Raw genomic sequence first — 55,091 nt, 5'->3', positions numbered from 1 at the left:
GGGGGCGGTTGGATGTCGCGCACAACTTGGATTCTCGTCGCGCTGTTGGGCGGAGTGCTGGCCGGCCTGGCTCTGCGGATCAGCGGTCACACGTCCGTCGCCGACACCTTAGCGCCTGTCGGAACCCTGTGGCTGAACGGGCTACGCATGACTCTCGTGCCGCTGGTGTTCTGCCTGATGACGACCGGTGTAGCCTCGATCGCCGACGCCTCGGGCGGCGGGCGGATCATCGGGACCACGATCGGCGTGTTCCTGGCCCTGCTGATCCTGGCGGCGTTCGCGGGCGCCGTGGTGGGCGTAGGGCTGGCGTCCATCTGGCCGCTTCATCCTGTGGGCGCGGCCCTGGCTATCGGCGCCAAGACGCCCGCGCCGCAGAACATTGACATAGCCAGCCAGATCATTGCCCTGATACCGCTCAACCCGATTGCGGCGGCGGCCGAGGCGGCCATGACCCCGCTGATCATCTTCGCCGCCATCCTGGGCGCGGCGATCGCCCGCCTGCCGAAGGTCCAGCGCGCGCTACTGGTCGACGTGCTGAAGGCCACCGGCGACGCCATGCTGGTGATCGTCGACTGGGTGCTGCGCGCTGCACCGGTCGGGATCTTCGTCCTGGCCCTGGACGCGGCGGCCAAGACCGGCTTGGACATGGCCGCCGGCCTCCTGCAATACGTTCTAATGCTTGTGGCGGTGCTGGCCGTGGGCCTGTTGATCACCCTGACGCTGGGTATGGTCAGCGGCGTCGGCCCCATGCGCTTCTTGCGCGCCGCCGCGGGACCGCTGGCCCTGGCAGCTAGCACCCAATCGTCGATGGCCTGCCTCCCCGCCCTCGTGAAGGCCGCCGAGCAGGACCTAGACCTGCCGCCCGCCGCCGCCTCGACCATCCTGCCGCTGGCCACGACGGTCTTCCGGTTCGGCAACGTGTTCGGCGTGGTCTCGGCGGGACTGTTCGGCGCCCTGCTGTTCGGCATCCATCCCAGCGCCGCCCAGATCGCCCTGGCTTGCGCCGTCGCCGTGTTGACCAATATCGGCGTCATGGGCCTGCCCGGCGCGGCGGTGCTTCTGGCCTCCTACGGGCCAGTGTACATGACCCTTGGCGCGCCGATGGAGGCCATGACCCTGCTGATCGCCGTGGTCGCCCTGCCCGACATCGTCGACACCAGCGCCAACGTCACCGGGCAACTGGCGGCCACGACGCTGATCGCCCGCTGGACGGCCGCGCCGGCGCCCATCCTAGGAGGGACAACCGCCGAGCAGCCTTCCCTTACCTGACAAAGCCGCCTATGAGGCGGGCTCATGACGGCTCCAGCCCATGATCCCGCCCGCGCTGCGATCGACGCGATCCGCGCCCGCGTCTTTGCGTTTCCCAAGCGCCATTTCCTCTCCGCCGGGGACCTGAACGCGCCCCAGGCGGCGGATCTGCTGGATCTGGCCGAGGCCTTCGTCGCCTTCAATCGCCAGACGTCCAAGACGCTCGACATCCTGAAGGGCCGGACGCTGATGAACCTGTTCTTCGAGAACAGCACGCGCACCCAGAGCTCGTTCGAGCTGGCCGGGAAACGCCTCGGCGCCGACGTGGTCAACATGAACCCCAAGACCTCGTCGGTGGCCAAGGGCGAGACCCTGATCGACACGGCGGTCACGCTGAACGCGATGCGCCCGGACCTGCTGGTCATCCGTCACGCCTCCTCGGGCGCGGCTAGCCTGCTGAGCCAGAAGGTCAGCGGCAGCGTGATCAACGCCGGCGACGGCCAGCACGAACACCCGACCCAAGCCCTGCTGGACGCGCTGTCGATCCGTCGCGCGTTTGGCCGGGTCTCGGGCCTGAGCGTGGCGATCTGCGGCGACGTTCTGCACAGCCGCGTGGCCCGTTCGAACGTCGCCCTGCTGCACACCCTAGGGGCCAGTGTGCGCCTTGTCGGTCCCCCGACCCTGATGCCGGCCCAGGCCGAACGCTGGGGCGTGACCGTCCATCACGACATGAAGTCGGGCCTGGCCGGCGCCGATGTCGTCATGATGCTACGTTTGCAGCTGGAACGGATGCAGGGCGCGTTCGTGCCCTCGACCCGCGAGTACTTCCGCTTCTACGGGCTTGATCGGGAAAAGCTTTCCCGCGCCGCGCCCGGAGCCAAGGTCATGCACCCAGGTCCAATGAACCGAGGCGTCGAGATCGACAGCGACGTTGCCGACGATCCGGCCGTCAGCCTGATCCAGGACCAGGTCGAGATGGGCGTCGCCGCCCGGATGGCGGTGCTGACCAGCCTTGCCGCGCGGCTGGAGGCCGGCCAATGAGCAAGTCCCCCGTCTCCCAGCCCCTGGCCTTCGTCAACGCCCGCCTCGTCGATCCGGAAAGCGGCTATGACGGTCCAGGCGGGGTCATCGTCTCCGAAGGCGTCATCGCCGACGTCGCCAAGGGCCGCGAATTCGGCAAGCTGAGCAAGGCCGTTCGGGTCATCGACTGCGGCGGCGCCCTGCTCGCCCCCGGCCTGATCGACCTGCGCGTCCGGACGGGCGAACCCGGGGCCGAGACCAAGGAAACCCTGGCCAGCGCGGCCAAGGCCGCGGCCGCCGGCGGCGTCACCTCGTTCGTGGTCCAGCCCGACACCGCCCCCGCCATCGACGACCCCAGCATGGTCGACTTCATCCTGCGACGGGCGCGCGACATCGACAGCGCCCGGATCCTGGTGGCGGGCGCGGCGACCAAGGGCCTTTCCGGCGAGCAGATGGCCGAGATCGGCCTCATGCGCGAAGCCGGCTGCGTCTATTTCACCGACGCGGGCAAGCCGATCGTCGACAGCAAGGTGATGCTGCGGGTCCTGACCTACGCCAAGGGCTTCGACGCGCTGCTGGCCCACCGTCCGGTCGACCCATGGCTCGCGCGGGGCGGCGCGGCCACTGGGGGCGAATTCGCCGGCCGCATGGGCCTGCCGTCGGTCTCGCCGATGGCCGAGCGGATCATGCTCGAACGCGACGTCGCCCTGCTGGAAGCCACCGGCGGACGCCTGCTGGTCGATCAGATCACCTCGGCGCAAGCGCTGGAGACCCTGGATCGCGCCAAGAAGAAGAAGCTTCGGATCAGCGCCTCGGTGTCGATCAACCACCTGTCCTTCAACGAGCTGGACATCGGCGACTATCGCACCTTCGCCAAGCTGAACCCGCCCCTGCGCGGCGAAGACGACCGCCAGGCGCTGATCGAGGCCCTGGCCAGCGGCCTGATTGATATCGTCGTCTCGGCCCACAACCCGGCCCCCGCCGAGGACAAGCGCCTGCCCTTTGACGAGGCCGTTCCCGGCGCCGTGGGTCTGGAGACCCTGCTGCCGGCCCTCTTGTCGCTGTACCACGACGATCGCATCGCCATGGTCGACCTGATCCGCGCCGTGACCCTCGCCCCGGCGGAGCTGCTGAGCCTGCGCGGCGGCCGCATCGCCCCCGGCGCGCCCGCCGACCTGGTGCTGTGCGACATCGACGCCCCGATCATCGTCGACGCGGCGCGGCTGCTGTCGAAGTCCAAGAACTCGCCGTTCGATGGGCGTCGGTTGCAGGGCCAGGTGCTGATGACCGTGGTCGACGGCCGGGTCGCGCACCGGGCCGAGGGCTGATCCGCCAGGGTCGCGCCACTCAAAGATCATCGTTCGCCCATTGTAAATGACCCGATCCTCCCGCACAGTCCGCCGGCGAGAGTTCGGGATCCCCAGATGACCGCGATCGAAGCTGGCCGCCGGCCCGCCGCCAACGTCGGCCGGCGTTTCTACCTGATCATGTCGCTGCTGATGGCCGCGGTGTTCATCGGCGGCTTTGGCCAGACCGTTCCCGACGACTTCGCGCCGCCGGGCCTGCCGCTGCTGTTCCACATCCACGGCGCGGTCTTCACCTGCTGGGTCTTGGTGTTCGTGGCTCAGCCGGCTTTCGTGGCGCGCGGCTCGATAAAGCTGCACAGGCAGGTCGGCTTGGCCGGCACCGCGCTCGCCGGTCTGATGGTCGTCATGGGCCTGGCCGCGACGATCTCCGCCTTTCCGGCGCGCAGGGTCCCGGCGTTCTTCCCGTCGACCATCTTCCTGGTCATGAACGTCCTCGGCATCCTGACGTTTGGCGGGCTGGTCGCTGGCGGGATCGCGCTTCGCCGCAAAGCCGAATGGCATAAGCGTCTCATGCTCTGCGCCACCGTCTCGATCCTGGGACCGGGCCTTGGCCGCCTCTTGCCGATGGGATCGTTTGGCGCGGCGGCGCCGGCGGTGATGTTCGCGGTCATCCTGGCGTTCGCCCTGGCCGGACCCGTGGCCGACCTGATCGTCCGCAAGCGCGTTCATCCCGCCTATGCCTGGGGCGTCGGCGCGATCGTGCTCAGTACGGTCCTGATTCCGCCGCTCGCGTTCACGCCGCAAGCCGCGGCTCTGGTGAGTCTGCTGCGGGGGTTGTAGCGGCGCCAACGGCTATTTTGCCCTCTTCGTGAGTCTGCCCTAAACCTAAGGCGCAACTCACGCTTGCGTCGCGGTTGAACTCGCGCGCAACTCGCCCTAAGGTCGACTCCGTGCAAGATCTCGCCTCCGCCACCTACCTGACGCTCGCGATCGCCGTGATCGGAGGCTACCTGCTCGGGTCGATCCCGTTCGGGCTGATCGCCACGCGTCTCGGCGGCGCGGGCGACATTCGCAAGATTGGCTCGGGCAATATCGGCGCGACCAATGTGCTGCGCTCCGGACGCAAGGATCTGGCGGCCATCACCCTGCTGGGCGACGCCGGCAAGGGGATCGTCGCGGTGCTGCTGGCCCGCTTCCTGACCCATGGCGATCCGGCTGTGATCGCCCTGGCCGGCGGCGCGGCGTTCCTCGGCCACCTGTTTCCCGTCTGGCTTAAATTCAAGGGGGGCAAGGGCGTGGCGACCTTCTACGGCGTGCTGCTCAGCGCCTGCTGGCCCGTGGGCGTGGCGGCCGCCGTTACGTGGCTGGCCATGGCGTTCCTGTTCCGCATCAGCTCGCTGGCGGCTCTGACCGCGGCCGTGCTGGCCGCGCCGTTCGCCCTGGCCTTCGACCAGCCCTACCCGATGCTGGGCCTTTGCCTGTTCATGGCGGTCCTGATCTTCATCCGTCACCGGGAAAATATCGCCCGGCTGCTGAAGGGCCAGGAGCCGAGAATCGGCCAGAAGAAGAGCGCGGAGGAACCGCCTCCCGTCACCGGCGCGCCGTGATTCCAGGCCGGCTCTCGGACATCCAGCGCTTCGCCTGGCTGCGGCTGGCGCGTACCGAGACCGTCGGCCCCGTCGCCTTCGAGCACCTGATCACGCGGTACGGCACGCCCGAGCGGGCGCTGTCGGCTCTGCCCGATCTCTCCCGACGCGGCGGCCGCGCCGTACCGTTGTCCCTCCCGCCCCGCGACGCGATCGAGCGCGAACTCGAGGCCGGCGCGAAGCTGGGCGCGCGTCTGCTCTGTGGCGGCGAACCCGATTTTCCGCCCCGGCTGGCCGCCCTGGACCCGCCGCCGCCGGTCCTATGGGCCCTGGGCCGCGCCGAACTGCTGTCGGAACCTAGCATCGCCATCGTCGGCGCCCGCATCGCCTCGGCGGCCGGGCAGCGCTTCGCGAGGCAACTGGCCACCGATCTTGGAACCGCCGGCCATGTCGTCGTGTCGGGCATGGCGCGCGGCATCGATGGCGCCGCCCACGAGGGCTCGCTCAAGACCGGCGCCGTGGCCGTGCTGGGCGGGGGCGTCGGCGACGTCTATCCGCCCGAACACGACAAGCTGCACGCCCGTCTCGCCGCCGAGGGCTGCATCGTCTCCGAAAGCGCGCCCGATCGCCGCGCGCAGGCCAAGGACTTCCCGCGCCGCAATCGCATCATCTCCGGCCTGTCACTGGGTGTCGTGGTGGTCGAGGCCGAGCTGAAGTCGGGTTCGCTGATCACCGCCCGCCTGGCCGCCGAGCAGGGACGCGACGTCTTCGCCGTGCCCGGCTCGCCGCTGGATCCGCGCTCGAAGGGCACGAACGACCTGATCCGCCAAGGCGCGATTCTGTGCGAGGGCGCCGAGGACGTCCTGCGGTCGCTGTCCGGCCACACTCACATGCGCGAGCGCGATCACGGATACGACCCCCAGCCGGACGCGGATATCGACCACGACGCCCTGCGTGAAAGGGTCGCCGCCCTGCTCTCGCCGACGCCTATCTCTCGCGACGATCTGGTCCGCGCCGCCGCCGCCCCGGCCTCGGCGGTGATGGCGGCCCTGGTCGAGCTTAGCCTAGCGGGTCGGGCCGAGTTGCTGGACGGCGGATTGGTGGCGGGCGTTTAACCTCCAGCCCGCCGCGCGCCCTTGGCGAACAGCAGGTCGGACCATCGCCAGCGGCCGCCGCCCAGGGCGAACCTCGCGCCGCCGGGGCCGTCGTTGAGCGAGATCAGCACCAGGCCGCGCATCGGTTCGGCCTTGCAGGCCGCCGGGGCGAAGGCGACCTCCATCATGATCATCTCGCGCAGACCCGAAAGGCCGTCGCCTTCCTCGCCGTCGGTGCGCACCCAGTCGCCGCTCCACAGCAATGGCGTGCGGCCCAAGCCGACGGTCTCGGCATGGGCCCGCATCAGAGCGGCGCGGGCGCGGGGATTCTTGCGCAGGCCGTCCTGCAGCAGCCGAACCATGTCGCAACCCGCCCCGCCGCCTCCGCCGCCCGCGCCCGAGCCGGCGGTGGCGGCGCCCTGCAGCTCGGAGTCTCCGAGGCCCATAACCCGCGCCGGGGCCGGCTTGGCGCTGGCCGGCAGCGGTGTGACGTCCTTGGGGATGGGAGCCTTGGTCTTGCGGAGCGGGGACCGAGGGGCGGCCCTGGCTGTGTCCTTCGGCTTTTCCGGCGAAGGCTTCTTCTTGGGCGCCTTCGCCGGCGACTTGGGCGCTTCGTGCGGCGCGGGAGGCGGCGGCGGGGGTGGAGGCGGCGGCGGGGGATCGACCAGCGACACCTGAACCGACCGGGGTTCGGGCGGGGTCGGCGTCACATGGGCGGCGAAAAGCACCGCGACGGCCGCGACATGCGCGGCGAGGCTCACGATCAAGGCCGCGCCTCTTCCGCCCCGTCGTCTCCACCGCGCCATCTGCTCGCCACGCCACGGACCGATGCGCCGGCCCGAACGTCTGTGGACCACGGCTCCGCGTCAGGAAATGGGCGAATGGTTCAGCTAGGGAAGAAGGACCGGTCCTGGTCCTAGAATGCGCGCTAGACGGTGATGTCTAGCTTCAACCCCGTCCCCGCCGCCGGCGCGGCGCGCACGGCCTGCTTCAGCCGATCGGCGATCTCCGCGCGTTCGGCGTTGGACGTCACGGGCTTGATCGGTTGGATCGGCGAGACATAGGCCTCGGTGGCGATCCGGTTGACGGTCAGGTCCATTGGCTCGATGCGGTCGCAAAACTAGCCACACCACTGTCGCGCAACGGTCTTAACAACCGCCTACCAGACGTCCAGGCTCGGCTGTTTATTGGGGCGTCACGTTGACAGACCCCCGGTGAAGCCCCCACTTTCCGGCGCTCGCCTCCAGGGCGATCCGCTTTTCCTGAACAAGAGTCAGAATGAACGTCGTCGTCGTCGAGAGCCCGGCCAAGGCCAAGACCATCAACAAGTACCTCGGGTCCGACTACACGGTTCTCGCTTCCTACGGCCATATCCGCGATCTACCGTCGAAGGACGGTTCGGTGGAGCCCGACAACGACTTCGCCATGAGCTGGGAAGTCGACGCCAAGGCCTCCAAGCGCGTCAGCGACATCGTCGACGCCATGAAAAAGGCCGACCGCCTGATTCTGGCCACCGACCCGGATCGCGAAGGCGAAGCGATCAGCTGGCACGTGCTTGAAGTCCTGAACAAGAAGAAGGCGCTGAAGGACAAGACCGTCCAGCGCGTCACCTTCAACGCCATCACCAAGACCGCCGTGACCGAGGCCATGAAGGCCCCGCGCGACCTCGACATGGAGCTGGTCGAGGCCTACCTGGCCCGCCGCGCCCTCGACTATCTGGTCGGCTTCACGCTCTCGCCGGTGCTGTGGCGCAAGCTGCCGGGCAGCCGCTCGGCCGGCCGCGTGCAATCCGTCGCCCTGCGCCTCGTCGTCGACCGCGAACTGGAAATCGAGCGCTTCAAGACCCAGGAATACTGGACCGTCGAGGCCGATGTCTCGGCCGGCTCGGACCCGTTCCTGGCGCGCCTGGTCAAGCATGAAGGCAAGAAACTCACCAAGTTCGACCTCGGCAACGAGGCCTCGGCCCTGGCCGCCAAGGCCGCCGTGCAGGCCGCCACGTTCAAGGTCGAAGCGGTCGAGAAGAAGCCCGGCAAGCGCTCGCCCGCCCCGCCCTTCACCACCTCGACCTTGCAGCAGGAAGCCGCCCGCAAGCTGGGCTTCAGCGCCCAGCGCACCATGCAAGCGGCGCAGAAGCTGTACGAAGGCGTCGACATCGGCGGCGAGACCGTCGGCCTGATCACATACATGCGGACCGACGGCGTCTCGATGGCGCCGGAAGCCATCGCCGAGGCGCGCGCCGTGATCGGCAATGTCTATGGCAAGGAGTATGTCCCGGACGCCCCGCGGCTGTACAAGTCCAAGGCCAAGAACGCCCAGGAGGCCCACGAAGCCATCCGTCCGACCGCCATGGGCCGCAACCCCGGCTCGCTGCGCCTGGAGCCGGAGCTGGGTCGCCTCTACGAACTGATCTGGAAGCGCACCATCGCCTCGCAGATGGAAAGCGCCCGCATCGAGCGCACCACGGTCGACCTGGAAAGCGCCGACGGCAAGACGGGCCTGCGCGCCACCGGTCAGGTGGTGCAGTTCCCCGGCTATCTGGCGGTCTACGAGGAAGGCCGCGACGACGAGGGCGACGAGGATAGCGCCCGCCTGCCCGCCATCACCGAGGGCGCGGCGGCCAAGGTTATCGACACCCGCGCCGACCAGCACTTCACCGAACCGCCGCCGCGCTATTCGGAAGCCAGCCTCGTCAAGAAGATGGAAGAACTGGGCATCGGCCGTCCGTCGACCTATGCCTCGGTTCTGGGCGTGCTGCGCGACCGCGAATATGTCCGCATGGAGAAGCAGCGCTTCGTCCCCGAGGACAAGGGCCGCCTGGTCACGGCGTTCCTGGAGCAGTTCTTCAAGCGCTATGTCGAGTACGACTTCACGGCCGCCCTGGAAGAGCAGCTCGACCTCGTCTCCGACGGCAAGCTGGACTGGAAGCAATTCCTTCGCGACTTCTGGAAGGACTTCCACGCCGCCGTCGGCGAGATCGCCGAGCTGCGCACCACCAATGTCCTCGACGCCCTGAACGAGGCCCTGGGTCCGCACATCTTCCCCGACAAGGGCGACGGCTCCAACCCGCGCCTGTGCCCGACCTGCGGCACGGGGCAGCTCTCTTTGAAGACCGGCAAGTTCGGGGCCTTCATCGGCTGCTCGAACTATCCGGAGTGCCGCTACACGCGCCAGCTGGGCGTCTCCGAAGGCGACGGCGAGGCCGAGAGCGCCGACAAGGAACTGGGCGTCAATCCCGAGACCGGCCGGGCCGTCTGGCTGAAGAATGGCCGCTTTGGGCCCTATGTCGAGGAATTGGCCGGCGCTGACAGCGGCGACAAGCCCAAGCGCTCGTCCCTGCCCAAGGGCTGGATCGCCTCGGCCATGGACCTGGAAAAGGGCCTGCGCCTGCTGTCCCTGCCGCGTGAGGTGGGCAAGCACCCCGACGACGGCAAGCCGATCACGGCGGGCCTGGGTCGCTTCGGGCCGTTCGTGCTGCATGACGGCACCTACGCCAATCTGGAGAACGCCGACGAGGTGTTCGACGTGGGCCTGAACCGCGCCGTCGCCATCCTGGCCGACAAGCGCGCCGGCGGCGGGCGTCCGCAACGCGGCGCGGCGGCGGCCTTGGCCGAGCTGGGCAATCACCCCGAGGACGGCAAGCCCGTCCGCGTGCTGTCTGGCCGCTTTGGTCCCTACATCAAGCACGGCGACACCAACGCCAACGTGCCGAAGGGCAAGGATCCGGCGGCGCTGACGCTGGAGGAAGCCGTGGCCCTGATCGCCGAACGGGCGGCCAAGGGCGGCGGCAAGAAGCCGGCGAAGAAGGCCGCGGTCTCCAAGACGAAGGCCAAGGCCGAAGGCGACGCGCCGGCCAAGAAGACGGCCGCGAAGAAGCCGGCCGCCAAGAAGCCCGCGACCAAGAAGGTCCCGGCGAAATCGAAGGTCGCGGAGACCTCGGACGATGGCGCGGCGCCCTGGGACGACGAGGCCTGAGCCTATCCAGCCGGCGCGCGGAGGAGTAGACTTCGACCATGACCACGCTGGAACGGCCCCTGCCCCTGAACGTCGTCGTCGCGGCGCTGCTGGCCTGCTGCGTCGGCGGCTTCGCCATGGGCTTGGTCAATGCCATGAAGGTCGATCGAGGCGGCGCCGAGACCTCCAAGACTCCGGCGGCCGAGGTGTCGGGCGCGCCCGTCAAGGACGCCACCCCGGCCCTCGCCTACGAACCGCCCCCGGTCGAGAAGCCCAAGCCCAAGGCTGTCGAGGTCGAGACCCCCGAGCAGGAGGTTCCCGCTCCAGCCGTGGAGACGGCGCCCGCGACCACGGCCACGCCGGCGGCCCCGGCCGCCGCCGCGTCCAAACCCGCTGATCCGCCGCCGCCGAAGTCGATCGAGGATCTGTACTAGGCTCCTTTTATCCGATTTCCCCGGCGAATGCCGGGGAGGTCGGCTATGGCGGACTTCCCCAACCCCGCGTTTCCCTAAGTCCGCCGAACGCGTTAAGGCAGGACATGGCCAAACTTCGCCCGACCAAGACCGTCAAGCCGCGCCCTCCCGCCGGCCTGCCCGATCGTGAGACGCTGCTAGCGTTCCTGCGCGACGCCGGCGAAACCGGTAAGGCCGACATCGCTCGGCACTTCGGGCTGAAGGGGGCCGATCGCCGGGCTTTGCGCGAGATGATCCGCGAGCTCGAAGCCCAAGGGGCGCTGGCCAAGCGCGGCCGCAAGGGCTTCGCCGAGGCCGGTTCCCTGCCGCCCGTGGGGGTGGCCGACGTGGTCGAGCGCGACGGCGACGGCGAGCTCTATGTGAAGCTGACCAAGTCGGACGACGACGTGCCGAACGTCCGCCTCGCGCCCGGCAAGGGCGAGGCCGCCGCGGGCGCGCCGGGCCTGGGCGATCGTCTGCTGGTCCGCTTCGAGCGGCTGGAAACCGGCGAGTTCGAGGCCAAGCTGATCAAGAAGCTGGGCCAGAGCGCCCACAAGATCCTGGGCGTCATCCGCAAGCACCGCCGCGAAATTCGGGTCGAGCCGGTGGACCGCAAGTCGAAGGACAATCTGGTCCTCGATCCCAGCGTCGCCCACGACCTCAAGGACGGCGACCTCGTCCTCGCCCAGGTCGGCGCCCACGGCGGGCGCTACGGCCCCAAGCCCGGCAAGGTGCTGGAGGTGATCGGGACCGAGAACGATCCCCGCGCCGCCTCGCTGATCGCCATCCACAGCCACGGCATCCCGACCGGCTTCTCCGACGCCGCCGAACAGGAGGCGAAAGCCGCCGTCGAGCCGACGCTCTCGGGCCGCGAGGACCTGCGCGCCCTGCCCTTCGTGACCATCGACCCGGTGGACGCCCGCGACCACGACGACGCGGTCTACGCCCATCCCGACGACGACGAGACCAATAAGGGCGGCTTCGTGGTCTGGGTGGCCATCGCCGATGTCGCCGCCTATGTGCGCCCGGGCTCGGCCCTCGACCGCGACGCCCGCGAGAAGGGCAACAGCGTCTACTTCCCCGACCGCGTCGAGCCGATGCTGCCCGAGACGCTGTCGAACGGTCTCTGCTCTCTGCGCGAGGGCGAGAACCGCGCGACGCTGGCCGTGCGGATGGTCTTCGACAAGTCGGGCCGCAAGAAGGGTCACAAGTTCACGCGCGGCCTGATGCGCTCGGCCGCCAAGCTGTCCTACGAGCAGGCCCAGGCCGCCATCGACGGTCAACCAGACGACAAGACCGGTCCGCTGCTGGAGCCGATCCTAAAACCTCTGTGGGACGCCTATCAGACGATGAAGATCGGCCGCGACGCGCGCTCGCCCCTGGCCATCGAGAGCGACGAGCGTCGGATCATCATCCGCGACGGCGAGATCGCCTCGATCACAAAACGCGCGTCCCTCGAAGCCCACAAGCTGATCGAGGAGATGATGGTGCAGGCCAATGTCTGCGCCGCCGAGAGCCTGGAGGCCAAGCGCTCGCCCTTGATCTACCGGGTGCACGACACGCCGAGTCTGGAGAAGGTGCAGAACCTCGCCGACTTCCTGCAGACCCTGGAGATCCGCTGGAACAAGGGCGAGGCGCCGCGCACCGACCGCTTCAACAAGCTGCTGGACGAGACGCGCGAGAGCCCGAACGCGGCGATCATCAACGAGGTGGTCCTGCGCACCCAGATGCAGGCCCACTACAGCAGCGAGAACATCGGCCACTTCGGCCTGAACCTGGCCAAGTACGCCCACTTCACCAGTCCGATCCGCCGCTACGCCGACCTGATCGTGCACCGGGGCCTGATCCGGGCGCTGGGCCTGGGCGACGACGGCCTCACCGATCAGGACATCGCCCAGATCAAGGATACGGCCGAGGTCATCACCCACGCCGAGCGCCGGGCCATGGCCGCCGAGCGCGACGCCACCGACCGCTACATCGCCGCCTTCCTGGCCGATCGCGTCGGCGCGACCTTCGAAGGCCGGATCACCGGCGTCACCCGTTTTGGCCTGTTCATCAAGCTGACCGACACCGGCGCCGACGGCCTCGTGCCGGTCTCGTCGCTGGGCGCGGAGTTCTTCGTCCACGACGACAAGATGCACGCCCTGGTCGGCGAGCGGACCGGCAAGCGCTGGCCGCTGGGCCTGGGCGTCGAGGTCAAGCTGGTCGAGGCGACGCCCGTCACCGGCGGCCTGCTGTTCGAGATGCTCAGCGACCCGCTGCCGCCCGACCCGAAGATGCCGCGCCCCCGGCTCGGCGCGCGCCGCCAGGCGGCGGTCAAGCCGCGCGGGGGTTTGCCCAAGGGCGTGCGGCGCGGTAAGCGGCGCTAATGCGCGCCGAGATCGAACCCTTCCACGCCATCGCCATCAGCCGCCTGGCCCATCAGCTGAAGATGGAAGGCCGCTCGATCATCCATATGGAGTTCGGCCAGCCTTCGACCGGCGCGCCCAGCAAGGCGCTGGCCAAGGCTCACGAGATCCTCGACGCCGAGGCGATGGGCTATTGGGAAAGCCCGGCCCTGCGCGCGCGGATCGCCGAGCGCTACCAGGCCCTGTATGGCGTTCAGGTCGAGCCCGAGCGGATCGTCCTGACCTGCGGCGCCTCGCCGGCGCTCGTTCTGGCGCTGTCCAGCGTCTTCAAACCCGGCGACAGGATCGCGATCGCACGGCCCGGCTATGTCGCCTATCGCAACACGATCAAGGCGCTGCACCTGGATCCGATCGAGATCGCCTGCGGCCCCGAGGATCGTTTCCAGCTGACCGCCCGGCATCTGGCCGCGCTGGAGCCCGCTCCCGCTGGCGTGATCATCGCCAGCCCCGCCAATCCGACCGGCACGATCATCGCGCCCGATGAATTGGAGGCGATCGCCAGGGTCTGCCGCGAGCGCGGGGTTCGCATCATCAGCGACGAGATCTATCACGGCCTCAGCTATGCGGGCCGCACGCCCTCGATGCTGGAGTTCGCGCCCGACGCCCTGATCGTCAACAGCTTCAGCAAGTACTTCAGCATGGCCGGCTGGCGGTTGGGATGGCTGCTGACGCCCAAGGGCGAGGACCTGGATCGCGCCCGGGCCTATGTCGGCAATCTCTTCCTGACCGCGCCCTCGCTGAGCCAGCACGCGGGTCTGGCGGCCATGGACTGCATCGACGAGCTGGAAGGCCATATCGACGTCTACCGCGCCAATCGCGCGCTGATGCTCGACGCCCTGCCGGCGCTGGGCCTGCGCAGGATCGCCCCGCCGGACGGCGCCTTCTACATCTGGGCCGACATCGGCCACCTGACCGACGACTCGCTGGGGTTCTGCACGGACCTGCTGCGCGACACCGGCGTCTGCGCCGCCCCGGGCGTCGACTTCGACCCGGTGGAGGGCCACCGCTTCATCCGATTCAGCTTCGCGGTGTCGACGGCGGAGGTCGAGGAGGCGCTGCGGCGCATCACCCCGTGGTTCGCGGCGCGGGCGGCCCGCTCGGAAAACGCCTGACGTTACGTCGGCCTTTTCACGACGCGCGATCGGTCTAACCTCGGCGCATGAGCCTGCCGCCGATCGACGCCAAATTCGACACGATCAACGACGGCGCCGTGCGCGAGACGGGCGCGGCGCTGAGGCCCAAGCACGCGGCGACGGTGATCATCGTCCGCACCGACGGGCCCTCGCCTCGGCTGCTGATGGGCCGCCGCAACCACGGCCACGCCTTCATGCCCGACAAGTGGGTGTTTCCCGGCGGCAGGGTCGATCGCACCGACTATGACGCCCCCAGCGCCACGGAGCTCGCGCCCGAGGTCGCCGCGCGGCTGGCCCTGGAATCCCGCCATCCAAAGCCCGCCCGCCTGGCCCGCGCCCTGGCCTTGGCGGCGGTGCGCGAGACCTTCGAGGAGACCGGCCTGCTGCTGGCCAAGGCCGCCCCTGAGCGCCCCGGCGCGGGACCCTGGCGGCCGTTCCTGGCCCAGGGCGCCCTGCCTGACCTCTTGCCGCTCAGCTTCGTGGCGCGCGCCATCACCCCGCCCTATCGGCCGCGCCGCTTCGACGCCCGCTTCTTCATGGCCCCGGCCGAGGCGCTGCTGTCGCTGGATCGCCGTCCGGACTGCGGCGAGCTGGACGAGATCGCCTGGGTCGACTTCCAGGAGGCCATGGCCCTGGACCTGCCCAATATCACCCGCTTCGTGCTGCATGAGGTCGGCCAGCGCCTGGCGGAGACCGGACGCCCCGCGCCCTTCATGCGCTTCCTGAACGGCCAGAGACGCCTGACGCATCTCTGAGCCCGTCCTTTCGGGAATTGACTTTGAGTCTCCGATGAGTATGTTCCGCGCCTCTTATTTCCAGCGCGCGGGAACCTGCGCGACCACCGCAGGGATTCGACCATGGCCAAACCGGCTTCCATCAAGATCCGCCTGAACTCGACGGCGGACACCGGCTTCTTCTACGTGACCAAGAAGAACGCCCGCACCAAGACCGAAAAGATGGTGCTGAAGAAGTACGATCCGGTCGTGCGCAAGCACGTCGAATTCCGCGAAGGCAAGATCAAGTAAGATCGCCCTTCAGCGCTGAGACATGAAAACGCCCGGCTAGAGATAGCCGGGCGTTTTTGCGTTCCGGGAACGGGGAGCGCCGCGTTTAGACGCGACGCTACATGGCGTCCCTCAGCAACCCTGGCCGTAAACCAGCGGCCGGCAGACGCCATCGATATCCGCCGCCGGCTTGACGCCGGTGATGGCGGCGATCGTCGGGGCGATGTCGACCGTATCGAGCGGCAGGACGCGCTCGTGCGGGGTCGCGCCCTTCCACCAGAACAGGATCGGGACGCGGCGGTCGTAGTCCCAGGGGCTGCCGTGGGTCGAGACATAGGCCGGCCCGGGCGTCGACGGCACGCGGTCCGGGCGGAAGGCGATCAGGATGTCACCCGTGCGGCCGGGATAGACGCTGCGCCGCATACGCTCGGCCACGGACAGTTCCTCGGGGGAGGCGTCGGCCGGCGCCGGCTCCATCGTCAGCAGGGCCTGGGCGTCGAAGGCCTGGGCCACGACGGGCTCGCGGTTGATGATCGCCAGGGCGTCGGCGGTGATCCGGGCGCGGTCGGTGATCGACGGCGTCTTGCGATCGGGCCCCACGACGTAGATCTGATCGATGCCGCCATCGGCGACCAGCGGATCCCACGACAGGTTCAGGTCGGCGCGAACCTGGGCGTTCAGCTTGGCCAGCCACGGCTTGCCGATGACGCGCTCCATGTCATAGCCCTCGCCGTGCAGGCGCTCGGCGAAGTCGGCGCCGCCGTGGTCGGCGGCCAGGACGACCAGCACCCCGCCCTTGACCTTGTCCAGGCTCTTGAGGAACGCCCCCAGACGATCATCCAGCCGCGCGATTTGGTCGCACATCTCGGGGCCGCGCGTGCCAAAGCGATGGCCAATGAAGTCGGTGGCCGAAAGGCTGATGGTCAGCAGGTCCACTTGCGGTCCGTCGCCGAGGCCGTAGGTTTCGCGCAGCCGCGTGGCCAGATCCAGCGTCGCCTGGTCGGTGAACGGGCTGGCGTAGAGGTCGCGGAGTTTGTCGGCCTGACTGGTCGCCGGAGCGAGCGGCAGCGCCGCGCGCCAGGAGCGCCCGCCGGTCTCGTAGTCGGCCTCCAGCGCCTTGCAGCGGCCGGCCGAAGCCTTGGCGTAGTCCCAGACGTAAGGATGCGCTTTCAGATCCGCCGCCAGCTTGGCGTTGAAGGCGGCGACGGGCTTGAGGCGGTCCTCGGCGGTCTGGCCCGAAGGAACCCAGGTCGTGAAGCCAAAGCCCGGCTGGAACCAGAACTGACCATCGGCTTGATGCCCGGACATGGTGATCGCGCCGCGGTCCTTGCCCGAAACGCCGAATACGCGGCTGCGGGGCGAGACCGCCTTGAGCCAGTCGCCATAGGTCGTGACCACCAGGTTGGCCGGGCTGACGGGCTTGCCCTTTGGGTCATCGGCCAGGGTCACGGAAGGGTCGCCCAGGCAATAGACCTGCTTGCCCGCGGCGCGGTCGTACCAGTCGTTGGCGCTGATGCCGGTCTTGTTGGGGTGCTTGCCGGTCAACAAGGTCGAATGGCCCGGGCAGGTCTCGGTCATCGCGTGCGACTGGTAGCCGTTGGGATAGACAATCCCCTGGCTCAGGGTCTTCAGTCCGCCCACGAACTCGGGCCGATGCTGGGCGTAGAGGTTGGCGCTGAACTGGTCGATCGAGATCACGACGACCAGCTTGGGATCCGGTTTGACCGAGATCGTCGAGGCCTGGACGGAGAAAGCCGTCGAAATGGCGGCGACGGCGAGACCGAGGGTAAGCGTCTTTTTCATTCGGGAGATTTCACCCGAGCGCATAATCCGTGCAAGGACGGAAAGCCACTTCCAACGAAAAGTGGGGCAAGCGCCTTGGCCTTGGACGGCCAACGATCAGGGTGAAGCCGTCAGGCCGCCTTGCCGACCACCGCGTTACGCCCCGAGGCCTTGGCTTGGTAGACGCCCTCGTCGGCCCTTTTCAGCAGGGCCTCGGGGGTGTCGCCCGCGCCGCTGGTGGCCGAGACGCCGACCGAGATCGTCACCGTCAGCAGCTCCTCGCCATGGGCGACCTTGAAGGGCGAGCCCGAGACGTGCATCCGGATTCGTTCGGCGATGCGCAGCGCGTCGGCCAAGCTGGTCTCCGGCATGATCACCACGAACTCCTCGCCGCCAAAACGGCAGGGCAGGTCGATGGCGCGCACGTTCGACGCCAGGCGCAGGGCGAATTCGCGCAGCACCTCGTCGCCGATATCGTGGCCAAAGGTGTCGTTGATCTTCTTGAAGAAGTCGATGTCGATCAGCAGGGCCGAGACCGGCTCGCCGCCCATCGTGGCGCGCTTGACCAGCGAGTCGAGCTGGCCGGTCATGTAGCGACGGTTGTGCAGGCCGGTCAGCTGGTCAGTGACCGCCAGTTCCAGCGACTGATCCAGATTGTTGCGCAGGTAGTCGGTGTAGCGCTTGCGGCGGATCTGCGTCCTGGCGCGAGCGGCCAGTTCCTGCGGGTCGATCGGACGCGGCAGGATGTCGTTCACCCCGATTTCCAGCGCCTTGACCATGCGGGCGCGATCGTCGGGATCCACCATGGCCAGGATCGGCAGATGGCGGGTTCGCTCTTCCGAGCGCAGGGCCGCGGTCAGGCGCAGGCCGTCGAAGCCGCGGGCGGCGGCGTTGATGATGACCAGGTCGACCGGACCGCCGGCGCTGATCTTGGCCTTTTCGGGATCGCTCTCGACAACGGGCCGGTGCTCGACGCCCAACTCCGCCGCGACCCTTTGGGCCTGGCGTTCGTTGTCGTCGATGATCAGCACCCGGCCGCCCTGGCCGTCCAGACGGGCGGCGGCGCCGGCGATCACGCCCATGCGACGTCCGGAGGCCTCGCGCTGGCGCAGTTCGTCGATCACCAGCTTGAAACGGGTCAGGCTGCGCACCCGAGCGAACAGCATCACGTCGTCGATAGGCTTGGTCAGGAAGTCGGCGGCCCCGGCCTCGAGCCCCTGGATGCGATCGGCGCGGCCGTCCAGAGCCGTGATCAGCACGACCGGGATGTGGCGGGTGGCGGGATCTTCCTTCAGCTTCTGGCAGACCGTGAAGCCGTCCATGCCGGGCATCATGACGTCCAGCAGAATGATGTCGGGCAGGTCGCGCGCCGCCATGGATAGGGCCGTCGGCCCGTCCATCGCGGTCGACACCTCATAGTACTCGGCCACCAGCTTGGCTTCGAGCAAGCGAACATTGGCCTCGATGTCATCGACGACGAGGATCCGCGCGCTCATGCGGGTTGCCTTTCCAGCAGACGCTTGATGGTGTCGAGGAAGTGGACCACCGAGATGGGCTTGGAGATATAGGCCTCGCAGCCGCCCTCGCGGATGCGCTCCTCATCGCCTTTCATGGCGAAGGCGGTGACGGCCACCACCGGGATATGGGCCAGGTCGTCGTCTTCCTTGAGCCACTTGGTGACTTCCAGGCCCGAGATCTCGGGCAGCTGGATGTCCATCAGAATCAGGTCGGGCTTGTTGTCGCGGGCGATGGACAGCGCCGACAGACCCTCGCGGGTCTGCAGGGTCTCGTACCCCTGGGCCTCGAGCAGATCATGAAAGAGCTTCATGTTCAGCTCGTTATCCTCCACGATGAGGACCTTCTTCGTCATCCTTACCCCGACCAAACGGTCACGTGACAACGCCTAGGGATTCGCGCCGTCTTCCAGAACCTGATGGCACGGATATCCTTAAGCCCCCGCTAATCGCGTTAACACCGGCCAATCGAAGCTCATGGAACCGCGCTACTCAGACCTCCAGGCCTGCGCCGTCTCGCCGACCTCGCCGCTGGTCATCGTCGATGTCGACGAGGTCCTGGCTCAGTTCATGCGCGGTTTCGGCACGTTCGTCGAACGCCACGGCTTCGAGCTGCGGGTCGATCGTTTCGCGCTGTTCCAGAACATCTATCGCCCTGGCGAGACCGAACACATCGATCTCATCGCCGGCAAGGCGCTGTTCGACGACTTCTTCCGCGACGGCGCCGATGTCCTGGCCCCGGCGGAGGGCGCGGCCGACGCCCTGGCCGACCTGTCGACCCGCGCCGAGGTCGTGATTCTCACCAACGCGCCCGAGCACGGCCGGCAGGCGCGCATCCAGTGGCTGAAAACCCACGGCTTCGACTATCCGCTGATCATCAACAGCGGGCTCAAGGGACCGCCCGCCGCCGACCTGGCCGGCCGCACCACGGGCCGCGCGGTGTTCATAGACGACCTGTTGCCGCAGCTGGATTCGGTGGCGGAAAAGGCGCCGGACGTCGGCCGGTTCCAGATGGTCAGCGACGAGCGCCTGCGCCCCCTCGCCCCCTCGGCGCCGGACCGCCACGTCCGCATCGACGAGTGGTCGCGGCTGAAGACGGCGATCGAGGAGCGTCTCTTTCAATGATCCGTTTCGGCGTCGACTTCGGGGGCACCAAGATCGAGGCGGCCGCGCTCGATGAGGCCGGAGCGTTCGTGGCCAGGGTGCGAAAGCCAAATCCCGGGCGCTACGACGCGGCGCTGGACGTGGTGGCCGAGCTCGTGGCCGACGCCGAATCCATGGCCGGCGCGACCTGCGCCCGGCTGGGCATGGGCATCCCCGGCTCGATCTCGCCCCGCTCGGGCCTGATCCGCAACGCCAACAGTCTCTATCTGAACGGCCAGCGCTTCAGCGACGACCTCGAACAGCGCCTGGCGCGTCCGGTTCGACTGGCCAACGACGCCAACTGCCTGGCCCTTTCCGAAGCCGCCGACGGCGCCGGCGCGGGGGCGGCCGTGGTCTTCGCGGCGATCCTCGGCACCGGTTGCGGCGGCGGAGTCGTCGTGAATGGCCAGATCGTCGAGGGCCACAACGGCGTCGGCGGCGAGTGGGGCCACGCGCCCCTGCCCTGGCCCAGGCCCGAGGAATATCCCGGTCGCGACTGCTGGTGCGGCCGCAAGGGCTGTCTGGAAACCTGGATCGCGGGGCCGGCCTTCGCCCGGGACGCGGGGTTCCCGACCGGCCAGGACGCCGTGGCCGCGATCGAGGCCGAGGACGCGGCGGCCGAGGCGGCGCTGGACCGCTATGTTGATCGCCTCTCCCGGGGCTTGGCCATGATCTGCGACCTGATCGATCCGGACGCCATCGTGCTGGGCGGCGGGATGTCGAACATCGACGCTCTCTACGACCGCCTGCCGGCGGCCATCGGTCCCCACGTGTTCTCCGACGTCTTCGAGACCCCGGTCCGCAAGGCCATCCACGGCGACAGCTCCGGCGTGCGCGGCGCGGCCTGGCTGTGGCCGCCAGAGGTCTAGGCCCCACCATGAAGGCCCTCTGTCGCGACTGCGGGTGGACCGGCGGCGCCAAGGCCGCCCGCTGTCCGTCCTGCGCCTCGCCGCGCACGGTCTTTCACGAGGAGCTGGGAACCCTCTCGATCGCCCACCTGGATTGCGACGCCTTCTACGCCTCGGTGGAAAAGCGCGACGCGCCGGAGCTGCGCGACAAGCCGGTGATCGTCGGCGGCGGCAAACGCGGGGTGGTGACCACCGCCTGCTACATCGCCCGCATGAGCGGCGCGCGCTCGGCCATGCCGATGTTCAAGGCGTTGAAACTGTGCCCCGACGCCGTCGTCATCAAGCCGAACTTCGCCAAATACAAGCACGAGAGCGCCCGCATTCACGAGAAGCTCGACAAGCTGACGCCGCTGATCCAGCCGCTGTCGCTGGACGAGGCGTGGATGGACCTGACCGGCACCGAGCGCCTGCACGGCGCCAAGCCCGCCCAGATGCTGGCGCGGCTGCAGGCGGAGATCGAGCGGGACATCGGGCTCACGGTCTCGATCGGTCTGGCGCCCAACAAGTTCCTGGCCAAGATCGCCTCGGAACTGGACAAGCCGCGCGGCTTTTCGGCGATCGGGGCGGCCGAGGCGCAAGCCTTCCTGGCCGACAAGCCGGTCAGCATCTTGCCGGGCGTTGGACCGGCGACCGTCTCGTCCTTGGCGGAGATCGGGCTGAAGACCGTCGGCGACATCGCCGCGGCCGACCTGAAGCTGCTGGCCAATCGTCTAGGCTCTGGCGGTCTGCGCCTACACCGCCTGGCGCAAGGCCAGGACAGCCGCCTCGTCGACCCCGACCAGGCGCGCAAGACGATCAGCGCCGAGACCACCTTCAACGACGACCTGCACAAGTCCGAGGACCTGGAGGACGAACTCTGGCCCCTCTGCGAAAAGGTCGCCAAACAGGCCCGCAAGGAAGGGGTCGCCGGTCGCGTGGCGACGCTGAAGCTGCGCACGCCCGACTTCAAGATCCACACCCGGCGCCGCACCCTGGCGGTGCCGACCCAGACGGCCCGCACCCTGTTCCAGGTGGCCCGCGCTCTGCTCGCGGCCGAACCGCGCGGACTCGCCTATCGGCTGATCGGCGCGGGACTCACGGACTTCGTCGACGCCGAGACCGCAGGATCGGACATGTTCGCCGACGAGGAGCGCCGCGCGCTCAAGAACGAAACCGCGATCGACGCCCTGCGCGGCAAGTTCGGCGCCGGCGCGGTCGTCAGCGGCCGCGCGCTGAAGGGCCGTTGACGAAAAGTTCCCATTATGTTCCATTTCCAGTGCTAGAGGGGGCAAGGTCATGACCGCGTTTCGCATCATCGTCCCGACGGTCGTGGCCGCCTTGCTGGCGGGCGTCGTTCCCGTCGCCGCCGAGCCCGCCTCGCGGCACGCCAAGGGGTCCTTTGACGTGAGCACCAAGCCGGTCGAGCAGGATAAGGGCGATGGTTCAACGCTGGGCCGCTTCTCGCTGGATAAGACCTATCACGGCGCGCTGGAGGCCTCCGGCAGGGGCCAAATGCTGACCGTCGGGACGGAAATCCCGGGATCGGCCGTCTATGTCGCCACCGAGCGCGTGGTCGGTAATCTGGACGGCAAGGCGGGAAGCTTCGCCCTGGTCCATCGCGGATCGATGCGCGGCAAGGACCTTAGCCTGATCATCGACATCGTCCCGGACTCCGGATCGGGGGCGCTGAAAGGCATAGCCGGTCGCCTGGCGATCACCGTGGTCGACGGCAAGCATCAATACGATCTGGAATACACCTTGCCCCAATAAGAGCTGCCTAGACCCAACGCCCCTTAGGTCGCGGTCGCGATGGCCTGGCCAAAGACCAGCAGATTGCCGTCCGGCGCGCGGATCATCAGCTCCCGCTGTCCATAAGGCTGGTCGATCGGGCCATATACGTCTCCAGCCGGCAGCCGCTTGAGTTTGGATCCGAGCTGATCAAGCACGACGTCCAGGCTCGCCACGTCGATATAGTAGGCAAAACCCCGGTGCGGGCTTCCGAGCTCCGTCCGGTCGCCGTGCTCCAGGATCCGCAATCCAGCCCCCTCGCGTTCCAGGTAGGCGTAACCGCCTCCTTTCAGACGCACGGAAAACTCCAAGGTGTCGGTCAGAAAAGCGAGCGCCGGCTCCAACTCGGCGACGTGCATGAACGGCGTGATCTGTAGGGTGTTGGCTGGCATCGGTCCGCTCCGCGCTGGTCTCGCCGAGGCGCAGCCTAAGCCCTGGAGCCTGGGTTGGAACATCTCCCGAGAGGGTTAAAAGCGCGCGCCCCGATCGCCCCGAGACCGATTCGGCCTCTGTCGCGCCGCACCCGCCCCTTGCGAGGCGCCTAACCGCGCCCCATTTGGGCCTCTCGCCCACGGAACCGTTCGCGCGCGGTCTTCGCTCTCCCAAACGTGAAGCCAATTTCCGAGGCGCCACTGTGCTAAAGCGGCGCAGCGGCGCATCGGCCTCTTCCAATGCCGCCGCGTTTCCATATCTAATTCAGGCAGGCGGGTGATTTGCTCGCCAGGAGAGAACAAGTCGATGGCCGAGCGGAAGCAAGGCGGACAAAGCAACGGCACGGGGTCTTCGGTCGTCACGGAAGTGAAGCCCAAGACACAGAAGCCTTCGCTGTATCGAGTTCTGATTCTCAATGACGACTACACTCCAATGGAGTTCGTCGTCTACGTGCTCGAACGGTTCTTCAACAAGTCGCGTGAAGACGCTACTCGCATCATGCTGCACGTTCACCAGAACGGGGTCGGTGTCTGCGGTGTCTACACATACGAAGTCGCAGAAACCAAGGTCGCCCAAGTCATCGACTCGGCGCGACGCCATCAGCACCCCCTGCAGTGCACCATGGAAAAGGACTGAGGAGCCTCCCCCATTGCCCTCTTTTTCGCGCCCCCTGGAAGAGTCCCTGCATCGCGCCGTCGCTTACGCCAATCAGCGTAAGCACGAATACGCGACGCTGGAGCATCTTCTGCTTTCCTTGACCGACGACGAGGACGCCGCCGGAGTGATGCGCGCGTGCGACGTCGATCTCGCCGCGCTGAAGAAGAGCCTTTCGAACTATCTCGACGTCGAACTGGCCTCGTTGGTCGTCGACGACGACGACGACGCCAAGCCGACCGCCGGCTTTCAGCGCGTGATCCAGCGCGCGGTGATCCACGTGCAGTCGTCCGGCCGCGAGGAAGTGACCGGCGCCAACGTGCTGGTCGCCATCTTCTCCGAGCGCGAAAGCCATGCCGCCTATTTCCTGCAGGAGCAGGACATGACACGGTACGACGCGGTCAACTTCATCGCCCACGGCATCGCCAAGAAGGCCGGCGCCTCGGAGGCCAAGAGCGTCAAGGGCGCGAGCGCCGGCTCGAACCAGACCGAGGAAGACGGCGAGAAGCCAAACACCAAGACGGGCGGCGAGGCGCTGGAAGCCTATTGCGTCGACCTCAACGAAAAGGCCCGCCAGGGCAAGGTCGACCCACTGATCGGTCGCGCCAACGAAGTCGAACGCGCGATCCAGATCCTCTGCCGTCGCACCAAGAACAATCCGCTGCTCGTCGGCGACCCCGGCGTCGGCAAGACCGCCATCGCCGAGGGCCTGGCCCGCAAGATCGTCACGCACCAGGTCCCCGAGGTCCTGGAAGGCGCCACCATCTACTCGCTCGACATGGGCGCGCTGCTGGCCGGCACCCGCTACCGCGGCGACTTCGAGGAGCGCGTCAAACAGGTGGTCAAGGAACTGGAGAACCACCCGAACGCGGTGCTCTTCATCGACGAGATCCACACCGTGATCGGCGCTGGCGCGACCAGCGGCGGGGCGATGGACGCCAGCAACCTGCTGAAGCCGGCCCTGGCCTCCGGCAGCCTGCGCTGCATGGGCTCGACCACCTACAAGGAGTTCCGCCAGCACTTCGAGAAGGATCGGGCCCTGGTCCGTCGCTTCCAGAAGATCGACGTGAACGAGCCGACGGTGGAAGACACCATCAAGATCCTCAAGGGTCTGAAGTCGTACTACGAGGACTTCCACAAGCTGAAGTACACCAACGACGCCATCAAGGTCGCCGTCGAGCTCTCGGCCAAGTACATCACCGACCGCAAGCTGCCGGACAAGGCGATCGACGTGATCGACGAGGCCGGCGCCTCGCAGATGCTGCTGCCGGAAAGCCGTCGCAAGAAGACTCTGGGCGTCAAGGAGATCGAAGCGGTCGTCGCCAAGATCGCCCGCATACCACCCAAGTCGGTCAGCAAGTCGGACACCGAGGCCCTCAAGGAGCTCGAGACCGACCTGAAGCGCGCCGTGTTTGGCCAGGATGAAGCCCTGACCCAACTGGCGGCCGCCATGAAGCTGGCCCGCGCCGGCCTGCGCGAACCGAACAAGCCGATCGGCTCGTACCTGTTCAGCGGCCCGACCGGCGTCGGCAAGACCGAAGCCGCCAAGCAGCTGGCCCAGACCCTGGGCATCGAGATGCTGCGTTTCGACATGTCGGAGTACATGGAGCGCCATACCGTGAGCCGCCTGATCGGCGCTCCTCCCGGCTATGTCGGCTTCGACCAGGGCGGTCAGCTGACCGACGCGGTCGATCAGCACCCGCACGCCGTCGTCCTGCTCGACGAAATCGAGAAGGCGCACGGGGATGTCTACAACATCCTGCTGCAGGTGATGGACAACGGCACCCTGACCGACAGCAACGGCAAGAAGGTCGACTTCCGCAACGTGGTCCTGATCATGACCACCAACGCGGGGGCCTCTGACGCCCAGCGCAATTCGATCGGCTTCGGCCGCTCGAAGGTCGAGGGCGAAGAGGAAGCGGCTCTGAAGCGCCTGTTCACGCCGGAGTTCCGCAACCGCCTGGACGCCGTCGTGGCCTTCAAGCCGCTGACGCCGGAGATCATCCGCCAGGTCGTGCAGAAGTTCGTGATGCAGCTGGAGGCGCAACTGGCCGACCGCAACATCACGATCGAACTGTCCGACGACGCGGCCGACTGGCTGGCCAAGAACGGCTTCGACGAGCTCTATGGCGCCCGTCCGCTGGCCCGGGTCATCCAGGAGCACATCAAGAAGCCGCTGGCCGACGACATCCTGTTCGGACGCCTGGTCCGCGGCGGTCACGTCAAGGTCGTGCTGAAGGACAGCAAGATCGACTTCGAGATCGACAGCGCCGCCGATCCCAAGGCCGGCAAGACCGACGAGGCCGAACCGGCCCTGGCCGAATAGGCTCCAGCGGCAGACTAAAAACGGAAAGGCCCGGAGCGATCCGGGCCTTTCTCGTTTGAGCTCAAAGCGCCTCGGCGATCTTGGCCGCCAGAGCCTTCAGTTCGTCCGTGTTGGCCATGCCGCCCTCCCCGTGCCGCCCCAGGGCCTCGCCCTCGTAGCGGGGGATCACGTGGAAGTGCAGGTGAAAGATCGTCTGGCCAGCCGGCGCGCCGTTGAACTGGGTGACGACGACGCCATCGGGCTTCAGGGCCGAGACCACCGCCTTTGACAGCTTCTGGGTCGCGGCGGCCAGTTCGGCCAGCACCTCGGGCTCGACCTCAAGCAGATTGCGCGCCTGGCTGACCTTGGAGATCACCAGGGCGTGGCCGCGCGACTGCGGAAAGACGTCCATGAAGGCCAGGACCCGTTCGTCCTCGAAGACCTTCACGCTCGGAATCTCGCCCCGGATGATCTTGGCGAAGATGTTGTCCGTGTCGTAGCGTCCGTCGAGGCTCATGATCGTCTCCCTGTCGTCGGACCGGTCGTAGCAAACCAGGGGAGCGGCGCAACCATGGACACCAAGCCTCAAGGCCTGACGGAGCAACAGCAGAAGTGGTTCGCCACCCTGCGCGCCAACCTGGAGCGAGAGACCGGCAAGACCTTGGAGCAATGGGTCGAGATCGTCCGCCGCGAGTGCAACGAGACCAAGCCCAGGGCCCGGGCCGAATGGCTGAAGGCGCACTATGGCCTGGGCCAAAATCGGGCCGCCAGCATCTTCGCCGTCGCCTATCCGGAGAGCGGCGGCTGGGACGACGCGGCGGGCCTGCGCGCGGCGCTGTGGACCGACCCAGCCTCGACCGCGATCCTGGCGGCCGTCGAGGCGGCGCTTGCCGACCTCAACGGCCTCGTGACCGGTCAGCGCAAGGGCTACACGGCCTGGTCCCACAAGGCCCAGTTCGCGGCGCTGAAGCCGGCGAAGGGCGGCGGGGCGATCCTGGGCCTGGCGGTGACGCCGGACGCCTCCCCGCGCCTGGCCGAACCGAAGAACGAAGGCTGGTCCGAACGCCTGAAGGCCAAGCTGGTCCTCGCCTCGCCCGCCGACGTCGACGCCGAGCTCAAGGCGCTGCTGACGGCGGCGTGGGAGCGGTCCTAGAGCCTTATCCGCTCGAATGGAATCATTCGAGCGGAAAAATAAGGCTCTAAATCAAACATTTAGAGCGTGATAACCGCCGAAACCGCTTACACTTTCGGCTATCACGCTCTAGCCCCCAAAAGCTTCACCCTAGGAACGCGCCTTCGCCAGCGCCGTTCGTCTCCCGAACAAAGGAGACGATGATGTCCAAGGAAGCCGATCTGGCCGAGAAGTTCTGGAAGGCCCTGAAGTCCGACCGCACGGTGATGCTGGGCCTGGTCGACCACGAGAATGGCCGAGCCCAGCCGATGACCGCCGTGTTCGAGGGCGACCATTCCGGTCCAATCTGGATCTTTAGCGCCTCGGGCGTGGATCTGGTCGAGGCCGTCGAGGGCGGCGCGCATGACGCCATCCTGCATTTCGCCTCCAAGGGTCACGACGTGTTCGCGACCGTCGAGGGCCAGATGCGGGTCGACAATGACCTCGAGACGATCGATCGGCTGTGGAACCCCTTCATCGCCGCCTGGTACGAAGGCAAGGACGATCCGAAACTACGCCTGCTGCGCTTCGAACCCGGCGACGCCCAAATCTGGCTGAACGAAAACAGCCTGTTCGCCGGCGTCAAGATGATGCTCGGGGCCGATCCCAAGAAGGACTACAAGGACAAGGCTGGCGAAGTTCGCCTGCAGTAGGCGCGCCAATCGGGGGGAGCTAACGCTCCTCCCGGAACGGCGAATATTCCTCGGTCAGCATCTCGATATCGGCGGCCACCGCCTCGCGCTCGCGTTCGAGATAACGCGCCACCGGCTCGCGTAGCGCCGGGTCGGCGATCCAATGGGCCGAATAGACCGGACTGGGCAGATAGCCGCGCGCGATCTTGTGCTGCCCCTGCGCTCCGGCCTCGACGCGCGGCAGGCCGAGCCGGATCGCGTGCTCGATGGCCTGATAGTAGCAGAGCTCGAAATGCAGGAAGGGCACGTCCTCGACGCAGCCCCAATGACGGCCGTAGAGGCAGTCCCGGCCCAGCAGGTTCAGCGCGCCGGCGATCCACGGCCCGTCCGGCCGTCGCGCCATGATCAACAACACCTTGTCGGCCATTCGCTCGCCCAGCAGCGAGAAGAAAGGACGGTTCAGATACGGCCGCCCCCACTTGCGCCCGCCAGTGTCCATGTAGAAGGCGAAGAAGGCGTCCCAGTGCGCCTCGGTCAGCTCGGCGCCGGTCAGGGCGACGATCTCCAGGCCCTCCTGGGCGTCGCGTCGCTCGCGGCGGATGGTCTTTCGGCGATTGGCCGACAGCGCGGCCAGGAAGTCGTCGAACGTGGCGTAGCCGCGGTTTTCCCAATGATACTGCTGGTCCTGGCGAAGCAGCATGCCGCGCTCGCCCATCCACGCCCACTCCGCCTCGACCGGGAAGGTGACGTGCAGCGACGAGGCGCCGATCCGCTCGCACAGGGTCAATGCCCCGCCCAGCAGGGCCGAGCGTCCCTCGTCGACATCCACGTCCGGCCGGACGATCAGTCGCGAGCCGGTCACCGGCGAGAACGGCGAGGAGCACTGGAGCTTGGGATAGTAGCGCCCGCCGGCCCGCTCATAGGCGTCGGCCCAGGCATGGTCGAAGACGTATTCGCCCTGGCTGTGGGACTTCAGATAGAGGGGCATGACCCCAGCCACGCCCCCGGCGTCGTCCTCGATCGAAAGGTGCTGCGGCGCCCACCCCGTGCGGGGGCCGACGCAACCGCTCTCCTCCAGGATCGCCAGGAAGTCGTAGGAGACGAATGGATCGCCCGTCGCGTCGGCGCAGGCGTCCCAGGCGTCCTTGCCGATCTCGGCGATCGCGCGATGGACGCGAACCGCCGGCCGGATCGAACTCACGCGTGGAAGCCCTCGAAGATCAGGTTGTCGCAATGGTCGCGCACGCCTTCCCACTGATCGGGCGAACGGATCGTCCAAGCGATGACCGGCATACCCTTCGCGCGATATAGGTCGGCGCGCGGGCTGGGCAACATGTCGAGACCCAACGCCAGAAAATCGGGCCGGGCAAGTTCTACCTGCTCCAGCGCCGCCAGCGACTTGCGCATTTCCGGAGCGAGCTTGCGGGCGCTGTCGTCGTTCCAGCCATAGCTGTCCAGGCCGCGCAGGATCTGCGGGTGATGGTCGGCGAACCAGGCGTGCGAGTACGGGTTGAAGCCGATCACGGCGGTCGGGCCGTTGTGATCGACCAGGATATCGCTGACCCGCTTCTCCAGCGGTCCAACATCGCCGAACGGGGTCTTCAGCTCGATGAAGACCATCGCGCGGTGGCCTATCAGGGTCAGGGTATCGGCCAGGGTGGGAATGGTCTCGTCCGTGCCCTTCAAGGCCAAGGCGCCAAGCTCGGCGGCGGTGTGGTCGCGCAGTCGCCCTTCCCGGCCGGTCATCCGCTCCAGGCGGTCGTCGTGGAAGACCACCGCCTCGCCGTCGGCGGTCAGCTGGACGTCAAGCTCGATGCCGTAGCCGTGCGCGCAGGCGGCCTGGAAAGCGGCCAGGGAGTTTTCCGGCGCGCCGTCCGGCGTCCAAAGGCCGCGATGCGCCACCGGCGGCTCGAACAGGCGCTCCCACGCCTCGCCGAAGACCTCGGTCGATGGGCGTTCGCGCGACCGCATCAGGCGATCTCCACCACCGCGTCGACCTCGACGGCGAAGCCGAGCGGCAACTTGTAGACGCCGACCGCCGAGCGGGCGTGACGCCCCTTGTCGCCCAGGGCTTCGACCATCAGGTCCGAACAGCCGTTGATGACCTTGGGAATGTCGATGAAGTCCGGCCCCGCCTGGACGAAGCCGCCCAGTTTCACCACGCGGACGACGCGATCCAGGTCGCCGTCGCAGGCGGCCTTCATCTGAGCCAGCAGGTTGATCCCGCAGATGCGCGCGGCTTTCTGAGCCGTCTCCAGGTCGACGTCGACGCCGACCGTGCCCTTGATCCCGCCGGAGGCGTCCAGAGAGATCTGGCCGGAGATGTGCACGAGATTTCCGGAGCGCACGAAGGTCACGTAGTTGGCCACGGGGGCCACCGGCTCGGGCAATTCGATCCCGATCGCCTTCAGATGCTCTTCGACCTTCGACATTCACGCGCTCCAGGAATGGGGTGGGGAATGCTTATCGCGCCCCGTCGAAGCGCAAAAGAAAAAAGGCCCGGACCTTTCGGTCCGAGCCTTTCAAGACTTCATTCTCTGGACGCGCCCGAGAGGCGCGTCCGAGCGACGCTTAGCGCGCGGCTTGGAACTTCTCGACGGCGGCGCTGACGCGTTCGTTCAGCGGCTTCACCGAGTCCTTAATCGAGGCCGAGACGATCTCCGAGGCCTTGCTGACCTGGGCGATGTAGGCTTCGAGGGCCGACTTGGCCCAGGCGGTTTGCAGCTCGACGGCTTCCTGGACGCTCTTGGCGGCGGCCAGCGACTTGGCGGCGGCGACATGGTCTTCCGCGGCCTTCTTGCCGTAGGCGAAGGTCTGAGCGCCCAGGGCTTCGGCGCCCTTGGTGGCGGCGGTCACCGAAGCGACCACGGCTTCCAGGTTCTTCTTCGAGTGGGTGTTGGCTTCGGCCAGAGCGGCCAGAGACTTCTCGACGCCATCCTTGAACGCTTGGTTCGAGGCGGCGGTGAACTGCTCGACGGAGGTCTTGATGGTTTCGGCGGCGGCCATGGGAATTCTCCTGGGGAGGAAGGACGGGCGGGGCGGACGGTCGAGCGGCAACTCGCCATGCGCGTTTGGAACAACGTGGTTTTCCCATGTTGCAGTGCAGCAGTCAAGGAATTTGTGCAGCGCACCATAACGCAGCGTCAAGCTGCAGCATTCCAAGCACGCCAAGGATTTTTCAGCCCGTGCGGCATGATCGCTCACCAGTTGTTTACTTTAGCGAAAGGGCGCGTCCATCATGTTACGATCACGCGTGTGGCGGTGCGGAACCGCTCAGTTCAAATGACGGACGTCACTTAATGTTCGCCAAGCTTTTGTCCGCCCGTTCGCTGCTCGCCGCCGCCGGCCTGGCCCTGTCGTGCCTCGTCGGCGCCCTGGCGCCGACCGCCGCCTCGGCCGCCATACCGTATCTGCAGCTGAACGCCTCGGAGCCGAAGTACGCGGCGATCGTCATCGACGCCAATTCGGGCGAAGTTCTTTACGACAAAAGGGCCGACAGCCCTCGCTACCCGGCCTCGGTCACCAAGCTGATGACCCTGTACCTGACCTTCGAGGCGCTGAGCGAAGGCCGCCTGAAGCTCACCGACCGGATCGTCATGTCGCCTCGCGCCGCCGCCCAGGCGCCGACCAAGATCGGCATCCCGCCCGGCGACAGCCTGTCGGTCGACGAGGCGATCAAGTCGATGACCGTGAAGTCGGCCAACGACGTCGCCGTCGCCACGGCCGAGCGGCTGGCCGGCAGCGAGTCGCGATTCGCCGCCCTGATGACCCTGCGCGGCCAGGAACTGGGGATGCGCAACAGCCGCTTCGTGAACGCCTCGGGCCTGCCTGACAGCCGCCAGATCTCGACCGCGCGCGACCTCGCCATCCTGTCACGCGCCATCATGCGCGACTTCCCGCAGTACTATTCGTATTTCAGCGTCAGGGGCTTCACCTTCCGCGGAAACTACGTAAAGGGCCACAACCGCCTGCTGGACAGCATGGAAGGGTTCGACGGCCTGAAGACCGGCTACACCAACGCCAGCGGCTTCAACCTCGCCGGCTCGGCGGTGCGCGACGGCCGTCGCCTGATCGCCGTGGTGCTGGGCGGCCCCTCCACCGCCTGGCGCGACAACAATATGGAAGACCTGCTGCTGACGGGCTTCGACGTGATGAAACGCCGGGCGCGCGGCGAGCGCACCACCATCGCCGCCAACATCTATGAGGACGAGCCTTCGGGTCCGATCGAGCGCCCCTCGGTCGAACAGGGCGACGGCGACCAGGCCGGCCTGCAGATCGTCCTGACCGAGAAGCCGCATCCGACTCCGGTGAAGATCTCCCCCACCCTGCGCGCGGCCCAAGCCGCCGCTCCGGCCAAGAAGCCGAAGGGCGAGTGGGGCGTGCAGGTCGGGGCCTTCAAGTCGAAGGCCCTGGCCAACGACCAGCTCAAGCTGGTGCGCGGGCGCTTCGCCAAGGTGGTGGCCGGCGCCGAGAGCGCCGTGGAAGGCGCGGGCGGCGCGTTCCGCGCCCAGTTCCAGGGCATGACCTCCGAAGCCGCGCGCGGCGCCTGCTCGGCCCTGAAGGCCAAACGCGTGCCCTGCATGGTGCTGGCGCCGTAAACCCAAACCATCCGACCTTCCCGGCGAAGGCCGGCTCCAGATCGAACCAAGGGCGCCGAGCGATTAACTCGGCGCCCTTTCGCATTCACGGCTGATGCTCAGGATGGTGGCCCCCGACCTTCGCCGGGGAAATCGGATGAGGGTGTCAGGCCTCGGCCGTCACCCGCCGGATCAACCGAGCCAGGCGTCCCACGCCCTCCTCGATCTGGGCGTCGGTCGGCAAGGAATAGCTGAGGCGGATGGCGTTGGCCGATGGGACCTCGGCGAAGAACGGCGCGCCGGGCACGAAGGCCACCCGCTCCTCCTCGATGGCCCGCGCCAGCAGCGTCGCGCCTTCCATGCCTTCGGGCAGGTCGATCCAAACGAACATGCCGCCTTCCGGATGCGACCAGGTCACCCCCTCGGGCATGGACCGCTCGAGCGCCGCCAGCATGACCCGCCCCTTGTGGCCATAGGCGCCGCGCAGTCGGTGCAGGTGCTGGTCATAACCTTCGGAGACGGCGCGGTGGGCGACCATCTGGTTGATCGTCGAGACGTGCAGATCCGCCCCCTGCTTGAGGAGGACCAGCTTCTCGATCACCGTCTTGGGCCCGCACACCCAGCCGATGCGGAGAGCCGGCGACAGGGTCTTGGACAGCGTGCCCAGGAAAAGGGTCCGCGCGTTGTCGACGCCGCCCGATTGGGCGATGTCCAGCGCCAACAGCGTTGGCGTCGCCTCGCCCTCGAAGCGCAACTCACGATAGGCGGCGTCCTCGATCAGGGTCATGTCCAACGCATTCGCCATCTCAAGGAGCGCCTGGCGCTGCTCCAACGTCAGGCTGACGCCGGTCGGGTTGGCGAAGTCGGGCACGAAATAGCCCAGGGCTCCGCGCGGCAAGTCGGTGGGCTCGCCGCGCAGCGCGCCCTCGGGCAGGTCACGATAGGCCGGCTGATAGCCGTTGAACGCCTGCAGCGCGCCAAGATAGGTCGGCCGGGCCACCACGACCGTGTCGCCGGGACCGATGAACAGCTTGCCGATCAAGTCCAGCGCCTGCTGCGAGCCGGCGGTCAGCATGATGTTGGTCGGCTCGCACGGCATTCCGTCGCGGGTCATGCGCTCGGCGATCCACGCGCGTAGCGGCAGATAGCCCTCGCTGACCGAATATTGCAGCGCCTGCGCCGCCAGAGCCGGATCAGCGAGGATGGCCGCGTAGTCGGCTTGAATGCGCTCGGCCGGAAACAGGCCAGGATCGGGAATACCGCCGGCGAAGGACAGGATGTCCGGCTGGTCCAGCAGCTTCAGCAGTTCGCGGATCTCGCTGGCGCGGACACGATTCATGCGCTCGCTGAAGCGCTCGGCCCAGTCGATGGGTTGGGAAGTCATGGTGTGATCAAGGTCCGAATTGAAATGACGCCTGGAGCCACGCCGCTCCGCCGAGCGGTTGGCTCGCCTTGAAAAGTGTCAGGGCGTCATACCGAGCAGGTCGGGCCCGAGGAACGGCGGCGCCAGAAGCGTTCACGACTGATCATGGCGTCAGTCCTAGCTCAGCCGCGCCGCTTGATCAAACGGTCGCGCGCGGCGTTCAGCTGCGCGGCCAGACCAGCGGTGCCGCCCTTGTCGGGGTGGGCCATCTGGATCAGCCGCGCGTAGGCAGCGCGGACCTCGTCCAAGGTCGCCTCGGGGCCGACGCCGAGGATCGCGCGGGCCTCGGACAGGCTGAGCTCGCTCTTGGGCGGCGGCGCCATGACCTTGCGGATCTGTGGCCGGCGGCGCGCCTCGGTGGCGCTCCACAAGCCGACGACGCCCAGCACGGCGGCCATTTCCCAAGAGGCGCGCACGGCCGCGTAGCCGGCCCCGGCGAAGGCGATGATCGAGGTGACGCCCGCCCCTACCCGCCAGCCATCGCCCTTGAGCAACGGACGGCGCGGCCACAGCATCAAGGCCAAGGCGGCCACACCCAGCAACAGGTAAATCATCGGCGCACCAAACGCGGAACGGGCGGCGAGATCGCCCGCTAAGCCTGAGCCGCGGAGCGCGCCGCGAGAACCTTAGAGCAGCGCCTATTGCGCCGCCAGCAGGGTCTCGCCCGAATAGTTCGACAAGCCCAGGGAATGCATCAGGGCGCGCAGTTCCTGGCGAGCCGCCAGATGCTGGAGCGACACCGGCACCGGACGAACCTGGGGCGACAGATCGGCGATGGTCAGCCCGAACGGGAACAGTTCGCGATAGATCACGCGGTCACGCAGGCCGGGGCCGATCCGGAAGCCGACCCGCTTGGCCAGGGCCGTCAGGCGATCTTCAAGGCGCTTGCGGTTCCGCGCTTCCGTCGTGGCCAGACGATTGCGCAAGACGACCCAGTCCATGGCCTGGCGTTGGCCGGACAGGGCGCGCTGCTTGCGGCCTTCCCAGACCGTCAGCGAATAGAGGCTGGGTTTGGTCAGCTCCATGGTCACCGGGTCGACCGTGCCCAGCATGTCGAAGTCGACGAAGCTGTCGTTCATCGGCGTCACGACCAGGTCCGCGCGGCCGTGGGCCAGCCGCGTGATTGCGCTGTCGCCGCCGGGCGTGTCGATCAGCACGAAGTCGCACGTCTCGAGCCCTCTAGCGAAGGCCGCTTCGAAGCCGGCGACCTGCTCTTCCTCCGACCGCTCCGCCAGGGCGACGTCGTTGTCGCTGAGGTTCAGGGCCAAGGGCTCCGGCAGATCCAGCTTCTTGCTGGCCAGCCAGGCGCGCCGGTTCTCGAAGAACCGGGCCGAGGTGCGCTGACGCAGGTCTAGGTCCAGCACCGCGACCTTGGCGCCGCCGTACAGCAAGGCCGTGACCAGATGCACGGCGATGGTGGACTTGCCAGCCCCGCCCTTCTCGTTGCCGACGACGATGACGCGCGTTTCGGCCATGGGATCGATCCTTCATGCGTCGCGACTCGCGCGACCTTGGACAGAAGGTTAACACGATGTTACCGACGCCCCAGGAGGTCAAGCGGTTCAATCCACAGGCATAATTGTCGCACCTTCGCGCGACGGCGCCCCATGGGGGTGGTGGACCTGACCGCGCGGGGCGGTCATAAGCCAAGCCTGTTCGCTTGGAGACCCAGCATGACCGGCCCGATCATCGTCCGCACCGTCGCGCGGATGAGGGAACACGTCCGAGCCTGGAAGGCGGACGGCCAGCGCGTGGCCTTGGTCCCGACCATGGGCGCCCTGCACGAAGGCCACCTGTCGCTGGTTCGCCTGGCCCAGACCCGCGCCGACCGCGTGATCGCCACCGTCTTCGTCAATCCCAAGCAGTTCGCCCCGCATGAGGATTTCGACGCCTATCCGCGTGGCGAGGCCGCAGACGTCGAGAAGCTGACCTCGGTCGGCTGCGACCTGCTGTTCGCGCCGTCCGGAGAAGAAATGTACGCCCCGGGATTCGCGACGGCCGTGACGGTGTCGGGCGTCTCGGAACCGCTGGAAGGCGCGGCGCGACCCCAGTTCTTCGGTGGTGTCGCCACCGTCGTGGCCAAGCTCTTCATCCAGAGCCAGGCCGACGTCGCCGTGTTCGGCGAGAAGGACTATCAGCAATTGCAGGTGATCCGCCGCATGGCTCGCGATCTGGACATTCCGATCGAGATCATCGGCGCGCCGACCGCCCGCGCCGAGGATGGCTTGGCGCTCTCCTCGCGCAACGCCTACCTGTCCCCCGAGGACCGCGCCGCCGCCACCGCCTTGCCCGCCGCGATGAAGACGGCCGCCGCCGCCGTCGCCGCCGGCGGGCGCGTCGACGAGGCCGAGCAGGCGGCTAAGGCCGCCTTGCTGGCCGCGGGCTTTGATCCGGTGGACTATGTCGAGGTGCGCGAGGCCGGGGATCTGACGCGCTTGGGTCCCGGTCCGATCGGTCAGGCCAAGGGCCGGATCCTGATCGCCGCCAAGCTGGGCAAGACGCGGCTGATCGACAACATGGCTGTCGGCTGAAAAGACCGGACCGACGCTTTAGGCGCTACAGGGGCTCGAGAGCGATAAGAAGGCCACCGCGACGCCTTTAAAAAGGCTCGCGAACGCTACCAGGCGCCCAGCTCTCTCAATTGCCGCGCGAGGTCCGGCGGCAGGTCGGCGGACTCGGCCTCGGTCAGATCGGGCGGCGCGTCCTCGGGCTTGAGATAGCGCCAGCCCTGGAACGCCCGACGCGGCTGCGGCGCGACGCGGATGATCGGCGGATCGACGGTCACCTCGCACCGCGAGGCGGGCCCGGAGCCGATCGTATCGATCGCCAGGATTTTCTGGCGGCACAGGACCTGTCCCTTGAACACGCGGTACAGCGAGCCGCCGTCCAGAACCTCATCGATCCGCTTGGGCGTCATGCGGGTGTGCATGACCCAGGGCTGGCTCTTGTCCTTATGCCATTCGAGAAGGTCCTCGATCGTGTCGCAGCCCACGACCAGCTTTATGATGTGCAGAGCCATGCGGGCTAGATAGCGCGCCCGCGCGGCAAGGCAACGGGGCGCGGCGACGCCGGGCTCGCGCGGCGGGCGAAAGCGTTCGACGCCTCGCATGACGGCGTTATCCATGCTTCAGGTCGCGCTTCACCAGGGCGCGGTCGGCCGCGAGGCCTTCGCCGCCGTTTCGGACGCCTTGTGGGGGGCGCTCCGCGGCGGCGGTTTCTTTTGGACGACCTTGCCAACCGGCTCGCCGCCGGGCTAGCCCAGGCCATGCCCATCTTCTCGGACATCTGGCGCGTCGGCGTCATCGAACGACCCATCCAGGCGATCGCCTCGGCCGGCGGCCTCCACGAAGCCCCCGTGCGCTGGCTGCCCGAGGAGCCGGACTTCACATTCCTGGCCGACCCCTTCGGCGTCTGGCGCGACGGCCGGCTGCATCTGTTCGCCGAGGCCTATGACTATCGCACGCGGCACGGCGTGATCGACCACCTCGAGCTGGACGCCGACTTCCGGCCAGTCAGCCGCCAGACCGTGCTCCGCGAACCCTGGCACCTCTCCTACCCCATGATCACCGAGGCCGAGGGCGAGACCTGGATGACGCCGGAGGCCTTCCGGTCGGGAACCTTCACCCTCTACCGCGCGCGGCGCTTTCCCGACGTCTGGGAGCCGGTCACGAAGATCGCCTTCGACACCCCGGCCATCGATCCGACCCTGTTCCGCTGGGAGGATCGCTGGTGGATGGCCTATTCTCCGACGGGGTCTCAACGCGACAAGCAGGGCAAGCTGCATCTGGCCTATGCCGACCGCATCGAGGGTCCCTGGCGCACCCATCCGGGCAATCCTGTGCGGATCGATCTGGCCAGCAGCCGTCCGGGCGGCACGCCGTTTGTCCACGACGGCCGGCTGCATCTGCCGGTTCAGGACTGCACCCGAACCTATGGCGGCGACCTGCGGCTGCTGGCCGTCAACGTCCTGACGCCGGACCGTTTCGAGGCCGAGACCTCGCCGATCCTCAAACCGCCGGTCAATGCCGGCCGCTATCATCGCGGCCGCCACACCCTGGCCGCCTGCGGCCCCGTGACCTTGATCGACGCCAAATGGCTGAAGGGCTCGCCCAAAGGCCTGGCGGTCGCGCTGGCCTCGCTTACGCGCGGTCGGAAAACCTGACGCCGTTGGGGCATTTCAAATCACGGGTAAGGTTGCCGGCGCACGGCGCCGTCAACCTCGTATGCGGTTGCGCTTTTCCTCCGACGACGTCCCAGTTCGCCAGCTGACAGTCTCCCGCCGTGACGGGTGATCGGCGGATTCTGCGCGGGATCTTCGGAAACGCCGCGCGCCTTCTGAGCGGTAAAGCCGGCGCCGGCTTGGTCAGCGTGGTTTACATGGCCCTGGCCGCGCACGCCTTGGGACCGACCGACTATGGGATCCTGGTCCTCGTCCACACCTACATCCTGACCGTCGCGGGGATCATCGAGTTCCCCGGCTGGCACGCCGTGGTGCGCTACGGCGCCCAGGCTCTCCTGGCCGGCGACGAAGAGCGCTTGGCGCGACTGCTGAAATTCGCGGCCATGCTGGAGTTGGCGTGCGGCGTGGTCGCGGTTATCGCGGCCGCCTTGCTGGCGCCCTGGGTGGGAGCCCGCCTGGGCTGGACGCCGCAAACGATCGCGCTCAGCGCGCCTTACAGCCTGGCGGTCCTGGCCTCCGTCCGCGCCACCGCCGCGGGCTATCTCCAGGTGACCGGCCGTTTCGACCTGCTCGGCGCCCACAGCCTGGTCCCGCCGGTCGCGCGCCTGATCGGAGCTCTGATCGTTTGGGCCGGCCACTGGGGCCTCGTAGGCTTCCTATGGGCATGGCTGGTCGCCGCGATCCTGGAATGGGCGGTGATGTGGATCATGGCCTTCGCCACCGCCCCGCGAGCCCTGCGCTGGCGGTCGCTTCGCATCGACCCGCGCGGAGTCAGGACGGAAAACCCTGGCCTTCTGCGCTTCATGCTGGGCGCGAACGCCGACGTCACCTTCGCCGAACTGACCGCGCGCGTGACGCCGCTAGCCGTCGGCTGGTTTGGCGGACCTGCCGCCGCGGGTCTCTTCGCCATAGCCCAACGCGCCACGATCGTCATTTCCCAGCCCGCCCAAAGCCTGGGCCAGGCCGCTTTCGCCGAGCTGGCCAAGCTGGCGGCGCGCGGCCAGACGGGCCTCGTGATCTCCACGATCGCGCGAGCGAGCGGCATAGCCATGGCCGTCGCGATCCCGATCTGCGGCGCCTTCGGCCTGTTCGGCGGCGCCTTAGCCGCCCTGATCGGCGGCGAGCGCTTCGCGTCGGCTGGCGGCTTGATGCCGTGGCTGGCCACCGCGCGGACGATCCTGTTGTGCGCTCCGCCCCTGAGCGCGGCGCTGACCGCCCTGGGCCGTCCCGGTCTCTCGGCGGGTATGAACTTGGCCGGAAGCTTCGGCCTTGTCCTCCTTCTGGCGACCGCCCTGCCCGTCTGGGGCCAGGAGGCGATCGGCCCGTGCGTCGTGGTTCAGGCGATCCTGACCATGGCGCTGCTGAGCGGCGCGCTCTGGGCGCAGGCCCCGTCCGCGCCGCGCGAAGCCCAGGCCGTCTGATGGAAGACCCGTTTGCGATGAGGGGAATAGAGAGATGATCGGCGCCGGTCCCGACCGTCGAAGCCCAGGACATCGACTGTCGATTCTGGTCGTACTGCACGACCTGTCGCTGGGCGGCACCGAGCGGGTGGCCCTGCGCCTGGTCAACGCCTGGGCGGAGGCGGGCCATGCGGTGACCTTGCTTTGCGGGTCCGCCACCGGCCCCCAAGCCGGCTTGGCCGGCGAGACCGTCGAGGTGGTCGAATGCGCGCCGGCCATTCCGCGCGGACGCGGATCGCGCGGGCGGCTGGGCAAGGCCGTCGCGCAGCATCTGCGCCGCCAGCCCGCCGACATCCTGTTCATCCCCGGCAACTTCCACTGGTCTATCGGTCGCGCCGTAGGTCGGCATCTGAGCGAGAATCGCCCGACGATCGTGGCCCAAGTCAGCTCGCCGATCTTCCGCCATGGGCGGCGGGGCCTGCGTCAGTGGGCGTTCGAGATCGGCGCCCGGCGGCGGCTTCGCGACGCCGACGCGATGGTGACGCTGTCGCCCTACACCCTGGCCCAGACCAATCGCCTTCTGGGTCGGCGTATCGCCTCCGCCATCCCTTTGCCGGCGCTGGACGACGACACGCGTCCGACGTCGCCCGCGACCGGGAAGCTCATCGTCGCCGCGGGTCGCCTGGCGCCGGAAAAAGGGTACGACGTCGCGTTGAAGGCCTTCGCCAAGGTTCAGGACCCCGAGGCGAGACTGGCTTTCGTGGGCGACGGCCCCTTGCGCGAGGACCTGGGCGCGCTCGCTCATGCCCTGGGCGTCGCCGATCGCGTCTCGTTCGAAGGCTACGCCGCCGACATCGGTCCCTGGCTGGACAAGGCGCGGATGCTGCTGCTGAGCTCGTGGCACGAAGGCTTCGGCGCGGTGATCATCGAGGCCCTGGGACGCGGCCGTCCCGTCGTCGCCACGGACTGCACCCCGGCTGTCCGCGACCTGCTCTGGAGCATGACGCATGGCGAGGTCGTTCGACCCGGCGATGTCGATGGCATGGCGGCGGCGATGACCGCCCAGCTCCACGCGCCCACGCCTGATCCAGAAGCCCTGGCCGACGCCGTCTGGGCTTATCGGATCACGCCGGTGGCCGACGCCTATATCGACCTCTTCGAAAAGACCCGCAACGCGCGGGCCATGGCGCGCTGCGGAGACCGAAGGCCGCTGTTCGAGACCGCGGTGGCGGCGCTGGGCGCGCCGAACGGCTAGAGCCTGTCCGCTTCAAATGGGAATCATTTGAAGCGGATAAACAGGCTCTAAATTCAAACATTTAGAGCGCGTTCGAGCGGTTCAGCCGCTCACGCTTAAACCTAACGCGCTCTAGGCGCTATGAACTCTCAGGCGCTGGCCTCCAGCTTCGCCAGCACCACGCCCTCGCTGACCTGGCCGCCGGCGGTGGCCGACAGCTCCGCCACGACGCCGTCGAACGGCGCCGCCAGGGCGTGCTCCATCTTCATCGCTTCCAGGGTCAACAGCACTTGTCCCTTGGCGACGGCCTGACCCGCCGTGACGGCGACCGAGACGACCTTGCCCGGCATCGGCGACAGGATCGCGCCGTCCGAGGCCGCCCCCTCGCCCGCACCGCCGACCTTGGCCACGAAGTCAAACTCCTGGACGTCGCCGCCCTCGAACACCTGGATCGGGCCCTTGCCGTAGGTCGTCGGGAGGCGCGTGACCTCATCGAACGTCGAGCCGTCGGCGCGGCGGATGTCCCAGGACCAATCCTCGGTCCCACCGCCCAGCAAGGCCACGCGCAGCGGCGCGGACTTGCCGTCGATCGACATCGGCAGATGCATCGGCGCGCGGGGGCCGTTCATCCGAAAGCCAAACAGTTTGGACGGCGCGCTTTCCCACGGATCGCGACGCGCCTCGGCTTCCATGAAGCTGTCCAGCCGCCAGCCGATCGCGGCCATGGCCGGCTCGTCGGTGAAAACGCGCTCGGTCAGTTCGTCCAACCGCGCCTCGATAAAGCCGGTGTCGACCGCGCCCTCCACGAAGTCGGGATGGCTGGCGCACTTGGCCAGGAAGGCGGCGTTGGTCTTGACCGGCCAGACCTCGACCAGGGCGCAGGCTTCGGCCAAGCGCGCGGCGGCGTCCTCGCGGTCGGCGCCGTGAGCGATCAGCTTGGCGATCATCGGATCGTAGAAGGGCGTGACCTCGCCGCCCTCCTCGACCGCGCTGTCGACGCGGACGTCGCCCTCGGGCAGACGAAAGTGCTTGAGCTTGCCGGTCGAGGGCAGGAAGCCGGTCGCCGGGTTCTCGGCATAGAGACGCGCCTCCATCGCCCAGCCGTCGAGGGTGATCTCGTCCTGCTCCAGCGGCAGCGGTTCGCCCGAAGCCACGAGAAGCTGCCACTCGACCAGATCCTGGCCGGTGACCATCTCGGTGACCGGGTGCTCGACCTGCAGCCGCGTGTTCATCTCCATAAACCAGATGCGGTCGGCGCGCAGGCCCTCGGAGGCGTCGGCGATGAACTCGACCGTTCCGGCGCCGACATAGCCCACCGCTTTGGCGGCCTTGACGGCGGCGGCGCAGACGGCCTGGCGCGTGGCCTCGTCCATGCCGGGCGCCGGGGCTTCCTCGATGACCTTCTGGTGGCGACGCTGCAACGAGCAGTCGCGTTCGAACAAGTGGACGACATTGCCGAGACTGTCGCCGAACACCTGCACCTCGATATGGCGCGGTCGGGTGACGTACTTTTCCAGCAACACGCGGTCGTCGCCGAAGCTGGCGGCGGCCTCGCGGCGGCATGATCCCAGAGCAGCCTCGAAGTCCTCGGCGCGGTCGACCTTGCGCATCCCCTTACCGCCGCCGCCCGCCACGGCCTTGATCAGGACCGGATAGCCGATCTTGGCCGCCTCGGCGGTCAGGCGCTCGACCGATTGGTCCTCGCCCAGATAGCCCGGCGTCGTCGGTACGCCGGCCTCGATCATCACCTTCTTGGCGGCGTCCTTCAGGCCCATGGCGCGGATCGCCGACGGCGGCGGGCCGATCCAGACCAGGCCCGCGTCGAGCACCGACTGGGCGAAGTCGGCGTTCTCCGACAGGAAGCCATAGCCGGGATGGATGGCTTCGGCGCCCATCTGCTTGGCGGCCGCCAGGATCTTCTTCGGATCGAGATAGCTGTCCTTGGCCGGCGCCGGGCCGATCAGGATCGCGGCGTCGGCCTCCAGCACGAACGGAGCATTCGCGTCGGCTTCCGAATAGACGGCGATCGTGGCCACGCCCAGCTCGCGGGCGGTGCGGATGATGCGTCGGGCGATCTCGCCGCGGTTGGCGATCAGGACGGAGGAGATCAAGGCGAAACCTACAACTGGGAAAGGGAAAAGAGCATCAGACCCGCCAGCAGAACGCCGAAGGACGTCACGCCGATCGTCCAGATGACCCAGGTCTTGAGCAGCGCCCCGATGATGCTCGAGCCATAGCCGCCGCGAAGGGTCTGGAAGAGGTTGATCGGCCCCCACAGGCCGGCGACCACGAAGGCGATCGGCCAGGCCGACCGCGGCAGCACCATACAGACCGCATAGACCAGGAACGAAAACGACAACAGGTTCGTGGCCACCAGCAGATGGTCATAGATGAAGTACTGGCGCTTGTTCACATAGACGAGCGCGAGGCTAAGGCCCGTGATTGGCAACAGCAGCACCGCCAGCCGATGCGCCCAGCCGAACATCACCATCAGGAAATATTCCGGATTGGCGACGGCCTTGGCGACGTTTTCCTTCCACTTGTTCTTGAGGGAGTCCGTCTCAGCGGCCTGCTCGCCCTTGCCGGCCGAGTTGGGCGCGGCCGTCTCGGCGTTGGGCGCGATGACCACCGTATGTTGCCCCGGGATCTGAGCGTCGGCGATCTTGTTGGCGCCCGCCTCGATCGTATCCGGCGTGGCGAGGTCCAGTCCCCGGATCTGCTCGGCGACCACCGCGCCGCGGCCGTGAAGCTTGGCCAGCGCTTCCTCGCCGGCCTTGGGGTTCTTCTCCAGCGCATCGGCCATGCTCAATTCTTGGCCATAGCGCGCCTCGGCCTTGCGGGCCGTGTCATTATAGGTCGCGAGGATCTCGTCCTTCTTCGCGCCCTCTTCCTTCAGGTCGTCGTCGCGCGTCTCGGCCGCGTCGGCCAGCCGCTCGTCGCGACCTTCCTTGGCCTCCTTGCGCATCTCGTCGGCCTTGGCCTTGCGGCCCTCGGGCGTCGCCAGGGCGGCGGCTTCCTTCTCTTCCTTGAGCTCCTGCTCATGGCGAATGCCATGGATCGCGTGCTCGGCGGCGAAGATGAACAGCAGCAGCGAGACCAGGAAGGTCCGGAACGGCGGCACGTGCCGGACGATCCGACCTTCCATGTAGTCCTTGGCCAGCTTGCCCGGCTTGAAGAATAGCAGCGGCAAGGTGCTGGCCAGGCGGCCGTCGAGGTGGAACAGACCCTCGATGACCTCCCAGATCAGATGCAGGATCGAGCGGTGATGGGTGTCGGCGTTCTGGCCGCACTCATGGCACCACCATCCCTCCAAGGCCGCGCCGCAATTCTTGCAGGGCTCGCCCTTGTGAGTGAACGGATGTTTCTTGGGACGGACGAAGCTCGTGGCCGAGTCCGCCGCCGCCGTATCCAGATCCGCCGCAGTCATGCCGTTCCCCCAAACCCGACCGCGAGGCCGGGATTTCCCCCAGGTTTCGAGCCTTGGGAACGCCGAAGCCGCGTGCTTTCGACGTTCCGCCCCGCTCAGGATGAAGCCTATTCAGACCACGACGGCTTGCGGCGCGCCAGAAAGGCTCGCACGCCTTCCTGACCTTCTTCCGACACCCGCCGGCGAGCGATGCGGCGCGCGCTCTCCTCGATCAGGCCTTTGTCGATTTTCTGGCCAGCGAAGTCGTTGACCAGCGCCTTGGCGTCACCGATCGCGCCGGGCGCGCACGGCGCCATCTCCTCGATCAGCGCGTCGCGCGCGACCTCAAGGCTGGCGACGTCCTCGAAGACCTCGTCGACCAGGCCGTAGCCCCAGGCGTCGTCGGCGTCGAACACCCGACCCGTGGCGAACAGCAGCTTGGCCGTGCGCGGCCCCAGGGCCTGGATGACGTAGGGGCTGATGGTCGCCGGGGTCAGGCCCAGCTTGACTTCCGAGAACGAGAACTTGGCGTCGACCAGGGCGATGGCGTGATCGCAGGCGGCCACTAGCCCAGCGCCGCCGCCGAAGGCCGGACCTTCGACCAGGGCCACGGTCAGGGCCGGAATATCGTGCAGCGCCTTGAGCATGTGGGCCAGCTCCAGGGCGTCCTGGCGGTTGTCGTCCTCGTCCCACTCGATGGCGTCGCCCATCCAGGCCAGGTCGGCTCCGGCGCTGAACACGCCGCCGACGCCGCGCAGGAACACGATCCGCACGCCCTCGGCCCCGTGCAGGGTCTCGAAGGCCTGGCGGAGCGCCGCGATGGTCTCGGCGTCGAAGGCGTTCCTCTTGTCGGGCCGGTTGATCCAGACGGTGACCGCGCCTTCCGGCGTGCTTTCCACATGGACCAGCGGGCTCATCGTATCGGTGTCGGCGACCTCGACGATGGGATCGGCGATGGGATTGGTCATGGGCGGGGGTCCTTCCGTGGAGCTACATCCGGAAAACGCCGAAAGTCGTTTCGGGGATCGGAGCGTTGAGGCTGGCCGAGATGGCCAGACCCAGCACGTCCCGGGTTTGAGCCGGATCAATGATTCCGTCGTCCCAGAGGCGCGCCGTGGCGTGATAGGGATTGCCCTCGTCCTCGTAGCGCTGTCGGATCGGCGCCTTGAAGGCTTCCGCCTCCTCGGGAGTCCACTTGGCGGCGTCGCGGTGGACGGTGGCCAATACGCTGGCCGCCTGCTCGCCGCCCATCACCGAGATGCGGCTGTTGGGCCAGGTGAACAGAAAACGCGGGCTGTAGGCGCGGCCGCACATGCCGTAGTTGCCAGCCCCGAAGCTGCCGCCGATCAGCACCGTGAACTTTGGGACCTCGGCCGAGGCCACGGCCGTGACCAGCTTGGCCCCGTCCTTGGCGATGCCGCCGGCCTCGTACTTGCCGCCGACCATGAAGCCCGAGATGTTCTGCAGGAACACCAGCGGAATCTTGCGCTTGCAGGCGAGTTCTATGAAGTGCGCGCCCTTGACGGCGCTCTCGCTGAACAGCACGCCGTTGTTGGCCAGGATGGCCACGGGCTGGCCCCAGATGCGGGCGAAGCCGCAGACCAGGGTCGTGCCGTATAGCGCCTTGAACTCGTCGAACTGGCTGCCGTCGACGATGCGAGCGATGACCTCGCGCACGTCGTAGGGCGCGCGAACGTCTGTCGGCACGATGCCATACAGCTCCTCGGGGTCGTACAGCGGCGGCTCGGGATCGGCGAGGACCAGGGGCTCGGGCTTGGTGGTGTTCAGATTGGCGACGATCGAGCGGACGATCTCCAGCGCGTGCTCGTCGTTCTCGGCCACATGATCGACCACGCCCGACCGGCGGCCGTGGGTCTCGGCCCCGCCCAGTTCCTCGGCGCTGATCACCTCGCCCGTGGCGGCCTTCACCAGCGGCGGGCCCGCCAGGAAGATGGTGCCTTGATTGCGGACGATCACCGTCTCGTCGCTCATGGCCGGCACATAGGCGCCGCCGGCGGTGCACGAGCCCATGACGCAGGCGATCTGGGCGATGCCCGCCGCGCTCATCCGCGCCTGGTTGAAGAAGATGCGGCCGAAGTGGTCGCGGTCAGGGAAGACCTCGGCCTGATGCGGCAGGTTCGCGCCGCCGCTGTCGACCAGATAGACGCACGGCAAGCGGTTCTGCTGCGCGATCTCCTGGGCGCGCAGGTGCTTCTTGACCGTCATCGGGAAGTAGGCGCCGCCCTTCACCGTGGCGTCGTTGGCGACGATCATCACCTCCCGGCCCGACACCCGGCCGACGCCGCAGATGATCCCCGCCCCCGGCGCCTCGCCGTCATAGAGGTCGCAGGCGGCCAGCTGGCCGATCTCCAGGAAGGGCGAACCCGGATCCAGCAGACGCTCGACCCGCTGACGCGGCAGCAGCTTGCCGCGCGCCGAATGGCGCTCGCGGGCGCTTTCGTGGCCGCCCAGCGCGGCCTGGGCGACCTTCGCGCGCAGATCCGCCACCAGGGCCCGGTTGTGCGCGGCGTTGCGGGCGAAGGTTTCGCCGGACGCGTCGATAACGGAGTGCAACTTCGGCATGACCGACGCTTAGCCTTTTCCACCCAATCCAGGAAGTGTGAGTTTTTGGACCCTTACCACGAAGATTCAGGGCCAAAACCGTTCTCGACCATTTTGGGTTGGCGATCAACAATTGCGCCGCAACGCTCCCCCGTGGTCAAGCCTTGCGCTTCACGCTAGCGTCCGGCGCGTGGAAACCTCGCTGAACGACGATACGGCCCTCGCGCGCCTGTTCGCCAAGCAATGGCGCGAGGGCGCGGCGGCGTGGTTCTCGCTGCCCGGCGGGGCGACACTGTTTGAACCAGGGGACGCCGCCGACCAGCTTTTCTTCCTCAAGACCGGTCGCCTGGGAGCCTTTCGCCGCGACGAGGGCCAGGAGCCGCTGTTCCTGGGCGTGATCCGTCCTGGCGAGCCCGCGGGCGAGATGGCGCTGGTCGATGGCACGGTTCACTCGGCGGAGATGGTGGCGCTGCGCGACAGCGAGGTGCTGGCCCTTCCCCGGCGCGCCTTCTTCGCCGCCGCCGAGGACGATCCGAGCGTGATGCTGGAACTGTCGCGGCTGATGCTTCGCCGCGCCCGGCAGGCGCGGTCCCACGCGGCCATCGGCGACCCGTCGGTCTATGGCTTCATCGCCGTGGAGCCCGGCGCGGCGATCCGGCCGATCGTCGAGCGCCTGGCCCGCTGCATCGAGGCCCTGGGCTATTCGGTCACCGTCGAGGGCGGCGAGTCGGCCCACGCGCCGACCGAGTGGTTCAGCAATGTCGAACGCGGCCACGACTTCGTGCTCTATGTCGCCGAAGCCGACGAGACCGCCTGGAAGCATATCGTCGGCCGTCAGGTCGACCGCCTGTTCCGCGTCGGACGGGGCGACCGTCCGCCGCCATCTCAGGCGCCGACCTACGCCTCTGGCCCATTGCAGGAAAGGCGGCTGGTCGATCTGATCCTTCTCCAGTCGGCGCGCGCCGAGCGCCCCCAAGGCTCCGAGGCCTGGGTGGCCGCCACCCAGGCCGCGCGTCTCTTCCATCTGCGCGAGAACGGTCTGGCCGACATGCAGCGGCTGGCGCGGGTGATGACCGGCCAGTCGGTGGGTCTGGTCCTCTCGGGCGGCGGGGCCCGCGCCTACGCGCATGTCGGCGCGGTCCAGGCCTTGCGCGAACGCGGCGTGCCGATCGACTTCGTCGGCGGCGCCTCGATGGGCGCCATCGTGGCCGCCGGCATCGCCATGGGCTGGGACGACGGCGAGATGGAGACCCGCATCCGTCGGGCCTTCGTCGACACCAGCCCTTTGGACGACATCGCCTTCCCGCTGATCGCCATGACGCGCGGCGAAAAGGTCGACCAGCGCCTCGCCGAGCATTTCGCCGAGGTCGAGATCAGCGATCTGTGGCTGCCGTTCTTCTGCGTCTCGTCGAACCTGACCTCGGGAACCTATCAGTTGCACCGGACCGGCGGGCTGCGGAACGCGCTGCGGGCGTCGATCTCGCTGCCGGGCGTGCTGCCGCCGGCCACCGACCATGGCCAGGTGCTGGTCGACGGCGCCGTGATGAAGAATTTCCCCGCCGATGTGATGCGATCGTTCCAGCTGGGCCCCATCGTCGGCGTCGACGTCACGCGAGGCCGCAGCATCACCAGCGATGACGTCTATCGCCCGCCTTCGATCTGGAGCTGGATCGCCTCGGGCGACTGGCGCAAGGGGCCGCCGATCGTGGCGCTGCTGATGCGAGCAGCGACCGTCACCACCGGCCGCGACCTGGCCGCTTCGCGCGAGGCCAGCGACGTGCTGATCACCCCCAAGCTGGAAGGCATCGATATTCGCGACTGGCGCGCCTTCGAGCCGGCGGTGAAAGCCGGCTATGTCGCCGCCAGCCTGACGCTGGACGCTTTGAACCGCCCGGTGGCCAGCCTGCGGCGCCGTCCAAGCCTGGCTGAGCAGCGGGCCGGCCCGGCGACGGGGTGACCCCTCAGCCCTTGCGCGCCAGGATGAACAACCGCTTGAACGGAAACAGCGTCACCCCGTCCTCGCGACGCGGATAGTCGCGCGAAAGACGCGCCCGCCAGGCGTCGAGGAAGGCTGGCTTCTCGTCGTCCGGCAAGGCATCGAGATAGGGGCGCAGGGTGGTGCCCATGGTCCAGTCGACGATCGGATCCTGGCCGTGCAAGGCGTGCAGATAGGTGGTCGTCCAGATATCGATCTCCGGACAGCTGGGCGCCAACCAACCGTAGTAGTCGGCCGGATCGTGCGCGGCGCGCACGCCTTCGATCCCGGAAAAGCGCTTGGCCCACGGCCCCGATGCGGCGATCTCGGCCAGACTGGCGCGCCAGCCCAGTCCGTCGACCACCGGCATCTGAGCGGCCAGCACGCCGCCCTCCGCCAGGGCCGCGACGAGGCGCGGGATCAGCACCGGGTGATCGTCCACCCACTGCAGGGCCGCGTTCGAGAAGATCAGGTCCGCCGGCGTTTCGGGCGCGAAGCCGGCCAGGTCGCCCAGCACCCATTCGACTCGCGCCGAAAGCCTCTTCGCCCGCTCCAGCATCTCGGGACTGGAATCGAGCCCCCGCACGCGCGCTTCGGGATGGCGAGCGGCCAGCAGCGCGGCCTGCTCGCCAAGGCCGCAGCCCAGATCCCAGATCTCGCGAGGCTTCAGGTCCCCAGGGATCGCGGTCAGCAGGTCCAGAGCCGGCCGTTCCCGGTAGCGACGATAGAGGGCGTAGACGTCAGGATCCCAAGTGGCCATTCGCTCTTCTCCCCGACGCGACAATTCGCGCGTCGCAACCTAGCGGTTCTCAAGGAATTCTTCTCTCAGGCGAGAATTCGTCATACGCTTTGATTCAGGCCTCCGACAGAGGGGCCATCGGGAAGGACTCACGCGGAAATGCCCACAACGCGGTTTCACCCAAGGTATGGTTCGACGCCGGTCACGCGTCGGTTCAGCCTGCATCGTCCCATAGCGCTCGGCGCGGCTGTGGCGCTATGGGCCGCCATCATCATCGCCTTCCGCCTGCTGACGATTTGAGCCCGCCCGGCGCGACACCGCGTCGCGGTCGGTTTCCCCTTTTCAAGCGAGAAAACAGGCCCATATTCTCCTGGTATTGTTCAACTACTGAAAGGAGGTGATCCAGTGTCTCATTGTCTCCAACCGCGGTCGCAAGTCGTGACCTGGAGCCTGACGAGCGAGGTCTCCGCCTAAGGCGTTGAGCGCCAGAGGTTTCAAGTCACACGCTGCGAAAGTGGCCACGACGATGGAAGGGCCGTCCCGAGCGATCGGGTCGGCCCTTTTTCATGGCGCTCGTCGGGCTTCAGGCGCCGATCAGCTCCCGGCCGATCAGGTAACGGCGGATTTCGTTGGTGCCGGCGCCAATGTCGTAGAGCTTGGCGTCACGCAGCAGGCGCTCGACCGGCCATTCCTTGGTGTAGCCCGCCCCTCCCAGGGCCTGGATGGCTTCCAACGACACCTTCACGGCGTTCTCGGACGCCATCAAGATCGCGCCGGCCGCGTCGAAGCGCGTCGTCTTGCCCGCGTCACAGGCCCGCGCCACGGCGTAGACATAGGCCCGGGCCGAGTTCAGGGCCACGTACATGTCGGCGATCTTGCCCTGCATCAGCTGGAACGAACCGATCGGCTGGCCGAACTGCTTGCGGTCGCGGACATAGGGCAGGACGATGTCGAGGCAGGCCTGCATGATGCCCAGCGGGCCGGCGCTGAGCACGGCGCGCTCGTAGTCCAGGCCGCTCATCAGCACCCCGACGCCGCCACCGACCGGGCCCATGACGTTCTCTTCGGGGATCTCGCAGTCCTCGAACACCAGCTCGGCGGTGTCCGACCCGCGCATCCCCATTTTGTCCAGCTTCTTGGAGACGCTGAAGCCCTTCATGCCCTTCTCGACCAGGAAGGCGGTGATGCCTCGGCTGCCCTCGCCAGTCTTGGCGTAGACCACCAGGGTGTCGGCGTGCGGGGCGTTGGTGATCCAGAACTTCGTGCCGTTGAGGATATAGCGGTCGCCGCGCTGCTCTGCCCGCAGCTTCATCGAGACCACATCCGATCCGGAACCGGCCTCGGACATGGCCAGCGAACCGACGTGCTCGCCGCTGATCAGCTTGGGAAGGTAACGCTTCTTCTGCTCGGGCGTCGCCCAGCGGCGGATCTGGTTGACGCAGAGGTTCGAGTGCGCGCCGTAGCTTAGGCCCACCGAGGCCGAGGCGCGGGAGACCTCCTCCATCGCCACCACGTGCTCGAGATAGCCCAGGCCCAGACCGCCGAACTCTTCCTCGACGGTAATCCCGTGCAAGCCCAGCTCGCCCATCGGGACCCATAGCTCGCGAGGGAAGGCGTTGGTCTCGTCGATACGGGCGGCCAGCGGCGCGATCTTGTCGGCGGCGAAGCGGGCCGTGGTTTCGCGGATCGCGTCGGCCGTGTCACCGAGCGCGAAGTCCATCGAGGGTGCGAAATTGGTGCTCATACGTCCTCCCTTAGCACGAACGCCCGCAAGGCGCTGAACCTTGCGGGCGTTCTTGCTCAAGTTCCCCTAGGGAAGCAAAGAAAACTATTCTTCGTCGCTCGTATCGGGACCGGCGAGGCGGCGAAGCAGAAGATAGGCCGAGACCACGAAGCAGATGGCCCCGACCATGCTGGCGCCATAGCCGAACAGCTTCACATTGCTGTCCGAACCGGCGGCGACGGTCAGGATCCACAGCACCCCGCCGCCAAACAGCGCCAGACCCAGAATGCCCAGGCTGATCAGCAGGCTGTTGTTGCCAAAGCGCGGCTGCTCGGCCTCGACCAAGGGCACGTCCATCGGGCGAAGATCGACCGTGTCGTCGCTGGTCGAGAAGCCGTCGAGATTGAAGACCGACGGACCGCGGCTCGGACCGGAGAACAGGGTCGGTTCGCTCGGCGCCGGCGCGGGCGCGAAGGCCTCGACCGGAGCGGGCTTTTCGACCTCTTCCGCCGGGGGCGGCGTCAGGCGAAACGGCGTGAACTCGACCGGGGTAGGCGCGGGCTCGACGGGGGGCGGCGGCGCCTCCTCGAAAAGCGTGGGCGCGGGTTCGACGGCGGCCGGCTGGACCGGCGCGGGCGGCTCGGGCAGGCCCAGATCGTCCTGACGCGCGGCGGGCTTTGTCGCCGCGGCGGGTTCCTCGTCGGCCAGGATGGCGCCCAGGCGCGCGCTGACGGCGGCGGCCGACTGCTCCGTGGCGGTGGGGCCGTCCTCTTCCGGGACGACGACGTTCAGCGGCAGGCCTTCCTCGCGCTCGGCGACGACGCGGTCGCCCTCGGTGCGGGTGTTGACGGCCATGGGCGTCTGCTTGGGCACCGCGCAGCTGGCGTCATAGTCCACCTTGGGCCGCAGCACCGGGCTGGGCGCGGGCACCCATTCGCCGTTGGCCGGGGTCAGGAACAGGGTCTTCTCGGCGGCGCGACGGCGCACCAGGGCGTCGATGACGATTCGCTCGCCCTCGAAATCGGCCTTGCGCCACATCTCCATCGCGCACGCGGCTTGCAGCAGCGAGCCTTCGTTGATCCGGCGCAGCACGCCCGAGCGCAGGAAGTTGTCGAGCCCGATATTGAAGGCGAAGCAGACCAGGGCGTCGAACTGGTTCTGGTTCAGCGGCGCGTAGGTGTGCTCGTTGACCGAGTGGGCGACCGAGATCAGGTCGTACAGCAGCAGGGCCTCGGCGTCCTTTTCCGAGACCGAGGCGCCCTCGCGAGCGGTCAGGGTGTGGCCATAGCCGACCGTCCAGCGCCCATCGGGCAGCTGCGCGGCCTTCTGACGGTAGCCCTCGAATCTCTTGATGAGATCGACGGCCGTCCGGGTGACCTGATGGCGCGGTTTCATCGCGGAGTTTGACCCAGTTTGAGACAGACGCGGATGCGTTCGCCTGTCTCGGCGCAAGGTCGGCGCCAGTTTCCCGCGTCGAGCGAAGCGGCCCGGAAAAAGCCGCTCCGCTCCAGCTCAGCCCATCAGCAGCGCCGCGATCAGCAGCACCGCCAGGAAGCCCATGAAGTCCGTCAGGAAGGTCACGAAGATCGACGAGGACACGGCCGGGTCGCGTCCCATCTTCTCCAGGGCCAGCGGCGCCAGGATGCCGCCCAGCGCGGCGATGAAGATGTTGACGATCAGCGCCACGCCCACGGTGATCGCCAGACGCCCGTTGTGGTAGAACAGGAACGTCGCCAGGCCCATGACGATGGCCAGCGCCACCCCGTTCATCAGGCCCACCAGCACCTCGCGCACGATGATCCGGCGGGCGTTGGCGGCGGTCAGCTCCTTGCTCGCCAGGGCGCGGACGGCCACGGCCAGGGTCTGGGTGCCGGCGTTGCCGCCCAGGGACGAGACGATCGGCATCAACACGGCCAGGGCCACCAGCTTGGCGATCTGATCCTGGAAGATGGCGATGGCCGAGACGGCGATGGTCTCGGTCACGAGATTGAGCAGCAGCCAAGGCAGCCTCGAGCGGACGATCTCCTGAACGCTGGCGTCGCGGCCGGCGTCGGACACGCCGGCCAGGGCCAGGATGTCCTCCTGGGCCTCGTCGCGGATGACCTCGACGATGTCGTCGACGGTGATCTGCCCCACCAGACGGCCGCCCGGATCGATGACCGGCGCGCTGATCAGGTGGTACTTGTCGAAGATGTAGGCGACCTCTTCCTGGTCCATGCCGACATCGATTTCGGTCGCCGCCTCCATCAGCTCGGCCAGCGGCGTCTCGCGGCGGCTGCGCAGCAGGATGCTGATCGGGATCGCGCCCACCGGCTTGAAGGTCGGATCGACCACGTAGACGTCGAAGAACAGCTCGGGCAGTTGGTCGCCGGCGTCGCGGACGTGATCAATCGTCTGGCCGACGGTCCAGAATTCCGGCGCGGCCAGGAACTCGCGCTGCATCAGGCGGCCGGCGGTCTCGTCCTCGTAGGACAGCGTCGTCTCGATGGCCGCGCGATCGGTCTCGCCCATGGCCGCCAGCACCTGGAAGCGCTTGGTTTCGTCCAGGTCGTCGATGACGTCGGCGGCGTCGTCGGTGTCCAGTTCCTCCAGCGCTCGGGCCAGGGTCACCGACGGCGTGGCCTCCAGCACTTCCTCGCGCAGGTTCTCGTCCATCTCCGAGATGATCTCGCCCAGCGCCTCGGGGTCGAGCAGCGGGATCACGTCCTCGCGGTAGTCGGCGGTCAGGAAGCCCATCAGGTCGGCGACGTCGGCCGGCTCCAGCGCCGTCACCAGCTCGCGCAGGCGCTTCAGGTCGCCGCTGTCGACGGCGTCGATCACCATGTCGACATAGTCGGGATTGAGGGCGTAGTCGTCGCCCAGGGCCAGGTCTTCCAGCTCCTCGGGCGTCTCGGTCTTGGCCAGCGGAATGTCGTCCAGCGCCTCTTTGGTCAGTTCGGCGGTGTCCCGGGTCATGGGGGCCTCCTGAGCTCTTGGAGCGTTGGGTTCGTCGCCGTGGTCCGGTGAGGCGGCCCCGAACGCGAAATCAGGGCGCGAAACCGGGGCCAGAAACGATTAGAGCGCCCCAGACGAGTCGAAAACCCCGGGAGCGCTCTATTTCTTTTCACCTTGGTGCGGTCGAGAAGACTCGAACTTCCACGGGTTGCCCCACAGCGACCTCAACGCTGCGCGTCTACCAATTCCGCCACGACCGCTCATGGTGAGGGGCGGCAGGTAGCAAACTGAATCGGCTTTGGGAAGTCGGAAGTTCGCCGATCGCGAACTTACCCTCCGCGGCGAATTACGCCCCGCCCGCCATGTAGTCATAGACGTCGGCCGCCCGGGTGACCTGGATGGCGATGCGGTCGTCGCTGATCTGGATCTCGCCGCGGGCGATCGGGTGGTTGTTAGCCAGGATCCAGACCTCGTCATTGGTCTTGGCGTCCAGCGGGATCACCGCGCCGCGGCCCATGCGCAGCAGTTGCTGCATGGGGAGGATCGAGCGCCCCAGCAGGACGGAGATCTCGACATTGACGGCGTTGACCTGGCTCACGAAGTAAGGTCCCTGAAACTGAAACGCGCGCGACCGACCAGTCGCCGTGTTTCGATCGCAAGATTAGGGCCACATGCTTGCTCTCCCGTTAAACGCTGAAAATATTGGCCTTCCGACCATGGGCCGCGAAGACGCAGCGCCGGTGGCGTGGGCGGTTTCGACCGACTACGTCCCCTACCCGGCAGCCGTTGCCGCCATGGAGGCCCGCGCCGCCGCCATCGCCGACGGAACGGCGGGCGAGCTGATCTGGCTTCTGGAGCACCCGCCGCTCTATACGGCCGGCGTCTCGGCCAAGGCCTCGGACCTGATCGAGCCGGACCGCTTTCCGGTGTTCGAGAGCGGGCGCGGCGGCCAGTTTACCTATCACGGCCCCGGCCAGCGCGTGGCCTATGTGATGCTGGACCTGACGAAGCGCGGCCGCGACGTGCGCGCCTTCGTCGCGGCCCTGGAGGCCTGGATCATCGACGCCCTGGCCGCCTTCAACGTCACCGGCGAGCTGCGCGACGGCCGCGTCGGCGTCTGGGTCGAGCGCAAGGGCGCGGGCTGGAGCCGCGAGGACAAGATCGCGGCGATCGGCGTGAAGCTGCGCAAGTGGGTCAGCTTCCACGGGATCAGCCTGAACGTGGAGCCGGACCTTGGCCACTTCTCCGGCATCGTGCCCTGCGGCCAGACCGAGCATGGCGTGACCAGCCTGGTGGACCTGGGCCTGCCCGTGACGATGGACGAGGCCGACGCGGCCCTGAGGGCCAGCTTCCAGAGGGTGTTCGGGCCGGTGGAGGACGCGAGCGCGCCGATCTAGAGTCACGGGATTTCATCCTCACGCGGCCAG

General features: G+C 67.8%; 53 protein-coding genes, 1 tRNA gene and 1 pseudogene. 29 read left to right on the top strand and 26 right to left on the bottom strand.

Features of this window, described 5'->3' with window-relative positions:
- The first annotated feature begins 12 nt into the window (after window positions 1–12).
- The 6 genes from OR37_RS12035 to dprA all read left to right on the top strand — a co-directional run bounded on the left by OR37_RS12035 (window position 13) and on the right by dprA (window position 6,276).
- Window positions 13–1,269, top strand: a complete 1,257-nt coding sequence (locus OR37_RS12035; RefSeq protein ID WP_004620083.1) for a dicarboxylate/amino acid:cation symporter — start codon at window positions 13–15, stop codon at window positions 1,267–1,269.
- 24 nt (window positions 1,270–1,293) lie between these two features.
- Window positions 1,294–2,289: an aspartate carbamoyltransferase catalytic subunit gene (locus OR37_RS12030; RefSeq protein WP_004620081.1), complete on the top strand. Its 996-nt coding sequence runs from the start codon at window positions 1,294–1,296 to the stop codon at window positions 2,287–2,289.
- Window positions 2,286–3,596 (top strand): dihydroorotase, encoded by a 1,311-nt coding sequence (pyrC, locus tag OR37_RS12025; RefSeq protein ID WP_004620078.1) that lies wholly within the window; start codon window positions 2,286–2,288, stop codon window positions 3,594–3,596. Before OR37_RS12030 ends, pyrC begins: the two co-directional genes overlap by 4 nt.
- 96 nt (window positions 3,597–3,692) lie before the next feature.
- A complete protein-coding gene (locus OR37_RS12020) occupies window positions 3,693–4,415 on the top strand; it encodes a hypothetical protein (protein ID WP_004620077.1) in 723 nt (240 codons plus the stop codon).
- A 110-nt stretch (window positions 4,416–4,525) separates the two neighbouring features.
- Window positions 4,526–5,182 carry a glycerol-3-phosphate 1-O-acyltransferase PlsY gene (gene plsY / locus OR37_RS12015; RefSeq protein WP_004620074.1) on the top strand — a complete coding sequence of 219 codons (657 nt, stop codon included), beginning with the start codon at window positions 4,526–4,528 and terminating at the stop codon, window positions 5,180–5,182.
- On the top strand, window positions 5,179–6,276 hold the full coding sequence (gene dprA / locus OR37_RS12010; protein ID WP_004620072.1) for a DNA-processing protein DprA: 1,098 nt from the start codon (window positions 5,179–5,181) through the stop codon (window positions 6,274–6,276). Before plsY ends, dprA begins: the two co-directional genes overlap by 4 nt.
- Here the strand turns inward: dprA and OR37_RS12005 are convergent.
- Window positions 6,273–7,061 carry a hypothetical protein gene (locus OR37_RS12005; protein WP_081612929.1) on the bottom strand — a complete coding sequence of 263 codons (789 nt, stop codon included), beginning with the start codon at window positions 7,059–7,061 and terminating at the stop codon, window positions 6,273–6,275. The two genes, dprA and OR37_RS12005, sit on opposite strands and share 4 nt — an antisense overlap.
- Before the next feature lie 122 nt (window positions 7,062–7,183).
- Window positions 7,184–7,354 (bottom strand): hypothetical protein, encoded by a 171-nt coding sequence (locus OR37_RS21450; RefSeq protein WP_004620069.1) that lies wholly within the window; start codon window positions 7,352–7,354, stop codon window positions 7,184–7,186.
- Between the two features lie 179 nt (window positions 7,355–7,533).
- Here OR37_RS21450 and topA point away from each other — a divergent pair, with 179 nt between their 5' ends.
- The 6 genes from topA to rpmG all read left to right on the top strand — a co-directional run bounded on the left by topA (window position 7,534) and on the right by rpmG (window position 15,224).
- Entirely contained in the window at window positions 7,534–10,227 is a 2,694-nt protein-coding gene (topA, locus tag OR37_RS11995; protein ID WP_004620068.1) for a type I DNA topoisomerase, read from the top strand.
- A 38-nt stretch (window positions 10,228–10,265) separates the two neighbouring features.
- Window positions 10,266–10,640, top strand: coding sequence for a hypothetical protein (locus OR37_RS20760; protein WP_004620065.1), 375 nt, complete (start codon window positions 10,266–10,268; stop codon window positions 10,638–10,640).
- A gap of 104 nt (window positions 10,641–10,744) precedes the next feature.
- A complete protein-coding gene (gene rnr / locus OR37_RS11985) occupies window positions 10,745–13,027 on the top strand; it encodes a ribonuclease R (RefSeq protein WP_004620064.1) in 2,283 nt (760 codons plus the stop codon).
- Window positions 13,027–14,178: a pyridoxal phosphate-dependent aminotransferase gene (locus OR37_RS11980; protein WP_004620061.1), complete on the top strand. Its 1,152-nt coding sequence runs from the start codon at window positions 13,027–13,029 to the stop codon at window positions 14,176–14,178. Before rnr ends, OR37_RS11980 begins: the two co-directional genes overlap by 1 nt.
- A 47-nt stretch (window positions 14,179–14,225) precedes the next feature.
- Window positions 14,226–14,954 (top strand): NUDIX hydrolase, encoded by a 729-nt coding sequence (locus tag OR37_RS11975; protein WP_004620059.1) that lies wholly within the window; start codon window positions 14,226–14,228, stop codon window positions 14,952–14,954.
- A gap of 102 nt (window positions 14,955–15,056) precedes the next feature.
- Window positions 15,057–15,224 carry a 50S ribosomal protein L33 gene (gene rpmG / locus OR37_RS11970; RefSeq protein WP_004620056.1) on the top strand — a complete coding sequence of 56 codons (168 nt, stop codon included), beginning with the start codon at window positions 15,057–15,059 and terminating at the stop codon, window positions 15,222–15,224.
- A gap of 111 nt (window positions 15,225–15,335) precedes the next feature.
- Here the strand turns inward: rpmG and phoY are convergent, their stop codons facing one another.
- The 3 genes from phoY to divK form a co-directional block, all read right to left on the bottom strand.
- Entirely contained in the window at window positions 15,336–17,006 is a 1,671-nt protein-coding gene (phoY, locus tag OR37_RS11965; RefSeq protein WP_004620054.1) for an alkaline phosphatase PhoY, read from the bottom strand.
- A 110-nt stretch (window positions 17,007–17,116) separates the two neighbouring features.
- Entirely contained in the window at window positions 17,117–18,481 is a 1,365-nt protein-coding gene (locus OR37_RS11960) for a PleD family two-component system response regulator (RefSeq protein ID WP_004620047.1), read from the bottom strand.
- Window positions 18,478–18,855, bottom strand: coding sequence for a cell-cycle response regulator DivK (gene divK, locus OR37_RS11955; RefSeq protein WP_004620046.1), 378 nt, complete (start codon window positions 18,853–18,855; stop codon window positions 18,478–18,480). Before divK ends, OR37_RS11960 begins: the two co-directional genes overlap by 4 nt.
- A 121-nt stretch (window positions 18,856–18,976) precedes the next feature.
- Between divK and OR37_RS11950 the strand changes: the two genes are divergently transcribed.
- Genes OR37_RS11950 through OR37_RS11935 form a run of 4 tightly spaced genes read left to right on the top strand, consistent with a single transcriptional unit; the run spans window position 18,977 to window position 22,299 of the window.
- Window positions 18,977–19,624: a hypothetical protein gene (locus tag OR37_RS11950; protein WP_004620044.1), complete on the top strand. Its 648-nt coding sequence runs from the start codon at window positions 18,977–18,979 to the stop codon at window positions 19,622–19,624.
- Entirely contained in the window at window positions 19,621–20,511 is an 891-nt protein-coding gene (locus tag OR37_RS11945) for an ROK family protein (protein WP_004620043.1), read from the top strand. The genes OR37_RS11950 and OR37_RS11945 overlap by 4 nt, the downstream gene beginning before the upstream one ends.
- 8 nt (window positions 20,512–20,519) lie before the next feature.
- Window positions 20,520–21,776 (top strand): DNA polymerase IV, encoded by a 1,257-nt coding sequence (locus OR37_RS11940; RefSeq protein ID WP_004620042.1) that lies wholly within the window; start codon window positions 20,520–20,522, stop codon window positions 21,774–21,776.
- A gap of 49 nt (window positions 21,777–21,825) precedes the next feature.
- Window positions 21,826–22,299 carry a DUF3224 domain-containing protein gene (locus tag OR37_RS11935; protein ID WP_004620041.1) on the top strand — a complete coding sequence of 158 codons (474 nt, stop codon included), beginning with the start codon at window positions 21,826–21,828 and terminating at the stop codon, window positions 22,297–22,299.
- Between the two features lie 23 nt (window positions 22,300–22,322).
- Here the strand turns inward: OR37_RS11935 and OR37_RS11930 are convergent, their stop codons facing one another.
- Window positions 22,323–22,709, bottom strand: a complete 387-nt coding sequence (locus tag OR37_RS11930; RefSeq protein WP_004620039.1) for a bleomycin resistance protein — start codon at window positions 22,707–22,709, stop codon at window positions 22,323–22,325.
- 164 nt (window positions 22,710–22,873) lie between these two features.
- On the opposite strand from OR37_RS11930, the gene OR37_RS21445 reads away from it, so the two are divergent.
- From OR37_RS21445 to clpA, 3 genes are read left to right on the top strand one after another with little or no spacing between them, the layout of a single operon-like run.
- A complete protein-coding gene (locus OR37_RS21445; RefSeq protein ID WP_106404376.1) occupies window positions 22,874–23,029 on the top strand; it encodes a hypothetical protein in 156 nt (51 codons plus the stop codon).
- Window positions 23,030–23,055: 26 nt separating this feature from the next.
- Window positions 23,056–23,385, top strand: coding sequence for an ATP-dependent Clp protease adapter ClpS (clpS, locus tag OR37_RS11925; protein WP_004620037.1), 330 nt, complete (start codon window positions 23,056–23,058; stop codon window positions 23,383–23,385).
- 13 nt (window positions 23,386–23,398) lie between these two features.
- On the top strand, window positions 23,399–25,729 hold the full coding sequence (clpA, locus tag OR37_RS11920) for an ATP-dependent Clp protease ATP-binding subunit ClpA (RefSeq protein WP_004620036.1): 2,331 nt from the start codon (window positions 23,399–23,401) through the stop codon (window positions 25,727–25,729).
- 61 nt (window positions 25,730–25,790) lie between these two features.
- Here clpA and OR37_RS11915 read toward each other — a convergent pair whose 3' ends face one another.
- Window positions 25,791–26,225, bottom strand: coding sequence for an HIT family protein (locus OR37_RS11915; RefSeq protein WP_004620030.1), 435 nt, complete (start codon window positions 26,223–26,225; stop codon window positions 25,791–25,793).
- Between the two features lie 54 nt (window positions 26,226–26,279).
- On the opposite strand from OR37_RS11915, the gene OR37_RS11910 reads away from it, so the two are divergent.
- Both OR37_RS11910 and OR37_RS11905 read left to right on the top strand, forming a co-directional pair.
- Entirely contained in the window at window positions 26,280–26,861 is a 582-nt protein-coding gene (locus OR37_RS11910) for a DUF4287 domain-containing protein (RefSeq protein ID WP_004620029.1), read from the top strand.
- A gap of 182 nt (window positions 26,862–27,043) precedes the next feature.
- Entirely contained in the window at window positions 27,044–27,532 is a 489-nt protein-coding gene (locus OR37_RS11905; protein WP_004620028.1) for a pyridoxamine 5'-phosphate oxidase family protein, read from the top strand.
- Between the two features lie 19 nt (window positions 27,533–27,551).
- Here OR37_RS11905 and OR37_RS11900 read toward each other — a convergent pair whose 3' ends face one another.
- The 4 genes from OR37_RS11900 to OR37_RS11885 all read right to left on the bottom strand — a co-directional run bounded on the left by OR37_RS11900 (window position 27,552) and on the right by OR37_RS11885 (window position 30,517).
- A complete protein-coding gene (locus OR37_RS11900; RefSeq protein ID WP_004620027.1) occupies window positions 27,552–28,712 on the bottom strand; it encodes a GNAT family N-acetyltransferase in 1,161 nt (386 codons plus the stop codon).
- Window positions 28,709–29,482, bottom strand: a complete 774-nt coding sequence (locus tag OR37_RS11895) for a glycerophosphodiester phosphodiesterase (protein ID WP_004620026.1) — start codon at window positions 29,480–29,482, stop codon at window positions 28,709–28,711. Before OR37_RS11895 ends, OR37_RS11900 begins: the two co-directional genes overlap by 4 nt.
- The gene (locus tag OR37_RS11890) at window positions 29,482–29,943 is read right to left on the bottom strand and encodes a RidA family protein (RefSeq protein WP_004620025.1); all 462 of its coding nucleotides are present in this window, start codon (window positions 29,941–29,943) and stop codon (window positions 29,482–29,484) included. The genes OR37_RS11895 and OR37_RS11890 overlap by 1 nt, the downstream gene beginning before the upstream one ends.
- Window positions 29,944–30,082: 139 nt before the next feature.
- Window positions 30,083–30,517, bottom strand: a complete 435-nt coding sequence (locus tag OR37_RS11885) for a phasin family protein (protein ID WP_004620024.1) — start codon at window positions 30,515–30,517, stop codon at window positions 30,083–30,085.
- Between the two features lie 293 nt (window positions 30,518–30,810).
- On the opposite strand from OR37_RS11885, the gene OR37_RS11880 reads away from it, so the two are divergent.
- Window positions 30,811–32,109, top strand: coding sequence for a D-alanyl-D-alanine carboxypeptidase (locus tag OR37_RS11880; RefSeq protein WP_004620023.1), 1,299 nt, complete (start codon window positions 30,811–30,813; stop codon window positions 32,107–32,109).
- A gap of 145 nt (window positions 32,110–32,254) precedes the next feature.
- On the opposite strand, the pseudogene OR37_RS11875 reads toward OR37_RS11880, so the two are convergent.
- From OR37_RS11875 to mipZ, 4 genes and pseudogenes are all read right to left on the bottom strand, one after another.
- Window positions 32,255–33,498, bottom strand: a pseudogene (locus OR37_RS11875) (aminotransferase-like domain-containing protein).
- Between the two features lie 60 nt (window positions 33,499–33,558).
- Entirely contained in the window at window positions 33,559–33,618 is a 60-nt protein-coding gene (locus tag OR37_RS21440) for a hypothetical protein (protein ID WP_106404378.1), read from the bottom strand.
- A gap of 15 nt (window positions 33,619–33,633) precedes the next feature.
- Complete coding sequence (locus OR37_RS11870; protein ID WP_004620021.1) at window positions 33,634–34,065, bottom strand: J domain-containing protein; 432 nt, start codon at window positions 34,063–34,065, stop codon at window positions 33,634–33,636.
- 84 nt (window positions 34,066–34,149) lie between these two features.
- Window positions 34,150–34,986 (bottom strand): division plane-positioning ATPase MipZ, encoded by an 837-nt coding sequence (mipZ, locus tag OR37_RS11865; protein ID WP_004620020.1) that lies wholly within the window; start codon window positions 34,984–34,986, stop codon window positions 34,150–34,152.
- A 198-nt stretch (window positions 34,987–35,184) separates the two neighbouring features.
- Between mipZ and panC the strand changes: the two genes are divergently transcribed.
- On the top strand, window positions 35,185–36,042 hold the full coding sequence (gene panC, locus OR37_RS11860; protein WP_004620019.1) for a pantoate--beta-alanine ligase: 858 nt from the start codon (window positions 35,185–35,187) through the stop codon (window positions 36,040–36,042).
- A gap of 86 nt (window positions 36,043–36,128) precedes the next feature.
- On the opposite strand, the gene OR37_RS11855 is transcribed toward panC, so the two are convergent.
- A complete protein-coding gene (locus OR37_RS11855) occupies window positions 36,129–36,530 on the bottom strand; it encodes a DUF1489 family protein (RefSeq protein WP_035017330.1) in 402 nt (133 codons plus the stop codon).
- A 246-nt stretch (window positions 36,531–36,776) separates the two neighbouring features.
- Between OR37_RS11855 and OR37_RS11850 the strand changes: the two genes are divergently transcribed.
- The 3 genes from OR37_RS11850 to OR37_RS11840 all read left to right on the top strand — a co-directional run bounded on the left by OR37_RS11850 (window position 36,777) and on the right by OR37_RS11840 (window position 40,346).
- Window positions 36,777–37,673, top strand: a complete 897-nt coding sequence (locus tag OR37_RS11850) for a glucosamine inositolphosphorylceramide transferase family protein (protein WP_004620015.1) — start codon at window positions 36,777–36,779, stop codon at window positions 37,671–37,673.
- A gap of 206 nt (window positions 37,674–37,879) precedes the next feature.
- A complete protein-coding gene (locus OR37_RS11845) occupies window positions 37,880–39,112 on the top strand; it encodes a lipopolysaccharide biosynthesis protein (protein WP_235046577.1) in 1,233 nt (410 codons plus the stop codon).
- 34 nt (window positions 39,113–39,146) lie between these two features.
- Window positions 39,147–40,346: a glycosyltransferase gene (locus tag OR37_RS11840; RefSeq protein ID WP_004620010.1), complete on the top strand. Its 1,200-nt coding sequence runs from the start codon at window positions 39,147–39,149 to the stop codon at window positions 40,344–40,346.
- 128 nt (window positions 40,347–40,474) lie between these two features.
- Here the strand turns inward: OR37_RS11840 and OR37_RS11835 are convergent, their stop codons facing one another.
- The 4 genes from OR37_RS11835 to OR37_RS11820 form a co-directional block, all read right to left on the bottom strand.
- The gene (locus OR37_RS11835) at window positions 40,475–42,436 is read right to left on the bottom strand and encodes an acetyl/propionyl/methylcrotonyl-CoA carboxylase subunit alpha (RefSeq protein ID WP_004620009.1); all 1,962 of its coding nucleotides are present in this window, start codon (window positions 42,434–42,436) and stop codon (window positions 40,475–40,477) included.
- An 8-nt stretch (window positions 42,437–42,444) separates the two neighbouring features.
- Entirely contained in the window at window positions 42,445–43,752 is a 1,308-nt protein-coding gene (locus OR37_RS11830) for a DUF3667 domain-containing protein (protein WP_004620008.1), read from the bottom strand.
- A 107-nt stretch (window positions 43,753–43,859) separates the two neighbouring features.
- Window positions 43,860–44,699, bottom strand: a complete 840-nt coding sequence (locus OR37_RS11825; protein ID WP_004620007.1) for an enoyl-CoA hydratase-related protein — start codon at window positions 44,697–44,699, stop codon at window positions 43,860–43,862.
- A 22-nt stretch (window positions 44,700–44,721) separates the two neighbouring features.
- A complete protein-coding gene (locus OR37_RS11820) occupies window positions 44,722–46,314 on the bottom strand; it encodes a carboxyl transferase domain-containing protein (RefSeq protein ID WP_004620004.1) in 1,593 nt (530 codons plus the stop codon).
- A 169-nt stretch (window positions 46,315–46,483) separates the two neighbouring features.
- Here OR37_RS11820 and OR37_RS11815 point away from each other — a divergent pair, with 169 nt between their 5' ends.
- Window positions 46,484–48,250, top strand: a complete 1,767-nt coding sequence (locus tag OR37_RS11815) for a patatin-like phospholipase family protein (protein ID WP_004620002.1) — start codon at window positions 46,484–46,486, stop codon at window positions 48,248–48,250.
- A 4-nt stretch (window positions 48,251–48,254) separates the two neighbouring features.
- On the opposite strand, the gene OR37_RS11810 is transcribed toward OR37_RS11815, so the two are convergent.
- Window positions 48,255–49,028 carry a methyltransferase domain-containing protein gene (locus OR37_RS11810; protein ID WP_004620001.1) on the bottom strand — a complete coding sequence of 258 codons (774 nt, stop codon included), beginning with the start codon at window positions 49,026–49,028 and terminating at the stop codon, window positions 48,255–48,257.
- A gap of 366 nt (window positions 49,029–49,394) precedes the next feature.
- Here OR37_RS11810 and OR37_RS21435 point away from each other — a divergent pair, with 366 nt between their 5' ends.
- Window positions 49,395–49,481, top strand: a complete 87-nt coding sequence (locus OR37_RS21435) for a hypothetical protein (protein ID WP_106404377.1) — start codon at window positions 49,395–49,397, stop codon at window positions 49,479–49,481.
- A 109-nt stretch (window positions 49,482–49,590) separates the two neighbouring features.
- Here OR37_RS21435 and OR37_RS11805 read toward each other — a convergent pair whose 3' ends face one another.
- The 5 genes from OR37_RS11805 to OR37_RS11785 form a co-directional block, all read right to left on the bottom strand.
- Window positions 49,591–50,751: an isovaleryl-CoA dehydrogenase gene (locus tag OR37_RS11805; RefSeq protein WP_004620000.1), complete on the bottom strand. Its 1,161-nt coding sequence runs from the start codon at window positions 50,749–50,751 to the stop codon at window positions 49,591–49,593.
- 84 nt (window positions 50,752–50,835) lie between these two features.
- Window positions 50,836–52,125, bottom strand: a complete 1,290-nt coding sequence (gene spmX, locus OR37_RS11800) for a lysozyme-family localization factor SpmX (protein ID WP_004619999.1) — start codon at window positions 52,123–52,125, stop codon at window positions 50,836–50,838.
- Window positions 52,126–52,242: 117 nt separating this feature from the next.
- On the bottom strand, window positions 52,243–53,685 hold the full coding sequence (mgtE, locus tag OR37_RS11795) for a magnesium transporter (protein WP_004619998.1): 1,443 nt from the start codon (window positions 53,683–53,685) through the stop codon (window positions 52,243–52,245).
- Between the two features lie 154 nt (window positions 53,686–53,839).
- Window positions 53,840–53,924 (bottom strand) — tRNA-Leu (locus OR37_RS11790).
- 86 nt (window positions 53,925–54,010) lie between these two features.
- Window positions 54,011–54,262 carry a FliM/FliN family flagellar motor switch protein gene (locus tag OR37_RS11785; protein ID WP_004619996.1) on the bottom strand — a complete coding sequence of 84 codons (252 nt, stop codon included), beginning with the start codon at window positions 54,260–54,262 and terminating at the stop codon, window positions 54,011–54,013.
- Window positions 54,263–54,335: 73 nt separating this feature from the next.
- On the opposite strand from OR37_RS11785, the gene lipB reads away from it, so the two are divergent.
- On the top strand, window positions 54,336–55,061 hold the full coding sequence (lipB, locus tag OR37_RS11780) for a lipoyl(octanoyl) transferase LipB (protein WP_035017323.1): 726 nt from the start codon (window positions 54,336–54,338) through the stop codon (window positions 55,059–55,061).
- The last annotated feature ends 30 nt before the right edge of the window (window positions 55,062–55,091 follow it).

This window comes from Caulobacter vibrioides OR37 (assembly GCF_000372645.1).
GTDB lineage: Bacteria > Pseudomonadota > Alphaproteobacteria > Caulobacterales > Caulobacteraceae > Caulobacter > Caulobacter vibrioides_E.
This window is presented reverse-complemented; position numbering and strand designations above follow the sequence as displayed.

What these genes read in the sequence shown, in the direction of transcription:
- OR37_RS12035 (WP_004620083.1), top strand. Translation starts at nt 13, where the DNA reads ATGTCGCGCACAACTTGGATTCTCGTCGCGCTGTTGGGCGGAGTGCTG.
- OR37_RS12030 (WP_004620081.1), top strand. Translation starts at nt 1,294, where the DNA reads ATGACGGCTCCAGCCCATGATCCCGCCCGCGCTGCGATCGACGCGATC.
- pyrC (WP_004620078.1), top strand. Translation starts at nt 2,286, where the DNA reads ATGAGCAAGTCCCCCGTCTCCCAGCCCCTGGCCTTCGTCAACGCCCGC.
- OR37_RS12020 (WP_004620077.1), top strand. Translation starts at nt 3,693, where the DNA reads ATGACCGCGATCGAAGCTGGCCGCCGGCCCGCCGCCAACGTCGGCCGG.
- OR37_RS12005 (WP_081612929.1), bottom strand. Translation starts at nt 7,061, where the DNA reads ATGGCGCGGTGGAGACGACGGGGCGGAAGAGGCGCGGCCTTGATCGTG.
- OR37_RS21450 (WP_004620069.1), bottom strand. Translation starts at nt 7,354, where the DNA reads ATGGACCTGACCGTCAACCGGATCGCCACCGAGGCCTATGTCTCGCCG.
- topA (WP_004620068.1), top strand. Translation starts at nt 7,534, where the DNA reads ATGAACGTCGTCGTCGTCGAGAGCCCGGCCAAGGCCAAGACCATCAAC.
- OR37_RS20760 (WP_004620065.1), top strand. Translation starts at nt 10,266, where the DNA reads ATGACCACGCTGGAACGGCCCCTGCCCCTGAACGTCGTCGTCGCGGCG.
- rnr (WP_004620064.1), top strand. Translation starts at nt 10,745, where the DNA reads ATGGCCAAACTTCGCCCGACCAAGACCGTCAAGCCGCGCCCTCCCGCC.
- OR37_RS11980 (WP_004620061.1), top strand. Translation starts at nt 13,027, where the DNA reads ATGCGCGCCGAGATCGAACCCTTCCACGCCATCGCCATCAGCCGCCTG.
- OR37_RS11975 (WP_004620059.1), top strand. Translation starts at nt 14,226, where the DNA reads ATGAGCCTGCCGCCGATCGACGCCAAATTCGACACGATCAACGACGGC.
- rpmG (WP_004620056.1), top strand. Translation starts at nt 15,057, where the DNA reads ATGGCCAAACCGGCTTCCATCAAGATCCGCCTGAACTCGACGGCGGAC.
- phoY (WP_004620054.1), bottom strand. Translation starts at nt 17,006, where the DNA reads ATGAAAAAGACGCTTACCCTCGGTCTCGCCGTCGCCGCCATTTCGACG.
- OR37_RS11960 (WP_004620047.1), bottom strand. Translation starts at nt 18,481, where the DNA reads ATGAGCGCGCGGATCCTCGTCGTCGATGACATCGAGGCCAATGTTCGC.
- divK (WP_004620046.1), bottom strand. Translation starts at nt 18,855, where the DNA reads ATGACGAAGAAGGTCCTCATCGTGGAGGATAACGAGCTGAACATGAAG.
- OR37_RS11950 (WP_004620044.1), top strand. Translation starts at nt 18,977, where the DNA reads ATGGAACCGCGCTACTCAGACCTCCAGGCCTGCGCCGTCTCGCCGACC.
- OR37_RS11945 (WP_004620043.1), top strand. Translation starts at nt 19,621, where the DNA reads ATGATCCGTTTCGGCGTCGACTTCGGGGGCACCAAGATCGAGGCGGCC.
- OR37_RS11940 (WP_004620042.1), top strand. Translation starts at nt 20,520, where the DNA reads ATGAAGGCCCTCTGTCGCGACTGCGGGTGGACCGGCGGCGCCAAGGCC.
- OR37_RS11935 (WP_004620041.1), top strand. Translation starts at nt 21,826, where the DNA reads ATGACCGCGTTTCGCATCATCGTCCCGACGGTCGTGGCCGCCTTGCTG.
- OR37_RS11930 (WP_004620039.1), bottom strand. Translation starts at nt 22,709, where the DNA reads ATGCCAGCCAACACCCTACAGATCACGCCGTTCATGCACGTCGCCGAG.
- clpS (WP_004620037.1), top strand. Translation starts at nt 23,056, where the DNA reads ATGGCCGAGCGGAAGCAAGGCGGACAAAGCAACGGCACGGGGTCTTCG.
- OR37_RS11915 (WP_004620030.1), bottom strand. Translation starts at nt 26,225, where the DNA reads ATGAGCCTCGACGGACGCTACGACACGGACAACATCTTCGCCAAGATC.
- OR37_RS11910 (WP_004620029.1), top strand. Translation starts at nt 26,280, where the DNA reads ATGGACACCAAGCCTCAAGGCCTGACGGAGCAACAGCAGAAGTGGTTC.
- OR37_RS11905 (WP_004620028.1), top strand. Translation starts at nt 27,044, where the DNA reads ATGTCCAAGGAAGCCGATCTGGCCGAGAAGTTCTGGAAGGCCCTGAAG.
- OR37_RS11895 (WP_004620026.1), bottom strand. Translation starts at nt 29,482, where the DNA reads ATGCGGTCGCGCGAACGCCCATCGACCGAGGTCTTCGGCGAGGCGTGG.
- OR37_RS11890 (WP_004620025.1), bottom strand. Translation starts at nt 29,943, where the DNA reads ATGTCGAAGGTCGAAGAGCATCTGAAGGCGATCGGGATCGAATTGCCC.
- OR37_RS11885 (WP_004620024.1), bottom strand. Translation starts at nt 30,517, where the DNA reads ATGGCCGCCGCCGAAACCATCAAGACCTCCGTCGAGCAGTTCACCGCC.
- OR37_RS11880 (WP_004620023.1), top strand. Translation starts at nt 30,811, where the DNA reads ATGTTCGCCAAGCTTTTGTCCGCCCGTTCGCTGCTCGCCGCCGCCGGC.
- OR37_RS11870 (WP_004620021.1), bottom strand. Translation starts at nt 34,065, where the DNA reads ATGATTTACCTGTTGCTGGGTGTGGCCGCCTTGGCCTTGATGCTGTGG.
- mipZ (WP_004620020.1), bottom strand. Translation starts at nt 34,986, where the DNA reads ATGGCCGAAACGCGCGTCATCGTCGTCGGCAACGAGAAGGGCGGGGCT.
- panC (WP_004620019.1), top strand. Translation starts at nt 35,185, where the DNA reads ATGACCGGCCCGATCATCGTCCGCACCGTCGCGCGGATGAGGGAACAC.
- OR37_RS11855 (WP_035017330.1), bottom strand. Translation starts at nt 36,530, where the DNA reads ATGGCTCTGCACATCATAAAGCTGGTCGTGGGCTGCGACACGATCGAG.
- OR37_RS11850 (WP_004620015.1), top strand. Translation starts at nt 36,777, where the DNA reads ATGCCCATCTTCTCGGACATCTGGCGCGTCGGCGTCATCGAACGACCC.
- OR37_RS11840 (WP_004620010.1), top strand. Translation starts at nt 39,147, where the DNA reads ATGATCGGCGCCGGTCCCGACCGTCGAAGCCCAGGACATCGACTGTCG.
- OR37_RS11830 (WP_004620008.1), bottom strand. Translation starts at nt 43,752, where the DNA reads ATGACTGCGGCGGATCTGGATACGGCGGCGGCGGACTCGGCCACGAGC.
- OR37_RS11825 (WP_004620007.1), bottom strand. Translation starts at nt 44,699, where the DNA reads ATGACCAATCCCATCGCCGATCCCATCGTCGAGGTCGCCGACACCGAT.
- OR37_RS11820 (WP_004620004.1), bottom strand. Translation starts at nt 46,314, where the DNA reads ATGCCGAAGTTGCACTCCGTTATCGACGCGTCCGGCGAAACCTTCGCC.
- OR37_RS11810 (WP_004620001.1), bottom strand. Translation starts at nt 49,028, where the DNA reads ATGGCCACTTGGGATCCTGACGTCTACGCCCTCTATCGTCGCTACCGG.
- OR37_RS11805 (WP_004620000.1), bottom strand. Translation starts at nt 50,751, where the DNA reads ATGAGCACCAATTTCGCACCCTCGATGGACTTCGCGCTCGGTGACACG.
- spmX (WP_004619999.1), bottom strand. Translation starts at nt 52,125, where the DNA reads ATGAAACCGCGCCATCAGGTCACCCGGACGGCCGTCGATCTCATCAAG.
- mgtE (WP_004619998.1), bottom strand. Translation starts at nt 53,685, where the DNA reads ATGACCCGGGACACCGCCGAACTGACCAAAGAGGCGCTGGACGACATT.
- lipB (WP_035017323.1), top strand. Translation starts at nt 54,336, where the DNA reads ATGCTTGCTCTCCCGTTAAACGCTGAAAATATTGGCCTTCCGACCATG.